The organism is Methylomonas sp. 2F7 (assembly GCF_057126975.1).
Genome location: NZ_CP195203.1, coordinates 115,344 through 173,014, shown reverse-complemented (window position 1 = coordinate 173,014; position 57,671 = coordinate 115,344). Strand labels below are relative to the sequence as shown.

General features: G+C 52.2%; 54 protein-coding genes and 1 tRNA gene (2 of these 55 cut by a window edge). 16 read left to right on the top strand and 39 right to left on the bottom strand.

The annotated features are described in order from the left end of the window. Positions 1 to 1,117: the 5' portion of an ATP-binding protein gene (locus ACR64Q_RS00825; protein ID WP_313733280.1), read on the bottom strand. It extends 173 nt beyond the left edge of the window; only the first 1,117 of its 1,290 coding nucleotides appear in the window; it begins with the start codon at positions 1,115 to 1,117; the stop codon falls past the left edge of the window. 390 nt (positions 1,118 to 1,507) lie between these two features. Here ACR64Q_RS00825 and ACR64Q_RS00820 point away from each other — a divergent pair, with 390 nt between their 5' ends. Genes ACR64Q_RS00820 through ACR64Q_RS00795 form a run of 6 tightly spaced genes read left to right on the top strand, consistent with a single transcriptional unit; the run spans position 1,508 to position 9,194 of the window. Continuing rightward, positions 1,508 to 3,145, top strand: coding sequence for an ASKHA domain-containing protein (locus ACR64Q_RS00820; RefSeq protein WP_313733279.1), 1,638 nt, complete (start codon positions 1,508 to 1,510; stop codon positions 3,143 to 3,145). Further along, on the top strand, positions 3,145 to 3,810 hold the full coding sequence (locus ACR64Q_RS00815; RefSeq protein ID WP_020483578.1) for a cobalamin B12-binding domain-containing protein: 666 nt from the start codon (positions 3,145 to 3,147) through the stop codon (positions 3,808 to 3,810). Before ACR64Q_RS00820 ends, ACR64Q_RS00815 begins: the two co-directional genes overlap by 1 nt. Beyond that, the gene (locus tag ACR64Q_RS00810; protein ID WP_313733278.1) at positions 3,807 to 4,835 is read left to right on the top strand and encodes a uroporphyrinogen decarboxylase family protein; all 1,029 of its coding nucleotides are present in this window, start codon (positions 3,807 to 3,809) and stop codon (positions 4,833 to 4,835) included. Before ACR64Q_RS00815 ends, ACR64Q_RS00810 begins: the two co-directional genes overlap by 4 nt. After that, positions 4,832 to 5,452, top strand: coding sequence for a DUF1638 domain-containing protein (locus ACR64Q_RS00805; protein ID WP_313733277.1), 621 nt, complete (start codon positions 4,832 to 4,834; stop codon positions 5,450 to 5,452). The genes ACR64Q_RS00810 and ACR64Q_RS00805 overlap by 4 nt, the downstream gene beginning before the upstream one ends. Then, on the top strand, positions 5,449 to 7,101 hold the full coding sequence (locus ACR64Q_RS00800) for a sensor histidine kinase (protein ID WP_313733276.1): 1,653 nt from the start codon (positions 5,449 to 5,451) through the stop codon (positions 7,099 to 7,101). Before ACR64Q_RS00805 ends, ACR64Q_RS00800 begins: the two co-directional genes overlap by 4 nt. Then, positions 7,098 to 9,194, top strand: a complete 2,097-nt coding sequence (locus ACR64Q_RS00795; protein ID WP_313733275.1) for a two-component system response regulator — start codon at positions 7,098 to 7,100, stop codon at positions 9,192 to 9,194. The genes ACR64Q_RS00800 and ACR64Q_RS00795 overlap by 4 nt, the downstream gene beginning before the upstream one ends. 316 nt (positions 9,195 to 9,510) lie before the next feature. Here the strand turns inward: ACR64Q_RS00795 and ACR64Q_RS00790 are convergent, their stop codons facing one another. The 7 genes from ACR64Q_RS00790 to ACR64Q_RS00760 form a co-directional block, all read right to left on the bottom strand. Further along, positions 9,511 to 14,223, bottom strand: coding sequence for a YCF48-related protein (locus ACR64Q_RS00790; RefSeq protein ID WP_313733274.1), 4,713 nt, complete (start codon positions 14,221 to 14,223; stop codon positions 9,511 to 9,513). Positions 14,224 to 14,403: 180 nt separating this feature from the next. Further along, entirely contained in the window at positions 14,404 to 14,916 is a 513-nt protein-coding gene (locus tag ACR64Q_RS00785) for an aspartate carbamoyltransferase (RefSeq protein WP_313733273.1), read from the bottom strand. A gap of 122 nt (positions 14,917 to 15,038) precedes the next feature. After that, entirely contained in the window at positions 15,039 to 15,458 is a 420-nt protein-coding gene (locus tag ACR64Q_RS00780; protein ID WP_313733272.1) for a phosphate-starvation-inducible protein PsiE, read from the bottom strand. 9 nt (positions 15,459 to 15,467) lie between these two features. After that, positions 15,468 to 16,499, bottom strand: coding sequence for an urease accessory protein UreH domain-containing protein (locus tag ACR64Q_RS00775; protein ID WP_313733271.1), 1,032 nt, complete (start codon positions 16,497 to 16,499; stop codon positions 15,468 to 15,470). A 34-nt stretch (positions 16,500 to 16,533) separates the two neighbouring features. After that, positions 16,534 to 18,384: a multicopper oxidase family protein gene (locus ACR64Q_RS00770; protein ID WP_313733270.1), complete on the bottom strand. Its 1,851-nt coding sequence runs from the start codon at positions 18,382 to 18,384 to the stop codon at positions 16,534 to 16,536. Positions 18,385 to 18,485: 101 nt separating this feature from the next. After that, the gene (locus ACR64Q_RS00765) at positions 18,486 to 19,412 is read right to left on the bottom strand and encodes a sulfite exporter TauE/SafE family protein (RefSeq protein ID WP_313733269.1); all 927 of its coding nucleotides are present in this window, start codon (positions 19,410 to 19,412) and stop codon (positions 18,486 to 18,488) included. A gap of 13 nt (positions 19,413 to 19,425) precedes the next feature. Beyond that, the gene (locus ACR64Q_RS00760; RefSeq protein ID WP_313733268.1) at positions 19,426 to 20,118 is read right to left on the bottom strand and encodes an MBL fold metallo-hydrolase; all 693 of its coding nucleotides are present in this window, start codon (positions 20,116 to 20,118) and stop codon (positions 19,426 to 19,428) included. Positions 20,119 to 20,415: 297 nt separating this feature from the next. Between ACR64Q_RS00760 and ACR64Q_RS00755 the strand changes: the two genes are divergently transcribed. From ACR64Q_RS00755 to ACR64Q_RS00745, 3 genes are all read left to right on the top strand, one after another. Next, on the top strand, positions 20,416 to 21,771 hold the full coding sequence (locus ACR64Q_RS00755; RefSeq protein WP_313733267.1) for a sigma-54 interaction domain-containing protein: 1,356 nt from the start codon (positions 20,416 to 20,418) through the stop codon (positions 21,769 to 21,771). A 108-nt stretch (positions 21,772 to 21,879) separates the two neighbouring features. Further along, positions 21,880 to 22,065, top strand: a complete 186-nt coding sequence (locus ACR64Q_RS00750) for a hypothetical protein (protein ID WP_026603121.1) — start codon at positions 21,880 to 21,882, stop codon at positions 22,063 to 22,065. Next, positions 22,059 to 22,355: a type II toxin-antitoxin system RelE/ParE family toxin gene (locus tag ACR64Q_RS00745; RefSeq protein WP_026603120.1), complete on the top strand. Its 297-nt coding sequence runs from the start codon at positions 22,059 to 22,061 to the stop codon at positions 22,353 to 22,355. The genes ACR64Q_RS00750 and ACR64Q_RS00745 overlap by 7 nt, the downstream gene beginning before the upstream one ends. Positions 22,356 to 22,395: 40 nt before the next feature. Here ACR64Q_RS00745 and ACR64Q_RS00740 read toward each other — a convergent pair whose 3' ends face one another. From ACR64Q_RS00740 to ACR64Q_RS00730, 3 genes are read right to left on the bottom strand one after another with little or no spacing between them, the layout of a single operon-like run. Next, the gene (locus ACR64Q_RS00740) at positions 22,396 to 23,184 is read right to left on the bottom strand and encodes a F0F1 ATP synthase subunit gamma (protein ID WP_026603119.1); all 789 of its coding nucleotides are present in this window, start codon (positions 23,182 to 23,184) and stop codon (positions 22,396 to 22,398) included. Continuing rightward, complete coding sequence (locus ACR64Q_RS00735; protein WP_026603118.1) at positions 23,181 to 24,650, bottom strand: F0F1 ATP synthase subunit alpha; 1,470 nt, start codon at positions 24,648 to 24,650, stop codon at positions 23,181 to 23,183. Before ACR64Q_RS00735 ends, ACR64Q_RS00740 begins: the two co-directional genes overlap by 4 nt. After that, positions 24,610 to 25,362, bottom strand: a complete 753-nt coding sequence (locus tag ACR64Q_RS00730; protein WP_409521204.1) for a F0F1 ATP synthase subunit delta — start codon at positions 25,360 to 25,362, stop codon at positions 24,610 to 24,612. Before ACR64Q_RS00730 ends, ACR64Q_RS00735 begins: the two co-directional genes overlap by 41 nt. A 270-nt stretch (positions 25,363 to 25,632) precedes the next feature. Here ACR64Q_RS00730 and ACR64Q_RS00725 point away from each other — a divergent pair, with 270 nt between their 5' ends. Beyond that, positions 25,633 to 27,741, top strand: coding sequence for an acyltransferase family protein (locus ACR64Q_RS00725; RefSeq protein ID WP_313733265.1), 2,109 nt, complete (start codon positions 25,633 to 25,635; stop codon positions 27,739 to 27,741). Positions 27,742 to 27,774: 33 nt separating this feature from the next. Here the strand turns inward: ACR64Q_RS00725 and ACR64Q_RS00720 are convergent, their stop codons facing one another. The 17 genes from ACR64Q_RS00720 to rpsU form a co-directional block, all read right to left on the bottom strand. Next, on the bottom strand, positions 27,775 to 28,041 hold the full coding sequence (locus tag ACR64Q_RS00720; protein WP_020483596.1) for a F0F1 ATP synthase subunit C: 267 nt from the start codon (positions 28,039 to 28,041) through the stop codon (positions 27,775 to 27,777). Positions 28,042 to 28,043: 2 nt separating this feature from the next. After that, the gene (locus ACR64Q_RS00715) at positions 28,044 to 28,733 is read right to left on the bottom strand and encodes a F0F1 ATP synthase subunit A (RefSeq protein ID WP_033193929.1); all 690 of its coding nucleotides are present in this window, start codon (positions 28,731 to 28,733) and stop codon (positions 28,044 to 28,046) included. A gap of 174 nt (positions 28,734 to 28,907) precedes the next feature. Continuing rightward, positions 28,908 to 29,987 carry a lytic transglycosylase domain-containing protein gene (locus ACR64Q_RS00710; protein ID WP_313733264.1) on the bottom strand — a complete coding sequence of 360 codons (1,080 nt, stop codon included), beginning with the start codon at positions 29,985 to 29,987 and terminating at the stop codon, positions 28,908 to 28,910. A gap of 136 nt (positions 29,988 to 30,123) precedes the next feature. Next, on the bottom strand, positions 30,124 to 30,399 hold the full coding sequence (locus ACR64Q_RS00705) for an AtpZ/AtpI family protein (protein WP_026603113.1): 276 nt from the start codon (positions 30,397 to 30,399) through the stop codon (positions 30,124 to 30,126). A gap of 2 nt (positions 30,400 to 30,401) precedes the next feature. After that, on the bottom strand, positions 30,402 to 30,812 hold the full coding sequence (locus ACR64Q_RS00700) for a F0F1 ATP synthase subunit delta/epsilon (RefSeq protein ID WP_026603112.1): 411 nt from the start codon (positions 30,810 to 30,812) through the stop codon (positions 30,402 to 30,404). Continuing rightward, positions 30,809 to 32,179, bottom strand: a complete 1,371-nt coding sequence (gene atpD, locus ACR64Q_RS00695) for a F0F1 ATP synthase subunit beta (RefSeq protein ID WP_313733263.1) — start codon at positions 32,177 to 32,179, stop codon at positions 30,809 to 30,811. The genes ACR64Q_RS00700 and atpD overlap by 4 nt, the downstream gene beginning before the upstream one ends. A gap of 637 nt (positions 32,180 to 32,816) precedes the next feature. Further along, positions 32,817 to 33,122 (bottom strand): hypothetical protein, encoded by a 306-nt coding sequence (locus ACR64Q_RS00690; RefSeq protein WP_483823260.1) that lies wholly within the window; start codon positions 33,120 to 33,122, stop codon positions 32,817 to 32,819. Between the two features lie 101 nt (positions 33,123 to 33,223). Beyond that, complete coding sequence (locus ACR64Q_RS00685) at positions 33,224 to 34,120, bottom strand: CPBP family glutamic-type intramembrane protease (protein ID WP_313733261.1); 897 nt, start codon at positions 34,118 to 34,120, stop codon at positions 33,224 to 33,226. Beyond that, complete coding sequence (locus tag ACR64Q_RS00680) at positions 34,117 to 34,845, bottom strand: 16S rRNA (uracil(1498)-N(3))-methyltransferase (RefSeq protein WP_313733260.1); 729 nt, start codon at positions 34,843 to 34,845, stop codon at positions 34,117 to 34,119. Before ACR64Q_RS00680 ends, ACR64Q_RS00685 begins: the two co-directional genes overlap by 4 nt. After that, on the bottom strand, positions 34,845 to 36,215 hold the full coding sequence (locus tag ACR64Q_RS00675) for an adenosylmethionine--8-amino-7-oxononanoate transaminase (RefSeq protein ID WP_313733259.1): 1,371 nt from the start codon (positions 36,213 to 36,215) through the stop codon (positions 34,845 to 34,847). The genes ACR64Q_RS00680 and ACR64Q_RS00675 overlap by 1 nt, the downstream gene beginning before the upstream one ends. 53 nt (positions 36,216 to 36,268) lie before the next feature. Beyond that, complete coding sequence (gene ahcY, locus ACR64Q_RS00670; RefSeq protein WP_036277747.1) at positions 36,269 to 37,561, bottom strand: adenosylhomocysteinase; 1,293 nt, start codon at positions 37,559 to 37,561, stop codon at positions 36,269 to 36,271. A gap of 19 nt (positions 37,562 to 37,580) precedes the next feature. After that, the gene (gene metK / locus ACR64Q_RS00665; RefSeq protein WP_026603105.1) at positions 37,581 to 38,741 is read right to left on the bottom strand and encodes a methionine adenosyltransferase; all 1,161 of its coding nucleotides are present in this window, start codon (positions 38,739 to 38,741) and stop codon (positions 37,581 to 37,583) included. 68 nt (positions 38,742 to 38,809) lie between these two features. Beyond that, a tRNA-Ile gene (locus ACR64Q_RS00660) sits at positions 38,810 to 38,886 on the bottom strand. 33 nt (positions 38,887 to 38,919) lie between these two features. Beyond that, positions 38,920 to 40,731: an RNA polymerase sigma factor RpoD gene (gene rpoD / locus ACR64Q_RS00655; RefSeq protein WP_020483608.1), complete on the bottom strand. Its 1,812-nt coding sequence runs from the start codon at positions 40,729 to 40,731 to the stop codon at positions 38,920 to 38,922. A gap of 76 nt (positions 40,732 to 40,807) precedes the next feature. Continuing rightward, the gene (gene dnaG / locus ACR64Q_RS00650; RefSeq protein ID WP_313733258.1) at positions 40,808 to 42,547 is read right to left on the bottom strand and encodes a DNA primase; all 1,740 of its coding nucleotides are present in this window, start codon (positions 42,545 to 42,547) and stop codon (positions 40,808 to 40,810) included. Positions 42,548 to 42,562: 15 nt separating this feature from the next. Further along, positions 42,563 to 43,012 (bottom strand): GatB/YqeY domain-containing protein, encoded by a 450-nt coding sequence (locus tag ACR64Q_RS00645; protein ID WP_020483610.1) that lies wholly within the window; start codon positions 43,010 to 43,012, stop codon positions 42,563 to 42,565. Positions 43,013 to 43,020: 8 nt separating this feature from the next. Then, complete coding sequence (gene rpsU, locus ACR64Q_RS00640) at positions 43,021 to 43,254, bottom strand: 30S ribosomal protein S21 (RefSeq protein ID WP_020483611.1); 234 nt, start codon at positions 43,252 to 43,254, stop codon at positions 43,021 to 43,023. A gap of 104 nt (positions 43,255 to 43,358) precedes the next feature. Between rpsU and tsaD the strand changes: the two genes are divergently transcribed. After that, on the top strand, positions 43,359 to 44,369 hold the full coding sequence (tsaD, locus tag ACR64Q_RS00635) for a tRNA (adenosine(37)-N6)-threonylcarbamoyltransferase complex transferase subunit TsaD (protein ID WP_026603103.1): 1,011 nt from the start codon (positions 43,359 to 43,361) through the stop codon (positions 44,367 to 44,369). Here the strand turns inward: tsaD and plsY are convergent, their stop codons facing one another. Next, a complete protein-coding gene (gene plsY / locus ACR64Q_RS00630) occupies positions 44,370 to 44,942 on the bottom strand; it encodes a glycerol-3-phosphate 1-O-acyltransferase PlsY (RefSeq protein ID WP_026603102.1) in 573 nt (190 codons plus the stop codon). An 89-nt stretch (positions 44,943 to 45,031) separates the two neighbouring features. On the opposite strand from plsY, the gene folB reads away from it, so the two are divergent. Next, positions 45,032 to 45,385 (top strand): dihydroneopterin aldolase, encoded by a 354-nt coding sequence (gene folB / locus ACR64Q_RS00625; protein ID WP_026603101.1) that lies wholly within the window; start codon positions 45,032 to 45,034, stop codon positions 45,383 to 45,385. A 2-nt stretch (positions 45,386 to 45,387) separates the two neighbouring features. Then, positions 45,388 to 45,870 (top strand): 2-amino-4-hydroxy-6-hydroxymethyldihydropteridine diphosphokinase, encoded by a 483-nt coding sequence (folK, locus tag ACR64Q_RS00620; RefSeq protein ID WP_026603100.1) that lies wholly within the window; start codon positions 45,388 to 45,390, stop codon positions 45,868 to 45,870. Positions 45,871 to 45,883: 13 nt separating this feature from the next. Here folK and ACR64Q_RS00615 read toward each other — a convergent pair whose 3' ends face one another. Together ACR64Q_RS00615 and ACR64Q_RS00610 are read right to left on the bottom strand one after the other, a co-directional pair. Then, positions 45,884 to 46,615 carry a pteridine reductase gene (locus ACR64Q_RS00615; protein ID WP_313733257.1) on the bottom strand — a complete coding sequence of 244 codons (732 nt, stop codon included), beginning with the start codon at positions 46,613 to 46,615 and terminating at the stop codon, positions 45,884 to 45,886. Further along, complete coding sequence (locus tag ACR64Q_RS00610) at positions 46,616 to 46,903, bottom strand: hypothetical protein (protein WP_020483617.1); 288 nt, start codon at positions 46,901 to 46,903, stop codon at positions 46,616 to 46,618. 175 nt (positions 46,904 to 47,078) lie between these two features. On the opposite strand from ACR64Q_RS00610, the gene ACR64Q_RS00605 reads away from it, so the two are divergent. Continuing rightward, the gene (locus tag ACR64Q_RS00605) at positions 47,079 to 47,489 is read left to right on the top strand and encodes a hypothetical protein (protein WP_026603098.1); all 411 of its coding nucleotides are present in this window, start codon (positions 47,079 to 47,081) and stop codon (positions 47,487 to 47,489) included. A 59-nt stretch (positions 47,490 to 47,548) separates the two neighbouring features. On the opposite strand, the gene ACR64Q_RS00600 is transcribed toward ACR64Q_RS00605, so the two are convergent. From ACR64Q_RS00600 to ACR64Q_RS00565, 8 genes are all read right to left on the bottom strand, one after another. Further along, positions 47,549 to 47,902: a DUF2782 domain-containing protein gene (locus ACR64Q_RS00600; RefSeq protein ID WP_033194224.1), complete on the bottom strand. Its 354-nt coding sequence runs from the start codon at positions 47,900 to 47,902 to the stop codon at positions 47,549 to 47,551. A gap of 161 nt (positions 47,903 to 48,063) precedes the next feature. Next, positions 48,064 to 49,461 (bottom strand): hypothetical protein, encoded by a 1,398-nt coding sequence (locus ACR64Q_RS00595; protein WP_313733255.1) that lies wholly within the window; start codon positions 49,459 to 49,461, stop codon positions 48,064 to 48,066. Positions 49,462 to 49,540: 79 nt separating this feature from the next. Next, positions 49,541 to 49,825 (bottom strand): hypothetical protein, encoded by a 285-nt coding sequence (locus ACR64Q_RS00590; protein WP_313733254.1) that lies wholly within the window; start codon positions 49,823 to 49,825, stop codon positions 49,541 to 49,543. A 77-nt stretch (positions 49,826 to 49,902) separates the two neighbouring features. Next, positions 49,903 to 51,918 (bottom strand): transketolase, encoded by a 2,016-nt coding sequence (tkt, locus tag ACR64Q_RS00585; RefSeq protein WP_026603043.1) that lies wholly within the window; start codon positions 51,916 to 51,918, stop codon positions 49,903 to 49,905. A gap of 151 nt (positions 51,919 to 52,069) precedes the next feature. Then, positions 52,070 to 52,717 (bottom strand): 3-hexulose-6-phosphate synthase, encoded by a 648-nt coding sequence (gene hxlA / locus ACR64Q_RS00580; RefSeq protein ID WP_483823259.1) that lies wholly within the window; start codon positions 52,715 to 52,717, stop codon positions 52,070 to 52,072. Positions 52,718 to 52,938: 221 nt separating this feature from the next. Further along, positions 52,939 to 53,520 (bottom strand): UbiX family flavin prenyltransferase, encoded by a 582-nt coding sequence (locus ACR64Q_RS00575; RefSeq protein ID WP_020483624.1) that lies wholly within the window; start codon positions 53,518 to 53,520, stop codon positions 52,939 to 52,941. 11 nt (positions 53,521 to 53,531) lie between these two features. Next, complete coding sequence (gene pip / locus ACR64Q_RS00570) at positions 53,532 to 54,476, bottom strand: prolyl aminopeptidase (protein WP_313733252.1); 945 nt, start codon at positions 54,474 to 54,476, stop codon at positions 53,532 to 53,534. 68 nt (positions 54,477 to 54,544) lie between these two features. Continuing rightward, positions 54,545 to 55,462, bottom strand: a complete 918-nt coding sequence (locus tag ACR64Q_RS00565) for a hypothetical protein (protein ID WP_313733251.1) — start codon at positions 55,460 to 55,462, stop codon at positions 54,545 to 54,547. Positions 55,463 to 55,776: 314 nt separating this feature from the next. On the opposite strand from ACR64Q_RS00565, the gene thiO reads away from it, so the two are divergent. Next, positions 55,777 to 56,865, top strand: a complete 1,089-nt coding sequence (gene thiO / locus ACR64Q_RS00560; protein WP_313733250.1) for a glycine oxidase ThiO — start codon at positions 55,777 to 55,779, stop codon at positions 56,863 to 56,865. A gap of 11 nt (positions 56,866 to 56,876) precedes the next feature. Next, positions 56,877 to 57,671, top strand: the 5' portion of a protein-coding gene (locus ACR64Q_RS00555; protein ID WP_313733249.1) for a quinone-dependent dihydroorotate dehydrogenase. 219 nt of this gene lie beyond the right edge of the window; 795 of the gene's 1,014 nt are visible here — the first part of the coding sequence; its start codon is at positions 56,877 to 56,879; its stop codon lies beyond the right edge, outside the window.

Sequence of the window (57,671 nt, the reverse complement as noted above, 5' to 3'; positions counted from 1 at the left end):
GCTCAAACAAACGCGGCAGGTTCTCCGGGTCAATACCTTTGCCGTTATCGCTGATTTCCACCCAGACACCCCGGTCCGCGCAACCCGTACTAATCTGAATATCGCCTTTGGTCTCGATAGCGTGCGCGGCGTTAATCAGTAAATTCATAAACACCTGATTCAATTGCGAAGGCAAACAATAAATCTGCGGTATCTCGCCGTATTGCTTGTGTACGGTGCAATGGTACTTCAGTTCATTGTTGATGATATTCAACGTGGAATCCAACCCCTTGTGCAAATCGCCCAATTCCCAATCGTTTTTGTCGGCATGCGCAAAATCCTTCAAATCCTGAATAATGTCGCGCACCCGCGACAAGCCTTCCATGGATTCGGCGATCAATTCCGGAATATCATTACGTAAATAATCAAGCTGCTTGGTTTGTTTCAGCTCGCGCAAGCTTTGCAGCGTCTCCGCCGATAAGGGATTTTCGTCTAAGGCCGCGTTACTGGCATCCATCACGCAAAAAACATCGCGCAAATAGCCGCTCAGCGTATTCAAATTGGAATTGACAAAACCGATGGGATTATTGATTTCGTGAGCGATGCCGGCCGCCAATTGCCCTATCGCCGCCAATTTTTCCGATTGCAATAATTGCAAATGCACAGCCTCATTCTCCTGATGCCGGCGTTGCACTTCGGTTTCCAGATAGGCATTTTGGTCTTTCAGCCAATCGCGGGCATGCTTCAGTTCCAGCTGGGTTTTGATTCGGGCCAATAGAATCGACAAATGACACGGCTTGTAAAGGTAATCCACCGCACCGAGTGACAGCCCCCGCTCTTCCTCCAGGTCGGAAGTCAAGGCGGTCACGAATATCACCGGAATATCGCCGGTTTTGGGATCGGCTTTTAGCTGGCCGATGACTTCATACCCATCCATATCGGGCATCATCACATCCAACAAAATCAAATCCGGCTTTGGGGTACCTCGCGCCAGTTGCAAGGCTCTCTGCCCGCTGGTAGCCACCAAAACCTGATAATACGGCGCGAGAAACTGCCCAAAAACCGACAGATTGATGGACTCGTCATCGACTAACAGAATGGTGGCTTGGCGCTCTGTCGATTGTTTATCGGATTCCATCTAAATTCCGTTCGATTGGGTAAAACCATGATCTGGATTGACTGCAAGCGTCTCAGGCAGGCGGGTTCCAGTCACGAATCCGCTTTTTGGCGCATCGGCAAAGTTTACCCGATTGTCGATGACATTCCATCACGAACAGTGTGCCCTTAGCCCAAAGCGCCTTTTCGGCAAAGCTTAGCCGCATATCGGGGAGTTTATGCCGTAAAAGCCGATCTGATAAAGACAAATCGCTTACACAACAGGATTGGGCCAGCGAAACGGCCGATACGCACTAAAATGATAGGGGAAAACCACTGGCTGTTTTACCAATGCCGAATAGATCAAAACCCAGATCATGCCAGACCTTAACGAAGGCGCAATTGCTATCACTCATACAGGTTTCCATCGCCTATGATCACCATCGCTCCCGATACCGGACGACCAGAGCCCCCAGCTGGCGATATGCTGGCGACGGTCGGCAGTAACGAACAGACGCTACGCATACCGCTTAAACCTGATCTGTCGGTCCGCCAAGCCCTCGACACCACCGATTTACGCGTACGCGCAGCCTGTGGCGGTTTGGGCACCTGTGGCGCGTGTCTGATTCAAACCGTCGACGGCGAGTTTAACCCGCCGACGCTGGCGGAACGGCAAAAGCTGCTACCGGAAGATCTGGCTAGCGGCATACGTTTGGCCTGCCAGTTGCGGGCGCGCAGCGACTGCAAGCTTTACCTGGAAAATCCAGCGCCGCGTTCTGCATGGAAAAGTCTGGACCCCACCCCGCTTTATCAAGCACAAGGCAATCCAGCCGTTTCCGAATATGTCTATGGTGTGGCGGTCGATCTGGGGACGACACACATCCGCCTGTCATTGTGGAATCGACAATCCGGCCGACGCATTGGCACCCGTTACAGCATCAATCCGCAAGTCGCGTATGGCGCCGATGTTCTGACCCGGCTGGATGCTGAGCGCCTGGACGAGCAAGATTGCCGCCGCATAGGCCAGCAAGCGCGTGAGGCGATCATGGACGGTATACGCGATATTCTCAGCCGCGATATGGGCGAAATAACGCCGATACTGGCAGAGTTGGGCAAGGTGTTGATCGTCGGCAATACCGCGATGTTGACACTGATTTGCGGCAATAGCGGCGACAGCCTCTACCAACCCGAGAACTGGCAAAGCCCCATCGCCTGCCTGCCCGCCGATGCCGATGTCTGGCGCCAGGCATGGCGTACCCCGCATGCCGACATCGACATTGCCCAACCGCTGGCCGGCTTTATTGGTTCGGATTTGCTGGCCGACCTGCTCGCCACCGGTATTACCGAACAATCGCAACCGATGTTGTTGGCCGACTTCGGCACTAATACCGAAATCGCGGTGTGGGACGGCACACGCCTGTGGGCCAGCTCCGTACCGGGCGGCCCCGCTTTCGAAGGGGTGGGCATGCGCAACGGCTTGACCGCTGAAGCCGGTGCAATTTGCAAAGTGTCGGCCAACGGCTTACAGACGATAGGAGATGCCCCGGCGCGCGGCTATTGCGCCAGCGGCTTCATTGATGCAATTGCCTTGCTGCTGGACCAAAAGCACCTGAAACCGTCCGGACGCTTCGCCGAACCCCCAACCGAACATGGCTTTTTATTGCAAGCCGATATGCCAAAAAGTGCCATTTTTGCGAGCGACATCGATATTTTCCAGCGTGCCAAGGCATCGACAGCCGCTGCCATGGCACAATTGCTGGCTTTAGCACGCTTGTCCGTAAACGATTTAGACAGGTTATGGATTTGCGGAAGTTTTGGGCAACATCTGGACCTAAACAGCGCGTTCCGGGTCGGTTTACTGCCGACAATGCCCCGCGAGCGGATCAGCCTGCTGGCCAATGCCAGTCTGGCCGGCTGCGAACAACTGCTGTTGAATCCAGCCGGGCCAAGTCTCTTAAGTAATATTGTGCAACGGGCGCACGTGGTCAATCTCGGCGGGGTTTTCGAATATGAAAACCGCTTCATCGACAATTTACGCTTGCAGCCCATGTCCATCGAGGAATTCCAGTAATGCTCGACGCTTATATTCAATCCTACAACCAAGCGGTATTCGAGACCGATAAACAGGGGGCCCTGGATGTCGTCAATCAGGCCTTGAGCGACGGATTCAGCCCGGAAGATATCGTCTTCAAATTAGTCATCCCGGCCGTCGAATTGATGATGACTTTGATCGAAAAGGATCCTGACGCCAATCTGGCTCAGCATTTCATGACTGCGCAAATCGCCGCCGACGTCACCGAAAAAATGCTGGAAAAATTCAGTAAACCGCCGGAAATGATAGGTCGCGTCGTCATCGGCGCCGCTTACGGCGACCTGCATTCCTTGGGCAAAAGGATCGTCAGCGGCTGTTTGAAATCGCTGATGGTGGATGTGGTCGATCTTGGCACCAATGTCAGCGCCGAAAAATTCGTCGATACCGCAATGACCGAGAACGCTCAAGTCATCGCGGTATCCGCCATGATGGTCCACACCGCCACCAGCGAAAAAGGCAGTTTGGGTGTGCGCGCACTATTACAGGAGCGCGGCTTGGAGCAACAAATCAAACTAGCGGTAGGCGGCGCTCCCTACCGTTTCGATCCGGAGTTGTACATTAAGGTCGGCGCGGACGCCTGGGCGCCGGATGGCGTCACCGCCGCCAAAGTCATTGTCGATTTGATTCGCGAGGTCAAGCCATGACACCCCTGGAAATTCTCAGCGCCGCGACGACCGGCAGCCCCGCGCCGCGCATCCCGGTTTTTTGCAATCTGCCCGATCACGGCGCCCGGGAATTGGCTATGACCGCCAAGGAATACTTCAGCAGGGGCGAATATGTCGCCGATGGTCAATTACGCCTGTTGCAGCGCTACGGCTACGACAACATCTGGAGCCTACATTACGTAGGCAAGGAAGCCGAATTGTTGGGATGCCGGGAAATCCTGTTTGCCGACGACGGCGTTCCAAATGTCGCCGACTTCGTCATCAAAAACCTGGACGACATCGCCAAACTCGAAATTCCCGCCGACATTACCCAACAACCAGCCTGGCAACCCGTCGCCGACAGCCTAAAGATTTTGCGCAGCGAAGTCGGCGCCACGCATCCGATTTGCGCGTACATCACGGCCTCGACCACGTTGCCGGCCATCTTGATGGGTATGGATAAATGGATGGAGCTATTCCTGCTCGGGCCATTCGATGTCCGTGACGAATTACTGCGAAAGTGCTCGGATTTCGTCCAAAAGGAAATCGCTACGCTCCGCGCCTTCGGCGCCAATGTACTGATTTATTCCACGCCATTCGGCTCACCGTATTTCGTCAGCCGCAAACAAATAGAGCAAATCGTGATGCCCTGGATGCGGCGAGACCTGCTGCCTGGCGATAACGAAGACATCGTCTATTACTGTGGCATGGCGCCATTCAACGATGTGATCGACTTAGTTTTCGATGAACTTCACATCAAAACCCACCACATCAGCCCGCTCGCCGACATTGCCGAAGCCAAACGCCTGATCAATACTCGCGGCCTGACCTGCGGGGTAATCGACGATATAAAAATGATTCACTGGAGCGCCGAGCAAACCCGCGCCGAAGTGCAGCGTATTGTCGAAATAGGCAAAACCGGCGGCCATTTTTTGTTCGGTAACGGCGTAATGCCATTGGCAGTGCCCGAGGCCAATATTAGAGCCATGGTAGCTGCCGCATTCGAATATGGGAGACAGCCATGAAAACCTTCGCGATACAGCCGGAAAATCAAACACCGCTGACCATGATAGGCTGCGGCATCTTACGTAAGGAAGTGGATAGATTAATCGCGAAAAATCACTGGAACGTCCACACCCATTATCTGGATTCGGCCCTGCACAATTACCTGAATCGTTTATCGACGGAATTGAATCAGGCATTGGAAGAGCGCGAAAAACTCGGCGAGAAAACCGTGGTGTTTTACGGCGGCTGCCACCCGTTGATGGAAAAATATCTGGAAGGCCACCACACCTGCCGCACCCACGGCCAAAACTGTATTGTGATGCTGCTGGGCTACGAATTATTCATGCAGGAACTGGAAAAAGGCGCGTATTTTTTACTGGAAGACTGGGCCTTGACCTGGGAACCGATGATCACCGCCTGCTTCGGCGCGAACATGACGGTGATCAGGGAGATATTTCACAGTAGCCACAAATATATCCTGGCGCTGCGCACCCCGTGTAACGGCGATTTCAGCGCCGCCGCCGAAACCGCTGCGCGCTTCGTGGATTTGCCGCTGGAATGGATGGATGTCGGCCTGGAGCATTTGGAAACCGTTTTGGCCGATGCCATTCAACGCCGGCTTGCCGCGGAACAATGACTCAAGCACCTTCCAATCAAGAGTTGCAGGAACGGGTCAAGCAATTGGAAACCCGCGTCCGCAAGCTTTCGGAAGAAAAGGCCAATCTATATTTGATTCTGCACATGCTGGAGCTGTTAAACCCCATCGCCGGCGTCGAAGGGCTGCTGGAGAGCTTAATGACTGCTTTGTGCGGCAGTTTGGGCGGCAGCAATATCGAAATTTATTATCTGGACGCGGGGACAATCCATTACGCCAATTTGGCCGGCGACCGCCAAATTATTGATCATATCGACGACCCCTTGATCAACGAAGTTTTTCATCAGCGCCGCTTTGTCGAACAAGCCACAGATTCTCAGCACACGCTGCTGCGCGGCATGACCCCGGCCATTGCCTGCACCTGGGTCATGCCCTTACAGGTGGGCAAAGAATTAATCGGCGCCATCAAAATGACCGACATGTTGGGCTCTGCGCAAATGCGCGATTATCTATCGCCGTTTTTCTCGCACATGGCGCTGATTTTAAGCAACGAAATTAAGACCCGCATCGCGGAAAGCGCGAATCAGGCCAAAAGTAATTTCCTGGCCACCATGTCGCACGAAATCCGCACCCCATTGAACGGTATCTTGGGAATGGCGCAACTGCTGAGTCTACCGGACTGCGACCCAAGCAGGCATCAAGAATGCGCCCGCACTATCCTCGCATCCGGACAAACCCTGTTAACCCTGTTAAACGATGTGTTGGATTTGTCCAAAATCGAAGCCAATCGACTGGAACTGGTTTACTCAGCCGCGCAGCCTCGGCAAATCATCACCGAAGTACAGTCGCTGTTCAGGGAAAGCGCGCTTCAGAAAAACCTGCAAATCGAAACCGTCTGGCTCGGCCCCTGCGAGCAATGCTATCTACTGGATCAAATCAGAGTCAGGCAAATGCTCTCAAATCTGGTCAGCAATGCCATCAAATTTACCAATCATGGCGCGATCCAAATCCAGGTAACGGAGTTGCGTCGGCAAGGTTCGCAAGCACAACTGGAATTTTCTGTGTCCGATCAAGGCATCGGCATTGCCGCCGACCAACAAAGCCTACTATTCAAACCTTTTACCCAAATCGACGCCAGTTCGACGCGGCGTTACGCCGGCACCGGCCTGGGCTTATCCATCGTCCAGCGTTTTGCCGGGCTGATGCAGGGCGAAGCCGGCGTGGAAAGTAGTCCCGGCATGGGCGCGCGGTTCTGGTTCAAAATTCGCTGCGACCTGGTTGATTGTCAACTGCATAACCACAATCGGGAACAACAGCGCTTACTCGCCCCGTGCGCGGAAATCTATTCCGCAGCAGTCAACGCCGGGCACTATCGAGATACGCCCATCCATCCGGAGCAACCCGTCTTTGCGGTGACCAACCCGGCAATCAGTAAGGAAGACATCGCCTTGCTTCACCGCAACCAAGAAATACGGCCGCTACTGGACGAACTCGACAACTTACTTGCCAAAAACATGTTCCATGCCATTAATCACGTTAAAGCATTGCAGAATTTACTGCGCGCTAGTGCGGTAGAACCGCGGTTTTCCGAAATAGCTCAATCGGTCAACGAAATGAAATTCGACCAGGCACGCCAGCAATTGCGGCAGCTTTATTCAGCCTTGGGTTGGGACGGAGCACAAACCGAATGAACAGCAAGCAGTTGAAAATTCTCGCCATTGACGACAGCCCCGCCAACCTGGCCTTGTTGGGCTTGGCATTACAGGACGATTATCAAATTCAAATCGCCACCTCCGGCGGTAAAGGCCTGGAACTGGCGCTGGATGAGCCGCCCAATCTGATTCTGCTCGACATTATGATGCCGGATATGGACGGCTACGAAACCTGTCGGCGGATCAAGGCCAGTCCGCTATTAAAAGACATTCCGATTGTATTCGTTACCGCTTTGAACGAAATTCAAGCCGAAGCGCAGGGCTTTTCCTTGGGCGCCGCGGACTATCTGACCAAACCCATCAGTATCGAAATTGCCCGCTTGCGGATTCGCAACCTGTTGGAACGCGAACAATTTCGTCAGGAACTGCAACGCCGCGAAGCTGAACAACGCTTGGCGGCCAGCGTCTTCGCCCACACTCACGACAGCGTAGTCATTACCGACAGCGAAAATCGCATCATCGATGTCAACGCGGCTTTTAGCCGAATCACCGGTTACGCACGCGAAGAAGTGTTGGGTAAAAACCCCAGCATGCTCAAATCCGGTCGGCAATCGGCGGAGTTTTATAAATCCATGTGGCAATCGCTAAACACACACGATCATTGGAGCGGCGAACTGTGGAACCGCAACAAAAAGGGCGAAGTCTTCGCGGCACTGACGTCAATTTCGGTGGTGCGGGACGACGATGGCCAAATTCATCATTACATCGGCTTATCGGCGGACATCACGCCGCTGAAGAACCATGAATACGATCTGGAACGCATCGCCCATTTCGATCCGCTGACCGGCATTCCCAACCGCGTGTTGCTGGCCGACCGCCTAGCACAAGCACTGGCCCACACGCACCGTGCCGGCAACCATATGGCGGTATGCTATCTGGATCTGGATGGTTTTAAACCGGTCAACGATCAGTACGGCCACGAAGTGGGCGATCAATTGCTGATTGAAACATCCCTACGCATCCGCGACTGCCTGCGCGCCGGCGATACTGTGGCTCGCATCGGCGGCGATGAGTTTGTGCTGCTATTGCTGGATTTTAACGACAGCCGAGAATGCGAGGCGGTATTGGAGCGCATGCTTTGCAAAGTCGCGGAACCCATGTCGATTGCAGATAACCTGGTCTGCGTCTCCGCCAGCGTGGGCCTTACCCTGTACCCCGACGATCTGGCGAGCGCGGACACCTTGTTGCGGCATGCCGACCAGGCCATGTATGTCGCCAAACAACGCGGCAAAAATCGCTACCACCTGTTCGATCAGGAACTGGATCGGATAGCGCTGATACGCGGCGAAACCTTAACGCAAATCGAAACCGCGCTGCTGAATAACCAGTTCGTGCTGTATTTTCAACCCAAGGTTAATATGCGCCTGGGTAAAGTACTGGGCGCGGAAGCATTGATTCGCTGGCAGCATCCCGAGCGTGGCTTATTGTCGCCTGCGGCGTTTTTACCCGACATAGAAGGCACCGAGCTGGTCATAGCGCTAGGCAATTGGGTCTTGGCCCGCGCCCTGGACCACCTGCAAATCTGGCAAGACATGGGCTTGAACATTGCCATTAGTATCAATATCGCCCCGCGCCACTTACTACACCAGGACTTCGTCGAAACCTTGAAAACCGGCTTTGCCGCGCATCCGCAATTGCGCCCCCACTGCCTGGAACTGGAAATACTGGAAACAGCAGCGCTGGAGGATATTGGCAGAGTCACCGCCGTGATGAAGGAATGCCAAAAACTGGGCGTCGGCTTTGCATTGGACGATTTCGGTACCGGTTATTCGTCACTAACTTACCTGAAAGCCTTGCCGGCCGACACCTTAAAGATCGATCAATCGTTTATTCGCGACATCCTCGGCGACCCGGAAGATTTGGCTATCGTCGCCGGCATCATCAATCTCACCGCCGCCTTTCATCGGCAAGTAATAGCCGAAGGCGTCGAAACGGAAGAACACGGCCTGCTGCTGCTGAAACTGGGTTGCGACAACGCCCAAGGCTACGGCATCGCCCGGCCCATGCCGGCCGGGGACTTACCGCGATGGATAACTAATTGGCTACCGAATCAGGAATGGCTGAAAAATTAGTTGTTGCGACTGATCTATCCCCTGGTTTCTCTCCAAACGCCGTTGAGTTAAGAGTTGACCACACTGTAGTCGCGAATTTATTCGACGTTTGGCACCCATAGTGCGAATAAATTCGCACCTACAAGTTCTTAACTTAAAGGCATTGGCTCTCCCCTACTCGAGCCGGCCGGGGTAAGCAAAGCGCATCCGGCAATCTTGGTGGATGCGCACTGCTTATACACCCTACGCTTAACAATCGCTAAATAGATACAGCAAAACTTGGTCAATACTCGGGCTATTAACTCGGCCCTACTTTTCACGGGTATTCCGTTCCGGCTCACTGCGGCTTATGGATTTCCAGGTTCTCGATGAAATATTTAAACAGTTTAGTATCGTCGTCACTCGGCAACCCAAACTGTCTTTTATGTTCAGCAACTATCGATTGCAACTTTAGATAGCATTCTGTGCCATAGGATTGCACTTTCAAATTCTCTAAAAATGTATCCCAATTTTCGGGACTATCTTCACCCAAATAAAAATGCAAAGCCGCCAACGCCACCAACTGCGCTTCACCGTGTTCACCAGTCGTTTTCGGCCAGCGACTGGCGAAGCAGCGCAGTCGGTTTAAAAAGGCTTTCACGGTACGCGGCGAATTGATCTCCGGAGGCTGGGATTGAGTTTGATGAATTAGCGGGTACCAGATCCGCAACGCTGCGGCAAACTCCGGGGTGTCCTGAGTTTGCCTTGGTCCGAACCAATCCCGACCAAAAGCCTTGTAAGCCATTTCCAGATAGTCCACCAGCCAGTTTCGGGCTTTTTGGTTGACACCTGCCCACACCAATCCTCCGGCCACCAACATAGACAACAGTAACAAGCTATAGCCAATCCGCTGCGGCCAAGGCGTCAGTTGCTCTGGATTGAAATCGGCACGAAACGAAGTAATGCCGGATTCGGCTTTAAGTTTGTCGGATATATCGGCGACAGGCTCGGCGTTGGTTTCCACTGACTTAGCCGCTGCTGCCACCGACTGTGTTGCCAAAACCGGCGGGGTTGACTTGCCAGGTATAGGCTGACTGGCGTGATAAGCCGCCCAAGCCATCGCGGCCAACAGGACAAAAACCTGCAATGTCAAAACCAGACCATTGCTAATTTTTTGTAAGCGCTGATCGCGTTGACCTAGACCATCCTCCTCGCCGCCGTTGCCGGTTAACAGGTTCAGCATGGCCTCGCTACCGGCGGTAGGCACCGGCACTTCGATATTGATCAATTTTTGCAGATAAAATCGCGCCAGGCTGCGTGGTTTCCGGGCTGGCGCAGTTTCGACCGGCGCTCCAGCAGCCGCAGCACCATTGTCGTCAAATTCGTGCAAGGCTTCCGCGAGTTCCTTGAAATGCAGTTTGACGTTTGCCAGTACATATTTAGGAGCGATACCCATCACGATGAATAACTCGCCGCTGCTGACCAAGAAATTACAGGTCTCCAGCACCCGCAGCGCATGCTCGCGGCTGCACCGGTCGAGATCGTCGATAAATAACACCAACCGCCGCCGCCCCAAAAGCTTGGTCAAACGCTCGAAGCGCCGTTCCCAGATTTGCCGGGTACCCACCGGCTCGGCAGCTTCTATAACGCCGGTTTTGCTGATCGCGGTTTTCAACAAATCGGTGCTGGCCAATCCAAACAACGACGCCCCCTTGACCACCACCACACCAGCCACGGTAGTCAGCACCGTCAACAAAGCTGTCAACCAGGCCGGCAAAGCAAACGGCGCTTTGCCGGGGCTATGTTCCAGTTGCTTAACGATGGCTTGCTTGCGCTCTTGAGTTAATTCATGCTCGAGTACTTTCCCGGCTTGAGCCAGTAACTCGTCGTCGCTGGCGAAGGCGCTTAAGGTATCTTTGCAATTTGCCGGCTCTTTGGCTACGCCGGAGACATCCGCATTCACCAAACATTGCAGTTTCTCGCAATCGGCAGGGCTAAACAGCTGGTCAGCAGGGGGCTTGGCTGGATTGGTAACGTTACCCGCTTGGGCACATAAGCGGGCGTGGCCTTGTACAGTCAACACCGCCGGCTGCTCCAAGCCGGCCAGATGGGAAGCGAAGTGCCACACCTGATTTTCTTCCGCCTCTTCATGAAAATACGCAAACGCCGCCAACCAGCAAAATCCGGTCAACAGCGCAGCCGCCAGCAACTGTAACCAAAAACGCCGATGCGTCAACAATCGCAACCGAAACCACAGGCCCGGCAACAGCCAAAGCCATAGCGACGGCGTAGCCTGCCGACGCACGCATTCCAGAATGGAGCCCAGCACCTGTTGTTCCTCCTGATGATGCCAGGCGTTGTACCAGACCGGTCGTAAACCCTCACGGCGCAATTCGGCTTGCAAATAATTCATCACCGAGCTTTTGCCGCTGCCCCAATCGCCGGTAATCGCCAGGGTCAATGGCGGCTGGGTGTTTTCGTTGCGCAGAAACGCGGACAAATCCCGAGCCAACTGCAAACTGCCCAGATAGTCCTTGCTGCCAGGCCCGGTGGGTTTATCAGAAGCAGCGGTGGGATTGATGCCTAAGTTGGGATCATGGGCTTCCGGTTCGCGCAGTTCGGTCAACTGCAAGCGCAAACCACGGCTGAACAACAGCATGATCGGCAACCAACTCAAGTAATACCAGGGTGCCGGATAGCGCTGATAAGGCAATACCGGATCCTGCCAATGTTCGCCGCCGTCGCTGGTCGCGAGTAGGGTGCCGGCTGTGCCGACGGTCCAGGCATATCGGCCTTCGTTGTCGGCATCTATATCAATCAAGTTTACTGAGGTATTACTGTTTTGCGCCTGCCATGTGCCACCGCTATTTGTAGTAGACACTACCGTGCCGCCGACACCGACTGCCCAACCACGACTGCCGTCGCCGGCGAAAGCTGATCCTCTGAGATTCTGTTGGGTCGTACTCACTTGAGCATGCCAATTTTTTCCGCCGTCGGATGTGGAAAAAATTGCCCCCTTAGAGCCGACAGCCCAACCGTTTATATTGTCGGCCTGAAACTGAAGATCGAGAATACCTACCGTTGAACCAATCACTTGCGATTGCCAAGTCAAGCCACCATCCTCAGTAAAGTCCGACTTACCGCTGACGTCGGCCAGCCAACCTCGCTGACCATCCTCCGAAAAATGCATGGCAAAAAGTGTTCCCCATATATTAGGGTCAAGTTGCCAGTTTTTGCCTCCATCACGGGTGACCAGAAGCCCCCCGTCACCCGCGGCCCAGCCGTGCAAACCGTCATTGAGAAATTGCACTCTGAATAAGAATATCTTGGTGTTGTTGTTTTGAGCACGCCAATTTTTCCCAGCATCGCTGGTAGCAAAAATAACCCCATTGCTACCGGTCAACCAGCCACGTTGACCGTCAGCTAAAATGTGCAAGCCAAATAGGTCTTGATGGGTTTGAATTTCCTGCATTCGCCAATTTCGACCAGCATCGGTACTGGATAAAACTGCGCCATCAGCACCAATTACCCAGCCAAGTTGACGATTATTCATAAATTGCACACTGCTAAAAACCTTCTGGCTTGCAGCCTGCCAACTATTACCACCGTCAGCGCTGGCAACTATAGTTCCGTCGGCACCGACGGCCCAACCGTGCGAACCGTTCTGAGAAAATTTAACGTTACGCAACTCACCGGAAGTTCCGCTGGTTAGTATTCGCCAGCTTAGTCCGCCGTCAGTCGTCGCTACGAGGGTACCGTTGGTGCCAGCCACCCAACCCCGTAAGCCGTCTTTTAGCAAGCGGACGCTACGTAGAAATTGCGACACTTGATTGGGTTGCGACTGCCAAGTGTTGCCTCCATCCGTGGTGGCAACGATGCGCCCACCCGTTCCCACGGCCCAACCGCGCCGATTATCGATAAAATCTACCGATTGAAAAATTTGATTGGCATTTTTAGCTTGAGCTTGCCAAGTTTGACCGCCGTCTGCGGTGGCAAGTATGGCCCCAAGATCACCGACGGCCCAACCATGCAGTTCATCGGAAAACGTCACACTATTCAGATGCGACCCGGCAACACTCGCCTGATTTTTCCAACTTTTACCGCCGTCTGCGGTAGCCAGAATGACACCCGCCTGGCCTACTACCCAGCCATGCGCAGGATTGACGAAATGCACGCTGTTCAATATTTCCTTCGTTCCGCTGATTTGGAGCTGCCAGCTTTTGGCGCCATCGGCGGTAACCAGAATCACACCATCTTCGCCGACCGCCCAACCATTAGAGGTGTCGACGAAATACACGGAATATAAATTGGCGAGCTTTGGGTCCCGTCCAATCGGCTTTTGCTTCTGAACGGGTGGCGGCGAAACGGAGTCGCCCGCCTTCTCGACTGTAATTGCTTGAGGCAGGTTTTTTGAAGTGGGCGCCGTTGGCTCGTTATTGGTCTTTGGCGCAGCTAGTTCTTGCTCTAGCGGCGCACTCGGCGCCTTTTGGACTGGCGACTGGTTTACATAATCGAGCGCAGGGTTTATCTCCCTGGCAGCATTTGCCTCACCGCTGCCGGTTTTTCGAATGCTTAAAGGCGCATTGTCGAGGTTAGTCGGGGCCGATTGCTGTTGTGGTGGGTAGGCCCCCGGCATCCCGGCTTGCGCTTCCTTGATCCAAAAACCGTCGGTCTGCGCCAGCGGCACAGCTGGCGCAGCGCCAATTTGCCCTTGCTGCCAGCTCACCCCACCGTCCTCACTAAACACAATTAAACCGCCGTCACCGACCACCCAGATATGCTGGCCATCTTCGGAAACAGCCAGATCATTAAGATTCCCAGCAATCGCCGGCAACCTCCGAAAAGCGTTGCGCTCGACGGGGTAAGCCCAATAATTCCAACTCAACAATTTGGGTTCAGGGCGATAGGCGTTGCGGTGCGGCGCTTGCTGGAAGGCGATGACGGTAGAGAGCAAGGCTAGCATCAAGGCCCAGCCTAACCAGAATCCAGGGCGGCTCAGCCAATGCAGGGGGAGCATTTTTGTAACCGCAGCGTCGTTACCCGCCGCGTGTTTTGTCGCCAGTCCGGACATGTCGTCCCCCTTATCGCCGTTAGATAAGGGCTTTTTAACAACAAAATCGCCGCAAGGAAAGGCCAATCGAATGGCACTATTTCACAGCGAATCGATTCCTGAGTTTGCGGGCAGATTGAATCAAGAATACACCTGGCTATTCAGCAGGTGTTCAGTGACGACTTTCCGTCTTATTAACGATTAAGGCTGGTGGTGGCCGTGGTGCATATGCTGTCCGCCGGGCACTGCGTGGCGAGCGTGGTCGCTGAGTTGGGCATCGAAATAGCTGTGTATCGCTGCTATTAACTGTTTATCTTCCGTTCGATACTCGATTTCCGCACCGTTCGGCAAATCCCGATAGGCAAAACTGACTTTTCCGGCGGCAAGCGCCAAGGCTTTTAGCCCCGGCATATCATCGCCATGAATGCGGCGCGGCCCGGAAAAATCGCCTTTGGCAAACCCCGAAGCCAGTTGCGCCAGGTGGCTGCGGGCCAAATTGATTTGCTCAGTATCCGCAGCATCTTTGGCAATGACTTGCTGGATGCCGCCGGTGTCGGTTTTATTAAAAATATGTAAGGTTTTTTCCAGGTCAAACGGCATGACATGGCTGCCGCGCTCTTGCACTTCGTCCAGCCGCGCCGGATCGACCGGTGGAATGGCCCGGGCAGCGCTGACCGCTAGCAGTAAGGCAGTTAGCAAGAGTGTTTTTTTCATCCTAATCGTCCTGTGTGAATGAGCCACGCCCACAAAATATTCGAGTTGAATCGGGCATCTGCTTTACCAAACACCCGCGCATAGCCGCCGAAATCTGTCGAGATTGCGGTTGAATTGATGTTTTACGATTCGTTGCTTGGCTTTCGAATAATCACTGTCGATAAGGCCAGCAATAAAATGCCGCCGGACACTAATAAAATCCCCATATCGGCCTGGTGATGGGCCTGAATGTCGGCGATTAACAACCGGGCCAGCGCGGTGATGGCAATGTAAATCAGACAGCGCACCGGCATCAGATTAGTTTTGAAATAAATGCCGACCATCGCGCCCAATTCCAAATAGATGAACAGCAGCAAGATGTCACCGATGGTGGCGTGGCCTTGCAACATCATGCCGCCGTAAGCCACCACCGCCGACCAAACAATACTGGCGCCGATGACAAACAAGGCCAAATAATGAAAAACTTCGATCAGCAAGTTGCCTATTTCGTCCGCCAGTAGTTTGGCTTGCTCGTTCAATTGTCTGAAACGGTGAATATCCAAGATTTTAACTCACTGAACGGGTTGGGTATGCGAGGGCATCGCTGCGGACATCTGGCCTGCTTGGACGATTTTCAAGCCGCGTTGCGCCATCATGACACCCATCGCGATAACCAATATTGCGGATACCTTGACGAGCTGACGCATAAATACCGGCGACAATAAACTGGCGAAAAACCCAAAACCGAGCAACGGCGCCAAAGTGCCGAGGCCAAACCAGAACAGAATCAGCGCGCCTTGCACCGGGTCGCCGCTGCCGGCGGCCATCACATACATGGCCTGTAGCGGCCCGCAGCCCAGCAATAAGCCCGTCAACAAGCCGGTACGCAAAGCACTGCGTGGCTTGCGCATTTCGTCTGCAAGCTGGCGATTGACTGCCTTGGGCATGCGCAAAGTAAAGCGGCGCAAGACGGCAAAGAAGTTGAGCATCTTCAGACCGTACAGCAACAGAAATACGCTAGCGGCTAAAGCCAGCCCGCCTCGTATCTGCGGGGTAATAGCGATGGTGGCGCCTAACAGGCCAAACCCAGCGCCGAGGGCGCTGTAGGACAAGGTCTTGCCGAATGCGTAACTTAAATGCGCCAGCAATTGGCGGGTTTTGGGTTTGGCGGGATCGGTATAACCCACTACAAAACCACCACACATGCCGATACAATGAAAACCCGTGAGAAAACCGATGGCCAGCAACACCGCTTGATCCATATGCGGTGTGATTTGCTGCATCACGCCCGGCATCAAACTCTTGCCCCAGAAAGTGACGCCACCGACCAATAGCAATAACAACAAAAAAATCAACAGGCCTTTCAGCTTACCGTTAGCAGCGGGCGGCGTCAGTGCCACCCCGTAACCCTTAGCACGAATGGCTTGGTACAGCGCCGCTTCGTCGGCAAGCTGGTCGTCGAATTGCACATCAACCGCCGCTCGCGTATAGCTGACTTCCACCGTTATCACGCCCGTTAAATCAGCCAGCGCTTGGCGAATGGTGTCTTCACAACCCGCGCAGTGCATGCCCTCGACTGTTAAATGCCTGTTGATTATCGTCATATCCCGCTCCCTGACAATTGGCGTCTCGTTCAGATCATACAACCAAGAAATCGCGCATCATGCCCATATCTTCGTGTTCCAGATTATGGCAGTGATACATGAACAAACCTTTGAAATCCTGGAATGGCTTGATGATTTTTACCCGCTCGCCCGGCATGACCAGCACTGTGTCTTTCCAGCCACCTTCGATGAAACCATCTTTAACCGTGGCGTAATCTTCGCCTGCGTTAGTGGCTATGGTCCGGCTGAGGATTTGAAAATATTGGCCGTGCAAATGAATCGGATGCGCCATAGACATCATCATGCCCATGCCACCGCCCATTCCCCCCATGCCGCCCATTTGATGACCGCCGGCTTCATCGCTATCGCCGCCGTGGCGCATGCCCATCATACCCATGCGCCGATGACCGCCTTCGCCTTGCTTGTTATCATCATCGTGCCGCATGCCACCCCTCATGCCCATGCCGCCCATTTTGTGGCTGCCGGAATCGGTTTTCTCTGTACTGCCGTGCTCGCCACCGGCTTTATCGCCGTGCCCACCACCGCCATGCGCATGAAAAATCTCCATCAATTGAACGGTGTTCAGTGGGATGCGCTCGCTCGGCAAGATGTCGTTATAGGCATAAGGCCGGCCATTTAAGACCATGCGCATTGGTCCTTCCGAAATAGCGATAGGCACCGGTTTAGCGGGATTGGCCGTGTCGCTTAAACTGTAATGGTGAATTTGCGCCAAACTGTTGGCTAATTTCGGACTGTCACCCACCTGCCGGGTGACTTTTACGGTAAATATCGGATAATCACTACCCACCGGCAAGGTACTGCCGTGCATCCCCATGCCGCCCATGCGACCTTTTTGACCTGATCCGCCACCCATCATGCGTTCGGCCATCCCCGGCAGCACACCGGAAAAAGAACGGCTGCGCAACACTAACTGAGAGCCGACTTTACGCCCGCTGAAATCCGCCCAAATGTCCAAACGCTCGCCGGGGGCCAGCATCACGTAAGGTTTATTGACCGGAGCCTCCAGCAAACCGCCATCGGTGCCGATGACGGTGATGGGCGATTTGTCGTCCCAAGCCAGTTTGTAGATGCGCGCCGTTGAGCCGTTGAGGACGCGGAACCTATATGCCCGACTGGCCACGTCGAGCTGAAAATTCGGGTGACCATTGACCAAAATCCGGTCGCCGTAAAAACCCATCATCCGATCGCGCATGTGACGCACGTAGACGAGTTGGTTATTGTCGTCAAACAATTTATCTTGAATCACGATCGGGACTTCGTATTCGCCGCCGGGCAATTCCAAACGCCGCTCTTCCTCGTCGTTCACCAAAATGGCGCCCGCCAGGCCATGATAAACCTGTTCCGCCGTGGTGTTGTGCGGGTGAGGGTGGTAGATATTCATGCTGGCGCGATTGAGCATTTCAAACTCATATACAAACACTTGACCGCTATCTATCGTGTAAAGCGGATGACCATCTACTTCGGCAGGCACGTGTAAACCATGCCAGTGCGTAATGCTCGGTTCGTTAAGCTGATTATGCAGATTGATTCTGATCTTTTGGCCCTTTTCGAAGCGCAGCACCGGTCCCAAATAAGAGCCGGGAATTTCGGTTAAGGTTTGCGCCGGTCCCTTCACCAATTTGGCAAAGTATTGCTGCACTCGCGTGGGCTGACCGGGCAAAATTGCTACAGAGCCAGGCTTGCAGATCAAGTCCAATTCCACATCCGGATGAAAATTGGCCGAAGCTTTTCGCGGTGACATTTTCGGCATGTCGCCCATGTTTTCCATGGCCCGCAACCACGCGGGCGTTGCCGCCCACGCCATTAATCCGGCTCCACTTTGCGCAAAAAAGCGCCGACGGGACTTATTGAATGAATAAGACATATACCCTCCTCAAACGATTTTTATAGTTATGCACCAAGCGGTTAACACCGGATGGCTAATGTGACGGTCTAACACAACCATCAATATTAGTCTAGCCTAATTTACAGGTGCTGCCGAGGCGGCATTGGCACCGCTTCTATACGCGGTTTACGGCTATGAATACGATTGCCGATTAGGCCTAGTGCCAAAACGGCAGCTAGGCCGGCCAACACCCGTCGCCAGGCAAGTTCGTCATCCTGCCACACCGCTAACGATGCCAACAGTTGCCAACTCACGGCGTTAAACAACACGTAAACCGCCACCACCATCACGAACCAGCCGAACCCGCGCCGTAACACCGCCGCACTAATAAAATTGGATAACCAACCACCCAGAAAACTGCCGCATACCGCACCGGCGGTGACCAGTATCATCAACTCGATATCCAGCTGTGCGTGATTGGCGTAACCGCTCAAGCCGGCGGTGGCGTTCATCACAATAACCAGTAACGAGGTACCGATCGCCGCCGGCATCGGCAAACCCACCAATAAGGTCAATGCAGGCACGATCAAAAAGCCGCCACCGACCCCCACTAACCCGGTCAAACCGCCGACCAAAACCCCATCGAATAACAAACGCAATATCGGTGTCTGTAAAGGACACATTGGTAATGCCTGCTCAATAGTTGTCTCGCTAGGCGCTTTCTTGAAGATCATCGCCAGGCCGGTCAACAAGGTAATCGCCCCAAAAAACACCATTAGCCATTCGCCGGAAAAATGCCCGGCCAATCGACCGCCGCCAAATGCGCCTAGCATGCCGGCCAAACCGAATACCAGCGCGCTTTTCCAGCAAACATGGCCGCGCCGCGCATGCGGAAGCAATGCCATCAGACTGGATACGCCCACCACCACAAATGAGGTGACAATGGCTGTCTTGGGCGGCACATGCAGCACATATACCAGCATCGGTACCGTCAAAATTGAGCCGCCGCCGCCCAACAAGCCCAGCAGCAGGCCGATACAGATTGCCAAGATCAGCGTCAGGATCATCGGTTAACTCCGCCTACTCGGCCAGCGTCCCACAAGACTGATTGGCCGGCAGCGCCTGATCGATAAACTTGGGATACGCCAGCTTCAATTCGCTCATGATCGCTATGAACTCAACACGCGTGCGGCCTTGACCCACGCGGGGGTTTTTAGCCATTTCCTGTTTGATAGTAGACACGGTATTACCCTGGTAATCGTGTCCCGGATAAACCAAGGTGTCAGGGGGCAAAGTAAATAATTTGCCGGTGATACTGTCGTAAAGCTGGCCGGCATCGCCTTGCTGGAAATCGGTACGGCCGCTGCCGCCGATCAGCAAGGCATCGCCGGTAAACACCCGATCAGCCATCACATAACTGACGCAACCGCCGGTATGGCCGGGGGTATGCCGCACCTGGATATCCAAATCACCCACTTGCAACAACACGCCGTCGGTGACTAGCAAATCCGCGCAGAGCGCGCCTGCATCCCTATGCACAACACTCTTACTGCCAAGCTTTTCCCGCAACAAACCGGCACCGGTAATATGATCGGCGTGCACATGTGTTTCCAGGGTGTAAATCAGTTTTAGATCTAAGCTTTGCAGTAAATCGAGATAAATCGGCAGCTCCGAAGCGACCGGATCGATCAGGCAGGCGCGACGGCTACGTTCACAGCCCAACAAATAACTGTAGGTGGAGGTTTCTGTTTCGAAGAGTTGTCTGAAGATCATTACCAGCCTCGTTTATCGCAAAATAAGAAGAATATAGGGTTTGTATATCAATACTCGTGCCAGCTTATCGGCAGCCTTTATCTCCGCACTACTTATAAAATCAGCTCTGCAGAACATGGGCTAAATACAGATAGACCTTTGTTTTAAAAAACAATTTTATTTTTCACCTATTAGAATGATAAGTCGATAGATTCTATAGTGTGGCCTCGCAATGGTTACAGATGATGTTTCAATATGAAATACTGAAACAATGCTGATACACTTGAAACATCAATGAAACAAACTGAGATTTAGCGCATGGCATCCTCCTCGCCCCTATTCAAACGTTGGCTCGGCCAAATCGGCGCCGATCAAGTCGTAGAAGTGTTGACCGACTTATTCGAAAGCGGCGCGGCCTTTATCGTGGACAGTAATAGCGACATCTTGCTATGGAGCAAAGGCGCCGAACAATTGTTCGGCCTGAGCGCGACCGAGACCATCGGCAAGCCTTGCAAGACCGCACTGAATTGCGACAGCGACAACGACCCCTGCAACCTGGCCGAACTCGGCATCGTCAAGTCGCAAGCGGTACGGATACATCGCCCGGATGGCCGGACGCTGAATTGTTATCGAACCGCCCGCGCCTTCTACGACAGCAATGGCGGCTTCGCCGGGGCGATTGAATTTCTGCAAGCGCAAAGCGACACAGCGCCCGAGCAAAAACCGGACGACAGCGACAGCTTTCACGGCATTCTGTCGCGTGACCCGGCGATGAAAGAGGCCATCAAAATTATTCGCAACGTCGCCGAAACCGAAGCCACCGTGTTGATCCGCGGCGAATCCGGCACCGGTAAAGAGATGGTGGCACATGCGCTGCATTTGGAAAGCCCGCGTCACTATCAACCCTTTCTGGCCATCAACTGCGCGGCCTTGACCCCCAGCCTGTTGGAAAGCGAGTTATTCGGCCATGTGAAAGGCGCATTCACCGGCGCGGTACGTAACCATGCCGGCCTGTTTCAACGCGCCAACGGCGGCACGCTGTTTTTAGATGAAATAGCGGAACTGCCATTGGAACTGCAAGCCAAACTATTGCGCGTGATACAAGAACGCAATTTCATCCCGGTCGGCGGCGATAGCGCCGTCAGCGTCGATGTGCGGATTATCGCCGCCACGCATAGATCGCTGCGCGAAGAGGTCAAGGCCGGCCGGTTTCGAGAGGATTTGATGTACCGCTTACGGGTCGTGCCGATCTTTCTGCCGCCGCTGCGCGAACGTCGCCAGGACATCAGCCTGTTGCTGCAACATCTGATAGACCGGCATAACACCCAAGGCCATCGCCATATCGACAGCATCGCGCCGGAAGCGATGCGCCTGCTGTTGGATTACCGCTGGCCGGGCAATGTTCGGGAATTGAATAATGTCGTCGAATACGCTTATGCGGTGGGCCGCGACAGCGAGCTAAGCATAGGCGATTTGCCGCCCGAGTTCCGCGAGCCGCTTAGACCGACAGCAACGATTGACCAACACCTTACAGCACGCCCGAAAAGTCAAAACGAAGCGGAATTGATCCGAGAAGCCTTGGAAAATAACCCGGACAATCTGGAACAGGCCGCGCAATATGCGGGGATGAGTCGGGCGACTTTTTGGCGGAAGCGGCGGAAGTATGGTTTATAAATTTGCTTTATTGGCGGGTTAATCGCGTCAACGCCACGCCAATATCGTATTGACGTCCTATTGATTGCGTCTTATGGTGTAGCTCCATTCATCAATGGGAGTCTATTCATGCAAACACCCACTCTAAAACAGGAAGCGCTGGAATCGATTGACCGTTTGCCTGACAACGCAGACATTGACGAAATCATGTATCAGCTTTACGTCGTCGACAAGTTACGTAAAAGCCGCGAAGCTATCACTGAAGGCCAATTCATTCACCAAGAAGAGTTAAAGCGCGAAATCGAACAATGGTGATTGTTTGGTCAAAACCCGCGCGCGAAGACCTCCACTCGATACATCAATTTATTGCTCGTGATTCCAAACTCTACGCAAACCGCGTAACGCAAGACATTCTCGCTAAAGTGGATGTCCTGGCGACCATGCCAAAGCTGGGCCGGACAGTTTCCGAAATTGGCGAGGAAAATGTGCGCGAAATCGGCATATATTCATACCGGATACTTTACGAAACAATCGGCGAAACCGTTTATATCCATGGCGTAATCCACAAGCGACGAGACTTCAAACAGGAAGATCTGCAACGCTAATAAGCTATGAATAGCTCATATTAGACTACAGCCGAATTATCTAACGCCGACCCACCATCAACTCGATTTCCTCGACGATTTCTTCCTGGCGCAGCCGATTGCGTTGTCGTTGTAATTCTTCGCCGCCGCGCTCAAGATGTCGCAACGCGGTTTCCATCTGCATCAGCCGCATGTGGTTTTCCACCCGAATCGAGCGCAACAATAAGGCCAGCAGGCTGTGAAACAGATAATGTTCGGCAACGCCTTGGGCCACTTCCGCCGGCGGTGCGAACGTCAACGGCGGGTTTAGCCTGGCGCTACTAGCCACATCAGACAGCGGCCAAAGACGTTGGCTGCGCGCACCTTGTTCGTCACGCACACAGGCTATCAACCCAAACTCGACCCCGCGCAGTTCCGCGACCGCCGCCAGAATACTATCTATCGCGGCCGGCGCATCCAAACCGCCGTCGGCACCGCGCAGCCGTTGCAATGCGGCGCGCTCCTCAACCATTTGGTGCAGGCGTTCACCAACTAGAATCAATGGGCCTTGCTGAGTGGATTCTGTTCGCCAGTAGCGCATCACGTCTTCGTTAAAGCTGCCGCAAAAGCCGCGCACGGAACCGAATAACAGCCAGATGTCGTTGGCGGGCGAGCTTAAAGCCGGCTCCGGCAAGCTATCGGCCAAATCGGCCAAGGCCGTCTGCAACGATTGCACGACTTGTTGCTGCGCGGCCTCGCGCCTACCCACTTTCCGCAGCTCAGCCAAGGCAAAACTGCGCATCGCGCCGAGAATGCCGGACAAATCGTCGAACAAGGCTAATCGCGCCTCAACTTCCCGACGCTGGCTCATGTTTTATCCGCCAATAATTGCCGCAACGCTGACAACCATTGCTTTTTAGGTGAATCCAAGATCAAGGTATCCGGCAATTTTACAAGCAGCTCCGCCAATACGCCGGCCGCCTGTTCCGGCTTGAGGTTTTCCAGCAAGCCCTCGCCATAGGCCAGCAGCCAGGCCAGATGGGCTCGTTCGGACAAAGGTTGCAAGCGGTCCTGTTTCAATATTTCCCGCAGCAAGCGACCGCGTTGCAGTTTTTCCTCGACACCGGCTTCTAAACGCGTACCGAAACGGGCGAAAAGCTCCAGCTCCAGAAATTGCAAATAATCCAGCCGAATATGCGCGGAAGCGGTTTTGATAGCCGGATGTTGAGCCTTGCCGCCGATGCGCGATACCGAACGGCCGATGTCGATGGCCGGCAGCATGCCCGCCGCGAACAGCTTGCTTTCCAGATAAATCTGGCCGTCGGTGATCGAAATCAGGTTGGTGGGAATATACGCCGACAGCTCGCCCTGGCGAGTTTCGATGATAGGCAAGGCCGTCATGCTGCCGCCGCCATATGCCGACGACAATACGGTGGAACGCTCCAGCAGCCGGGAATGCAGATAAAAAATATCGCCAGGATAGGCTTCGCGGCCAGGCGGCCGTTGCAGTAGCAGCGACAGCTCGCGATAGGACTGGGCGTGGCGCGTCAGATCGTCGTAGACCACTAACGTGTCGCGGCCCATGCGCATCCAGTGCTCGGCAATTGCGCAACCGGCAAACGGCGCTAGGTAGCGAAAACCCGGCAAGGCGTTGGCTTCGGCCACTACCACCACGGTATAGGCCAGCGCATCGGCCTGGCGCAGCACTTCTATAGTACCGGCTACGGAAGAACGCGGCTGTCCGATCAACACCATCACACACAACACATTACGGCCACGTTGATTGAGCACGGCGTCCAGGGCCAGCGCGCTTTTGCCTATGCCGTCGTCACCGATGATCAATTGGCGCTGGCCCTTACCGATCGGAATCAGCGTATCGACAATCTTGCAGCCAGTATACAAAGGTTCGGAGACGAAATCGCGCTCGATGATGGGCGGCGCGGCAGCTTCCAACGAGCGAAATTGGCGCAATTCCGGTGGCGGCAATCCGTCCAGCGGACTGCCAAGCGGATCGACCACCCGCCCCAACAAGGTATCGCCAACGCCAATTTCCAGTTTGCGGCCGATATGCTGCACGGCCATGCCGGCGGTGACGCCACGGTTTTGCGACAACAAAATCGCCCCCAGCACTTCCCTGCCCAACTGAAACACCAGACCGGTACTGCCGTCGTCGAAACCGATCAATTCATCAAGCCGGGCAGTGGGCAACCCGCGTATCCAGGCGATGCCGTCACCGATGCCGGCCACGCAACCGCGCTCGGATAGACGCAGGCCAAATTGGTAGGCTTTAACCGGCTCAACCATGATTGGCTTGGCGCCGGAAAAACGCCAGCTCATCTGCCAGATTAGCGTGCAATTGGCATTCGCCGACTATGGCGCGCAGGCCGGAAATCAAGGCCGGGTCTTCCTTGAACGTGAGTTGCAAGGTTTGTCCGGCAGCATTCGACAGGGTTTCCGTCACTCGCGCTTGATCGGCTTCGCTCAACGGGTGCGCGCTAAGCACCTCGACCGCAGAAGCGGCAATCAGCATCGCCGCCGCTTTGCGCAGTGCAGTTTGTTCGCTATCCGGCATATTCAGCAGATCTTGCAAAAATACCTCGACAATAGTCTGCGTCAACTGCGGCGACGCCAGTCGTTGCAACATCGCCGCTGCCTGTCCATATGCCGCGCCCGCTGCTTCCCTTATCAAAGCGGCTTCCCGTGCCGCAATCAGCGTCTGGTTGCGGACCCGCAATTTAGCCTCTTCGTCAGCAAGCGTCTGTTTCAGATTCTCCGTTGCAGTATTGCGCAACTGAGTTAACTCTTCGTCTAGTTGCCGGCGACTGGCTTCTTGTTGTTGATTCCAATCGGTTAGCCGTTGTTCGTATTGTTGGCGCAGGGCTTCAGCTTCGTTGCGCAACTGTGCGGCCTGCTCGGTTTCATCTTTGATGCGCTGCTGCCGGGCATCGAGCATTGCCAGCACCGGGCGATACAGGAAGCGTTGCAGTATCCACACCAGGACCAGGAAATTGAGGATTTCCAGGATAAAGGTTGTCCAGTCGAATTGCATCATGGATGGGTAACCCGTTTTGTTGGATATGAACTTGCGGCGTTGTTCCGAAAAAACCGCCGATTTTTTGTTTCTCCGCTATCTTAAACCCCGCAATGGCTTTGATGTCTGAAAATTTAGCCCGCGTAGCTTGCCGTTTAGGCACGTCTTGAGGCTCGAATACTTACGGCTTAGAATACTGCCCGACTTTCCGGATTCGAGCCTGCCCGACCACCTAAGCCAGGGCAAATAAGACGAGAAGCCCGAACCAACTCAGCATTTCGTTACCCTATGACCACTTTGCAAGAACATCTGTCACACCCCAAGTATCGGCCCGATATTGACGGCTTGAGAGCCATTGCCGTTCTCTCGGTTATCGCCTTTCACGCCTTTCCCAAGAGCTTGCAAGGTGGATTTATAGGTGTAGACATCTTCTTTGTGATTTCAGGCTATCTCATCTCGACCATCATTTTTCAGAACCTGGAAAAGGGTACATTCAGCTTCACCGAATTTTATGCCCGCCGCGTTAAGCGAATCTTCCCGGCACTGATTCTGGTCTTAGTTGCGTGTTATGTCTTCGGCTGGTTCGCGCTGTTTGCCGACGAGTACAAGCAGTTGAGCAAGCATATTGCCGCCGGCGCGGGATTCGTTTCCAACATTGTGCTATGGAGCGAGGCCGGCTATTTCGACAACTCCGGCGAGACTAAACCGCTGCTGCATTTGTGGAGTTTGGGCATTGAGGAACAGTTTTACATCGTCTGGCCCTTGTTGCTTTGGTTTGCCTGGGAGCGGAATTTCAATCTGTTGACCATTACGGTTCTGATTGCCATCGTCTCTTTCGGCCTGAATATCACAGGCGTCATCGCCCATCCTGTCGCGACGTTTTATTCTCCGCAAACCCGGTTTTGGGAGCTGTTATGCGGTAGTTTGCTGGCTTGGATGACGCTCTACAAGAAGGACTCGTTCTCTTCTATCAAACTGAAGCTCGACGGTTGGCTGGCTTGCGCGGTTTATCGACACTCTCACGCCGCCGACGGCAAGACGCTGGCCAACGCGCTGTCTATTCTGGGCATACTGCTGTTGGCCTTCGGCTTTTTCATCATCAATAAAGATTTCAATTTCCCTGGCCGTTGGGCGGTGATACCGATGTTGGCTGCGGTCATGATCATATCGGCCGGACCCAATGCCTGGGTTAATCGCATCGTCTTATCCCACCCGCTAGCGGTATGGTTCGGCTTGATCAGTTTTCCATTGTATTTGTGGCACTGGCCCCTCCTATCTTTTGCGCAAATCGTCGAGACCGAAGTGCCCAGTATGAATATCCGCGCCATTGCGGTGTTGCTGGCCGTGGTATTGGCTTGGCTGACCTACAGACTGGTGGAAAAACCGATACGTTTGGGTAGTCACAGCAGAGCCAAGACGGCGGTACTGCTGCTGTTGATGCTCGGTATCGGCTATGTCGGCTACGCTTCATATTCTCGGGATGGCCTGGAGTTTCGTAAAGCCGATGCGCAGACCAAAACCAAGATGTATGCCGACGTGAACGGCACAGTACTTTACAACACGCCGGAGGACTGGGTCGATGAGCGCTGTAAGGGGGTATTGGGAGGGGCCAGTTACAATTATTTGATGTGTCGCTTTACCACGGCTACGCCAAAAACGCTGGTGGTCGGCGATAGTCATGCCGCGCAATTTGTCTACGATTCGATTACCAAAGGCTCGAACGATCTGGCATTGGTGGCCGTCAATGGCTGCCTGCCGTTTATCGATCTGGTGAGCATTAATCCCACGGAAGAATTTGCAGAAAAATCGACCAGATGCCGGGTAGTCGTGCCAATCGTGCTGAAGCTGTTGAAGGAATTCCCATCAATTCAGCGCGTGGTGTTTGCGACCAGAGGCGCAATGTATATCGAAGGTTCTGGATTCGGCAATACCGAAACAAAAAACGTCTATCGGATTATTAAAAGCCCGGATGATGTATTAGCGGAAAATTACAATCAATTTGTTTCCGGCTATGTCGCCACCATCAATGAGATTTTAAAGCTGGGCAAATCGGTGGTTTTTATTGAAGACGTTCCGGAGATTGGGGTAAGTGCTAAAAACTGTGTGGACGAGCGCCCACTGCGTATTACCGAAAGAGCCCTGCCCGAGTGCGATGTCTCCAGAAAGTCTTTTGAAGAGCGGAATATAAACTACAGAAGAGCGGTCGATGCTATCGATGCCGCCACGCATAAGCGGATTAAGATTTTTCCCGCCTACGAATATTTATGCGATGAATCGACTTGCGGCGGCATGCACGATGACATGTCTTATTTTTACGACGACGATCATCTATCCATGCGCGGCAGTAAGTTTATTTTCGACAAATTCGCCGAATGGCTGAGCAAAGAGTCCAAGTAACCGAATGGACCGCTCTATGTAATCTGACGTGGGTCATTTTAAAAAATATTCCAATAACGGGTTTCTAAACAACACGATCAGGGCCACCACCAAACAATATATCGCCAACGACTCGATCATCGCCAAACCAATGAACAACGTACGGGTGATGGTTTTTTCGGCTTCCGGCTGACGCGCCAGGGCTTCCAAAGCGGCGGCGATGGCCTTACCCATTGCCAGAGCCGGCAACATCGTCCCAAGGGCGATCACCAGACCGGCCACGCCGGTGGAAATCATGCTGAATAAATGGATGTCGTTCATGGCTATTCCTCGGGAATGGCGGATGGATCGGATTCGCTTGGTTCCAACGCACCTGCGATGTAGATTAGCGCCAGCATACCAAAGATATAGGCCTGCACCACGGCTTCGATCACGTGCAGCATCAACAAGGGCACCGGCACCAGGAAGCCGGCAATCAACAGCACCAGCAAGGCTGCCATTTCCAGACTCATGATGTTGCCGAATAGGCGGATAGCCAAGGCCAGCGTGCGAGTAAATTCGCTGATGATGTGGAACGGTAACAGGATGATGCTGGGCTCAGCGTAATGGCGAAAATGCTGCCGCCAGCCGCGATCTCGAATCCCGAACCAGTGCGTGGAACCGAACACCAGCACCGCCAAAGCGGCGGTAGCGGACAAGTCGCGGGTGGGCGCATGTAGTTCCGGAATTAAACCCACCAGATTGGCGACCAGTACAAACAGCCATAAGCTTGCCACGAACGGCAGCACCCGCCGCACCGACACCGCCGGTAAGACTTCGGCAATCGCGCCTTCTATGGCCACGACCACCGCTTCGAGGAAATTTCGCAATGAGGATGGCTGACGACTGAAGCGCAGCAACAGAGTTAACAGCACAAAGCCCAGCATCACCCCCCAAGTAGTGACTACTGTGTTACTGATCGCCAGTGGGCCGAGTTGAAAAACAGTGTTGGCGACAGATTCTGAGTTGTTCATGTCCGCACCTCGATAAACGTAAGGGCATAGCCGAGAGCCAGCCTAGATACACAACATTTTGATTTAGTCGGGCTGCGCTCTGCTCTGCCCAAGCTACATTTGACTCTTACGATAGCACTCTTGGAGAGGGCATTTGCGCTCCGCCCGGAAAACGGCCGGAGCACTAAGGTTAACTTATTCGACAGCCAGATATTGGCCGGGGGCCAACGGACTTTCGTAGCGGACGCCTTCCCGGAAAAACTGTTCGGGGTTGGAAGCAATTTCGCGGGCGGCCAGGAATTGCGCATAGTAGTTGCGGGAAGCAAAACCGAAGGCGGGACCGTCATAAGAGTCTACGATACGCACGAAATCGCTGCCGACTTGGTTTTGTGCACGCTTCATCCCGCCGATGCCGTGGTTGTATGAAGTCACAGCCGCCGGCCAATCACCAAGCTTACCGTAAGCGTAACTCAGGTATCGGGCCGCGCCGTTGGCGGAGACGAAAGGATCGTAACGTTGATCGACACGATCACCGCCGGGCATGAAGGTTTTGGCGGCGGCTTTGGTAAATTGCCACATGCCGACCGCGCCGGCGGAAGATTTGGCGGACGGTTGAAACGAGGATTCTACGTGCGGCAGATAAGCCAAGTCTTCCGGCAAACCGGCATCGCGGAAGGTCTTTCTAAACTGCAAATCATAGCGGCCGCTGATCTCCAATCCGCGTTTGAAACGCTCACGCGTGCCGCGCTGCGAACGCAGTCTGTCGCTAAGGCCAGGCAATACGCTGTTAAGTGATCTGCCGTTACTTTCCAGTTTGGCGATCAATTGCCTGTCGTTGGCGTTCAACGCCGCACCGTAACGCACTTTACTTTCCAATTCGGCCAGTTGCGCTTTCCAGTATTCGCGCCGCTGGCTGATGATGTCTTTTTGCTCTGATGTCAGGCCTTCCCCGACATAGCCCGGCAAGGTCATCACTTCGTAGACGACATCCAGATAACGATCATCGTGAAAAGCCACTTCGGAACGTTGCCAGACCGCATAGGTTTTTCGCCAGAAATCCACCGCCGGCTCTAACGCTGCGGGTTTTGGGAAAGTCCCCGTATAAAACGCTGGTTTATATGGGGTCGGTTGCGGTTGATAAGCCGGTCGTTGTTGAGCGATATTCGGCCTAACCGAAACCATTTTATCTCGCTTTACAGGCGAACTGCTGGTGCAAGCATTGAGTAACAACAAGGCTAATAAGGGAAGAGTTAAACGCAGCAAGGGTGGTTTCATTTTGGTCTGGGTATTGGATGCAACATTGATCGATGTAAAGTTTGCTACGCCGAAGAGTCGTAAAATATTCCTCGTGTATTTTCAATAAATAATAGCGCTCATTTCGAATTTTCGTGAAGAATAAATCCGAAAAAAATTAGCTTTTTTCCTGCAAAAATCGAAAAACGTTATAGGCACCAACCACAATACCCAACACAATCAAACTGACCGTCCAGCGTACCGAATAACCAGCAGCCAAAGTATCCAGCCAGCGCCCCAGATAAGCGCCGGCGACGATAGGTACTACAAACAGCAAACCCAGCGTACCGCCGTAAAACAACATGCCTACCCAAGTCGCTGGACGTCGCGTTTTTTCTTCCAGGCGCCGCAGATCGCGGCGGGTGTGTTCGATTAGTTTGTTGCGAAAACTCATGTCTATATTCCTGCTGATCCGCGACTACTCAGTTCGGCTAGGCGTCGCACCAAAGAACGTTCGATTTCCGACAGCGTAGCCCGCGCGGTGTGTACTTCGGAATCAGCCTGGGCCATTTCCGCCGCAAGTCGTTCGCAGATGGCATCGCGGTCTTCGCCGAGAAAATAGCGTACCGTAGTCACAGTAAGTTGATTGTCGGCAAAGCGCAGCACACCGCTGGGCAAGGCCAAATAATGCCAGACACCGGCTTGATCGCTGAAACGGGCCAGCCCGTATCTCAGCAAGGCCACGCAGTGAATATGTCCGGCCAAAATCCCGAAACTGCCGTCGGCATCGGCGCCGATAAACTGGGTGACGGTATCGAAATGCTCAGCGCCACGACTATCCAACAAAGTTAACGCAAAACCGTTCATGCCGACATTGCGCCTTTCATATAGCAATCGGCTTCGCTGAGCTGGTCATATTTGCCGTCCATAAATGCTTCGCAATCGGCGATGGTTTGCGCTAGCGGCACCCTTACGCCCGGCATGCCGGTATGGTCGGCAACGGTGGTAAACGGTTGAGTCAGATAGCGTTGCAAGCGGCGCGCTCGTTCGACGATACGGCGGTCTTCCTGCGAGAGCTCTTCGATACCGAGCATGGCGATAATATCTTCCAACTCCCGATAGCGCGACAAATGCTCGCGCACAGCTCGGGCCACCTGATAGTGCAGGTCGCCCAGGATATGGTGATCCATGATCCGGCTGCTGGACCGTAAAGGATCTATGGCCGGATAAATGCCTTTTGCGGCCTGTTGCCGGGACAGGATCACCACGCTATCCAGATGCCCAAGGATGGTAGCGACCGCCGGGTCCGACATGTCATCGGCCGGCACATAAACGGCCTGCACCGAGGTAATGGAGCCGGATTTGGTGGAGACGATACGTTCTTCCAGCGACGCGACCTCGGTCAGCAAGGTCGGTTGATAACCGACCGTGGCCGGCATCCGCCCCAGCAAACCGGAAATTTCGCTGCCGGCCTGGACGAAGCGAAAAATATTGTCCATCAGAAACAGTACTTCGGTATCCAGCGTATCGCGCAAATACTCGGCATACGCCAAAGCGGTGTAACCGACATGAAAGCGCACGCCGGGTGATTCGTCCATTTGCCCGTAGACCAGCAGTGCTTTGGGTAATACGCCGGCATCGGCCATTTCATGCCAGAGTTCGTGGCCTTCACGCATGCGTTCGCCGACACCGGCGTAAACCGATACGCCTTGCATCGCCACGCTGACCGCGTGCATGAACTCCATCATCAGCACGGTCTTGCCGACGCCCGCCCCGCCGAACAGGCCGGTTTTCCCGCCACGCACGAACGGACAAAGCAGGTCAATGACCTTGATGCCGGTTTCCAGAATTTGCGAGGCCGGTAGCGTATCGGACAGTAAGGGCGGAGCTGAGAGAATATTCCGGAAAGTGACGTTAGGTAATGGCTGGCCACCGTCAAGCGGGTCGCCGAACACATTCAGCATGCGACCCAAACAACTGGGATCGACCGGCACATTGAGAGCGTCGCCACGGTCGAACACCGGCATGCCGCGAAATAACCCCGAGACCGAATGCAAAGCAATCGCCCTAATCAGCGTAGGCTCCAGATGCTGAAACACGACCAGCACATAGCGGCCCGCACCGTTCACCACATCAAGCGCCTGACCGATTGGCGGCAGATATTCGCAACGCACATCGACCACCGGCCCCTGCGCGGCCTCAATGTGCCCCACCTGATTCATCTCGCCTGTCATAGCAGCACACTTCGACGCATAATCCCCCTAAAGCACTTGGACTAGCATATTTTTAGATTCTTGCGCCCAACAACGAAAAAAGCTTGCTACGGAATCCTCACTGCTTGGATAATCGCATTAGATATTTCGCATATTTGCACTATGTCGCAATCACCGATTAGCGCCGGTCTCCCGGTGTTAGTTCAGGAACTTTGGACTTTATCACATTGCCCTAACCGCGGAGTGTTGAAAAATGCCGGCGTTCCAACAGAAGGCAACAAATATTCCGTTTATCCTCAGCAGCGATTTTCACGAGAAAGAGGGGGAAACATGAAACCAAAGGCAACGCAGTTAAGCTTTTGCTCAAGGTGCGGGGATGAAATTCCGCCAGACGAATTGCAATTTTTGCCAAATACTTCGCTATGTGCTTTTTGCTACAACACGCAGCTGGAATGCAGGGATATCCATAACTCAAGCACTAAAATATCCCAACCCGTCTTAACCTTAGTCCCGCAAAACCCAAAGGTTCAAGACAGCAACGCGGCCTAACCGCATCAATCCGGTAGCAAAAGCACTTAAACGCTGGCAGCCACCGGACTGAAAAACTCTATCATCGCTAAACTTTACAAAAAGCATCCGGCTACTGCATTCGGGTTGCCTACTGTTTTATGTTTTTATAACCTTCCTCACTTTCACGCATGATTTTTTGGCCTTCCTCAACCAGATTGCGGCCTTCGTCGATCTTTATCTGACCCTCACGTTGCATCACTTGTCCGCGTTCGACCATTTGCTTACCTTCCTGCCAACGGCTACCCAACTGCGCAATGCCCTGACTATCCCGCAACATTTGCTCTCCGGACAAAATTTTGTCCGCCTGCTTTATCGGGGCGGCCGGCTCGCTAGCACAACCGGCAACCATTAAAGTTAAGAGAAGAACGGAAGTATTCGGTCTGACTCTGCGCATAAATATGTCCTCTTATGATGCACTGGAAATGATGGGGAGAAATATTGCAAAACACCTTGGTATCTGGCAATCATTTTTTCAAGTTGGTATAAAGTTTTGGTCTAATCGCCGCGTCCAACTTTACCTTGCCTCTTAGACCACAAACCATAAACGATTAACGCCGATACCAACCAGCTGCTTACCAGAGGGCCCACCACGCCGTCGTAATAGGTGTTGACCAGAAACAGCGAATCGGCTTGTAAATTGATGTTGAACAAATCTCTACTCACCTTAATTTGCCACACCCAAGCAGCATGACAACCGATACATAGACCCAGACTTTGTGGCAGGCGGCTTCTGAGGATTGCTAAAAACACCCCCACCACGAATAAAGCCAGCAAAGCGCTGAGTATGGCCGGATTCAACCAGTTGGCAAACGCTTCGGCCATTAATTTCAAACCGCTACTCGGTGTTAAATCGACGTAAACAAATTGCGTCTTACTTTTTAGAAAATGTAAGCCCGCATAATAGATAGAGCTGATTATAACGGCAGCCATAATTGACATTTTCCGGCGCAAACCACCAAGCAGCAAGCCGCGAAATAGTATTTCTTCGCCGACGGCAATCAGCATCGCAAAAAACAAACCCAAGCCGATTTTTTCCGCGATTTTGCCCGCTGTCCAATGGCGGGTATCATCCCAGACATGAACATCCAGCCAATACAGCGTCAACAATACCGGCAGCAAGGTCAACAAACCCAATGCCAGACCTTGAGCCATTTGTTTGAAAAATATCGTTTTGGGCGCGAATCCGAAGTCTGCCCAAGTGAATTGCAGATAGTTCTTTAGCGGAAAAATACTCAGCAGCAAAAGAACCAACGTAATTTTGCTGATGACTTTTGCCAACGGCAAAACGTCGCCGGCAAGCCACAGCAAACCGTACCCCAGCATGCTCGCAATCATGGCGGCAATGACCAATATAAGCAACGGCACCAATGCATAGACAAACCAGCGGATCAACGAAAATCTCCCCACAAGGTTTGCACAGCGGTCAATGCCGATAACACCGCGGTCTCGGTACGCAATATCCGAGCACCCATTCGCACCGGCACGAATCCTGCTGCCTTGGCAATTTGTCGTTCTTGCTCGCTAAAGCCACCTTCGGGTCCGGAGAGCAAGGTAACACAGGAGTTTTCCGGTTTCAGGTCGGCAAGGGATTGCTCGGCATAGGGATCGAGAAACACGCTTAATCCTTGCTGCCCGCTCACCCAATCGGCTAAATTCGCTATCTCGCCAATTGACGGACAGTAAGTTCTTCCGGATTGTTCGGCCGCGTGCTGGACAATATGCTGCCAATGTAGGAGGCGTTGCTGTTTTTTATCGTCGTTGAATTTGATCACGCAACGCTCGGTTACCAAGGGTGTCAATTGCGTCACACCTAGTTCAACGGCTTTTTGTACCGCCCAGTCCATCCGATCACCGCGAGAAATGCCCAAACCCAGATTGATCGCCAGAGGGGATTCGACATTACGCTCAACGAACTGCTCGATTTCGACGCGAACAGTCTTACGGCTGACTTCGCTGAAACGGCACAGGTATTCGCCGCCTTCCCCGTTGAACAATACGATGCTCTGGTCCTGCTTTAAACGCAGGACACTGCGCACATAATGGGCCGCGTCTTCATCCAGTTCAATGCGCCCGCCAACATTTAGCGGTGCGACAACATATAAACGAGAAACCCGCATTAGTCCTGTACCGCCAGTTGGATGCCCTGCCAAGCGACGTCTGCCATCAGTTGTATCTCCTGCTCGTTAATGACATAAGGCGGCATGAAATAAATCACATTCCCTAGCGGCCGCAACAACACGCCACGACTCAAAGCATAGCGATAAACTTTTAAACCGCGCCGCTGTTGCCAAGGATAGGCTTCCCGGGTTTGCTTATTTTTAACCAATTCTACAGCGACGATCATGCCAGTTTGCCGAACTTCCGCAACGTTGGGATGCTCGTTAAATCGCTCTACCGCTTTGGTCATTAGCCCCGCCAAATACCGATTGTTAGCTATCACATTTTGCTGTTCAAATATCCCCAGCGTCGCCAAGGCCGCCCGACATCCCAATGCATTGCCGGTATAGCTATGCGAGTGTAAAAACGCGGTTAGATTTTGATAGTCGTCGTAAAAGGCTTGATAGACCTGATTGCTGGTCAATACCGCGGACAAGGGTAAATAGCCGCCGGTCAGGCCTTTGGATAGGCAGATAAAATCCGGGCTGATGGCCGCTTGCTCGCAAGCAAACAAGGTACCGGTACGGCCAAAGCCCACGGCAATCTCGTCGGCAATTAAATGTACCTGGTATTTATCGCACGCTTCACGCAGTAATTTTAGGTACACCGGATGATACATGCGCATACTGCCGGCGCATTGCACTAACGGTTCGACAATCACCGCGCAAACGTCGTCAGCATGTTGCGCCAAAGCTTGCTCTATGGCGGCGAAACGACGAATGGAGTAGGCCTCCCAGCTTTCGCCCTCTTCTCGATAGTAACAATCCGGGCCAGCTACCGTGATCACATCCATCAACAACGGCGCGTAGGTTTCCTTGTATAACGCCACGTTGCCAACTGCCAAAGCCCCCAGAGTTTCGCCGTGATAGCTGTTTTCCAATGTGATGAATTTGATTTTTTGAGTTCGTCCGAGATTACGCCAATAATGAAAACTCATCTTTAACGCAATTTCGACCGCTGACGAACCGTTATCCGCGTAAAAACATTTATCCAAACCGGGCGGCGTGAGTTCCACCAGCTTTTCCGCCAGTGTTAGCGCGGCTTCATGGGTAAATCCGCCGAGGATTACATGCTCGAGCGTTTCAAGCTGCTCTCGTAGCGCTTGATTGATAATGGGATTGGCGTGACCGAATAGATTGACCCACCAGGAACTGATCGCATCCAGATAACGGTTACCTTCGAAATCCTCTAGCCAGACGCCTTGTCCGGATTTGATCGGGATCAACGGCAACCCATCCGGAGCAGAAGCCCGCGGATCGTGGTCCTTCATCTGACTACAGGGGTGCCAGAGCACCGCGAGATCTCGCTGAACGATAGTTTGATTATTCATAGCTTGCATAAAAAAGGGGCTTGCGCCCCTTTTTTGTTGGATTGACCTAATCCTTAGTAACGATAATGATCCGGTTTGTACGGACCTTCGACCGGCACATTAATATATGCCGCCTGTTCTTTGGTCAATTCGGTTAGTTTTACACCGATTTGCGCCAAGTGCGAACGCGCGACTTTTTCGTCTAGTTTTTTCGGCAACACATAGACTTTGTTTTCGTAGCTGGCGGCATTGCTCCAAAGCTCCATTTGCGCCAATACTTGGTTGCAAAACGAGTTGGACATTACGAAGCTAGGATGACCCGTGGCGCAGCCCAAATTCACCAGACGACCTTCAGCCAACACGATGATGCGCTTGCCGTCAGGGAAGATGACATGATCGACCTGCGGCTTGATGTTTTCCCAGGTGTAGTGGCGTAAGGACGCAATATCGATTTCCGAATCGAAATGGCCGATATTGCAGACGATAGCCTGATCACGCATCGCTTTCATGTGATCGTGAGTAATGACCCCGACGTTGCCCGTAGCCGTAACAAAGATGTTGGCAATAGGCGCCGCTTCGTCCATTGTTACTACACGATAACCTTCCATTGCTGCCTGCAATGCGCAGATCGGATCAATTTCGGTAATCAAAACAGTGGCGCCCAAACCGCGCAGCGATTGCGCGCAACCTTTACCTACATCGCCATAGCCGCAGACCACGGCAATTTTACCGGCCACCATGACGTCAGTAGCACGCTTGATACCGTCGACCAAAGACTCGCGGCAACCGTACAGGTTGTCGAATTTGGATTTAGTGACCGAATCGTTGACGTTAAAGGCTGGTACTTTAAGCGTACCTTTCGCCACCATTTCAGTCAGACGCAACACGCCGGTGGTGGTTTCTTCCGACAAGCCTTTCACATCCGCCATCAATTCGGGGAAGTTATTGTGCATCATGGTTGTCAGGTCACCACCGTCGTCCAAGATCATATTCGGACGCCAGCCGTTAGGGCCGATAATGGTTTGTTCGATACACCATTCAGCTTCGGCCTCGGTTTCGCCTTTCCAGGCAAAAACCGGAATACCGGCAGCGGCTATCGCGGCGGCGGCATGATCCTGCGTAGAAAATATATTGCAAGACGACCAACGTACTTCTGCACCCAATGCTGTCAGCGTTTCTATCAATACCGCAGTTTGGATAGTCATATGCAGACAACCGGCGATACGCGCGCCTTTTAACGGCTGTTGGGCGCCGAACTCGGCACGCAAAGCCATCAAACCGGGCATTTCGGTTTCGGCGATATTAATTTCTTTACGACCCCATTCCGCCAGGGCTAAATCGGCAACTTTGTAATCGGCTTGGCTCATAATATTTTCCTGATCCTGGTTAAATACCGGCCGCATCTTTCAATGCTTCGGCTTTGTCGGTTTTTTCCCAGCTGAAGCTGGCTTCGTTGCGACCAAAATGGCCGTAAGACGCGGTTGGGCGATAAATGGGTTTTAACAAATCCAATTGCGCAATCAAACCTTTTGGTCGCAAGTCAAAATGCTCCCGCACGATTTGCACCAAACGTTCTTCCTCGATTTTACCGGTACCAAAGGTTTCAATACTGATGGAAGTCGGTTCCGCAACACCAATGGCATAAGACACCTGGATTTCGCAACGCTCTGCCAAGCCGGCAGCAACGATATTTTTTGCTACATAGCGCCCCATGTAAGCCGCTGATCTATCCACTTTTGACGGATCTTTACCAGAGAACGCACCACCACCATGGCGCGCCATACCGCCGTAAGTATCGACAATAATTTTACGACCGGTCAAACCGCAATCGCCTACAGGCCCGCCAATGATGAATTGCCCGGTAGGATTGATGAAATACTTGGTGTCTTTGTGCAGCCACTCTTTCGGCAAAGTCGGCAGGATGATTTCATCCATCACCGCTTCTTCAAGCTGTTTGCCACCGATCTCCGGGGAATGCTGGGTAGACAAAACAACTGCATCAATGGCGACCGGTTTGTTGTTTTCGTAACGGAAAGTCACCTGACTTTTTGCGTCCGGACGTAGCCATGTCAGGGTTTTATTCTTACGCACCAAGGCTTGTCTCTCAACCAAGCGATGCGCGTAGGTGATGGGGGCCGGCATTAATACATCGGTTTCGTTGCTGGCATAACCAAACATTAAACCTTGGTCGCCGGCGCCTTGTTCGTGGTCTTCGGATTCATCGACACCCATCGCAATATCCGCCGATTGTTTACCAATGGCATTCAATACCGCGCAGCTATTACCGTCAAAACCGATTTCGCCGTTGTCGTAACCGATATCGCAAACTACTTTTCTTACCAATTCTTCGGTATCCACCCAAGCATTCGTGGTAATTTCGCCGGCCAAAACCACCATGCCGGTCTTGACCAATGTTTCGCAGGCTACCCTGGAACGCGGGTCTTGAGCCAGCAAGGCGTCAACAACAGCATCGGAAATTTGGTCAGCAACTTTGTCCGGATGACCTTCCGAAACAGACTCTGAGGTAAAAAGGTAGTTTTTATTCACGGTTACACCCTCGCCAAAATTAAAACTTGCGCGTATAAAAAAAGGCCGCGCAAACGGCCTGTTATCTGTGGTGGGCCCTGTAGGACTTGAACCTACGACCTGCCGATTATGAGTCGGAAGCTCTAACCAACTGAGCTAAGGGCCCTTAATTATCTAGCCTACGAATAATAGAAACGCCTTACTCGCCGTCAAGAAAACATCTCAACTGCTCTGATCTGGAAGGATGTCTTAATTTCCGCAGCGCTTTCGCTTCGATCTGACGAATCCGCTCACGGGTCACGTCAAACTGTTTACCAACCTCTTCCAACGTATGGTCGGTGTTCATGTTGATACCGAAACGCATCCGAAGCACCTTGGCCTCTCTAGCTGTCAAGCCCGCCAATACATTTTGAGTAGACTCGCGAAGGCCGGCGATTGTAGCAGACTCTACCGGCGAAAGCATCTTGGAATCTTCAATAAAATCACCCAAATGCGAATCTTCGTCGTCACCAATCGGTGTCTCCATTGAAATCGGCTCTTTGGCGATCTTCAACACTTTGCGAATTTTGTCCTCGGGCATTTCCATACGCTCAGCCAATTCTTCAGGCGTGGCTTCCCGACCCAATTCTTGCAAAATCTGTCTGGAGACGCGATTCAGCTTGTTAATGGTCTCGATCATGTGCACCGGAATACGAATAGTTCTGGCCTGATCAGCAATGGAACGGGTAATCGCCTGACGGATCCACCATGTTGCGTATGTAGAAAATTTGTAGCCGCGCCGATATTCAAATTTATCGACAGCCTTCATCAGACCGATGTTACCTTCCTGAATCAAATCCAGAAACTGCAAGCCGCGATTGGTGTATTTTTTGGCGATAGAAATAACCAAACGCAAATTAGCTTCGATCATTTCCTTTTTAGCGCGTCTCGCCTTAGCTTCACCTAGGGAGATACTACGACAAATACTTTTCAGGACCGCAATACTCAAGCCGTAGCGAGACTCGATATCGGCCAATCGCTGCTGTGCAGCCCTAATATTATCGCGGTGACTGCTGAAAACCTCGGAAAAATTAGGCCTCGCAGCGATAAACTGATCCAGCCACTCAAGGTTAGCCTCATTCTCCGCAAAAGCGTTGATAAAGTCCTTACGCGGCATTTTTGCTTTCTTAACGCAAACATCCAGTATAAAACGCTCTTCTTCGCGAATAGCTGAAATCAACTCTTCAGAAATCGATACCATTTTTTTCAAATACTGCGGCGTCCATTTAAACTCGCAAAATATTTCGTCTATCGCATCGAACAGTTTTTCGGTTTTGTCATGGCCGTAACCATGCTTTTTAACTGAGGTTGTCGCGGCTTTTAAAGCCTTTCTGAGTAAATCGACTTTTTGCTTAACTTCTTCGTAATCGACTGTTTTGCTCTCTTCTTCAGCATCCTCAGCGGGCTCTTCAATCTCAATACCGCTGACGTCAATGTCCTCAACCTCTGTGAGATCGACAAAACCCAACACCAAATCGTTGAGTCGCACGCCGGAGTCTTCAACCTGAACGGAATCAAAGGCGTCTATAAAAGACTCTACGATGAATCCGGAGCGAGCAATAGCACCTACTACTTGGCGCTGCCCCTCTTCAATCCGTTTCGCAATCTTTAGTTCTTCCTCACGAGTCAACAACTCGACCGAACCCATTTCGCGCATATATAAGCGCACGGGGTCAGTAGTTCTGCCGAACTCGCTATCGACAGACGCCAAGGCCGCGACTTCAGCCACTTCCTCGTCGTCATCTGCAGTGACTACGGCATCAGAGGTGATCAGTGAGTCGTCGTCATCCGGCGCCACCTCATAAACCTGAATCCCCATATCATTGATCATGCCGATAATATCGTCGATTTGCTCGGGATCGATAATATCGCTAGGCAAATGGTCGTTGACTTCCGCATAAGTTAAATAACCCTGCGCCTTACCTTTTGCTATCAGTTGTTTCAGTTGGGATTGCTGTTGTTCTTGATTCATTCTTTACTCACAATACGTTTTCAGCACCAAGCGCCGCAGAACAGGAAATTATAACGGCAAAAATTAATGCGGTCACCTAAGCCTTGTCCCTTAAAAGCTTCCGCAGTACCTCTTTTTCTTCAATCATTAAGCCTTCTCGACTCTCCTTCTCGATCAATCGGGTTAGCATAGCTTCCTTGGCCTGTTTGCAAAGTTGTTGCAACGCACCGCAAAACTCGGACTCTTCCCCGCCCACCGGCACATCGAGATCTAAACTAGCTAAAGCTTTTACAGCTTTTTCCTGGGATGTTCCTCGGAAAGACTCCAACAAGATGGCGCTATTTTCTGGCTTTTCAAGGGCGATCCGCTGCAAAACCTCTCTTAATAACTCGACCCCGGCAAAACTCAGATCATCGAGCACGACTCCCTCACGCTCAATCAAACTTGCAAAATGCGGGTGTTGAAGTAACAACCCTAAGACCTTGCGAGCCAAACTGATTCTTGGCGAGGAGATGCCTTTTTTGCCGACATCAAATTTAGACTTAAGTCTAGCCTGATTTTCGACAACATCCACAGCAATTCGGGAACCCGACAACTCCTGCAAACGGGTAAACATCATTTCCCTAAAAAACCCGGCAGGGACCTTTTCCAGTAAAGGTGTTGCCGCCGCCAGCAACTGAGACCGCCCCTCAACGGTTGTCAATTCCAATTGACCGACAATATTCTCGAAAAAGTAATCAGACAAGACCTGCGCATTACCAATTCGTTCCATAAACGCGGATAAATTTTCAGCGCGCAACAGAGAATCAGGATCTTGCCCCTGCGGCAATAGCATTATTTTGATTTGCCTACCATCACGCAAACAAGGTAAAGCAGCATCGGTAGCCTTCCAGGCCGCCTGCCTACCGGCATTGTCACCATCGAAACAAAACACCAATTCGGAGGTAAATCGGAACAATAAATCGATTTGCGCTTTCGAAGTCGCAGTACCCAGAGCAGCGACCGCATTGAAAATACCAAACTGAGCCAGGGCAATCACATCCATATAGCCCTCTACCACCAGTATCCGGCTGGGCTTACTATTCTTTTCTAAAAGCTCACAAAGCCCATAAAGCTCCTTACTTTTAGAAAAAACCGCAGTCTCGGGCGAATTAAGGTATTTTGGCAAAGAGTCATCCAGTACTCGGCCACCAAACCCCACTACCCGCTTCCGTTTATCTCGAATCGGAAACATCAATCTCCCCCGAAAGCGGTCGTAAACCTTGCCATCATCCCTGACCACCAGCATACCAGCGTCGATCAACTCCGCTTGACCGAAACGCGCCAACAGAGCATCCCATTTATTCGGCGCATAACCCAGGGAAAAATCTCGCGCTACCTCACCACTAATGCCCCTGGCTTTCATATACTCTACAGCTTGCCGACCTTCCGGATTTCCGCGCAATTGCTCCGCATAAAACCCGGCGACCCCCGCCAAAACCTCGTAAACATGCAACACATTTTTTTTATCAGGCAGCCCAGACTCGCCATCAATCAAATCCCTAGGCACATCCACGCCTGCAAAGGCCGCCAAATCTTCGACCGCCTCGACAAAGCCCAGATGATTAAATTCCATCAAAAAGCTGATCGCGTTACCGCCGGCGCCGCAACCGAAACAGTGATAAATCTGCCGACCGCGATTGACTGAAAAGCTTGGAGTTTTTTCCGTGTGGAATGGACAGCGCGCCATAAAATTGCTGCCGGATTTTTTAAGGGGGACGCGCGAATCGATTAGATCGACAATATCGACCCGCACCAAAAGATCATCTATAAACTGACGAGGTATCCTGCCGGACATGTTACCGACAAGATATTAAGCGATAAAACAGGCCTTAATTCTCGCACTGACATTCGCCATGTCAGCTCTACCTTGCATTTGCGGCTTAAGCAAAGCCATCACACCACCCATGTCTTTTACCGATGTAGCGCCCACTTCAGCTATAGCATCGGCGACCATGCCATCGATTTCAGCATCGCTAAGCGGTTGCGGGAGAAAATCCTGAATAACCAACACTTCAGCCTCCTCGATTTCCGCCAGATCGTTGCGACTGGCATCTCGGAATTGCTTGATGGACTCGCGCCGCTGCTTCAGCATTTTGTCGAGCACCAGTATGATTCTCTCATCACTTAGCTCGATACGCTCGTCGACTTCAACTTGCTTGATGGCAGCCAAAATCATGCGGATCACGCCCAACCTAGCTTTTTCGCCGCTTTTCATCGCGGCTTTCATATCGTCCGTGATACGTTTTTTTAACGCATCCATTGTCTTCCTTAAATTTGCGGACGACCGCGACGTAAGTTTTTCAACGCATAACGCTCGCGTGCCAGCTTTTTCAAATGACGTTTAACTGCCGCAGCACCTTTGCGCTTACGCTCGGTGGTTGGCTTTTCATAAAACTCGCGACGACGTACTTCAGCCAAAACACCGGCTTTTTCGCACGCACGTTTAAAGCGACGAATCGCGATGTCAAAATGTTCGTTTTCTTTAACTTTAACTGATGGCATTATCAATAATCCGATTTATGTTAGTATCTTTTGACGCTATCGGCGATAGCAAGCCCGCCGAAAACGGCCGATTATACTCATAAAATTCTTTTATTCAAAAACTAATGTACGTTTTAGGCATAGAAAGCTCTTGCGACGAAACGGCAGTCGCCGTGTACCATGCTAGCAAGGGCTTAATTGCCCACACCTTATACAGCCAAATTGCCACGCATGCCGAGTATGGCGGCGTCGTTCCTGAGCTAGCCTCAAGAGACCATATCCGCAAATTGGTTCCGCTGATCAAAACGCTATTAAAAGAAGCCAAATTAACCGCCAAAGACATTGAAGGCATTGCCTATACCGCCGGCCCCGGCTTAATGGGATCGCTACTAGTCGGCGCCGCCACAGCTCAAAGCTTAGCCTGGACCTGGCAAATACCTGCTATTGCCGTGCATCATATGGAAGGCCATTTATTAGCACCGATGCTGGAGGATAATCCGCCCGCCTACCCGTTCGTCGCATTACTCATTTCAGGCGGCCATACCCTGCTTATCGAAGTCCGCGCGATTGGCAAATACCGCTTACTTGGCGAATCACTGGACGATGCCGCGGGCGAAGCTTTCGACAAAACCGCAAAGCTCTTAGGCCTGGACTATCCGGGCGGCCCCAAATTGGCTGAGTTAGCGCGCAGCGGCCAAAACCGCTTTAAATTCCCAAGACCAATGACCGACAGACCAGGATTGGAATTTAGTTTTAGTGGCCTGAAAACCTTCACAATGAACGCCCTGCATGCCACCGAGCAAACCGAGCAGGACAAAGCGGATATCGCTTTCGCATTTCAACAAGCCGTTGCGGAAACATTAAGCATCAAATGCAAAAGGGCTTTACAACAGACGCAGTTGAAAACACTGGTAGTGGCTGGCGGCGTGAGCGCCAACCACGAAATCCGGAAACAATTACAACAGATGGCCGTAAAAGAAGGAGCAGAAATACGCTTTCCCCGTCCGGAATTTTGCACCGATAACGGCGCGATGATTGCCTATGCGGGATGCCAAAGATTAATGGCGGGGCAAACCCAAAATCTGGAAATCTTTGCCCGGCCGCGCTGGCCGATGGAGCAGCTAATCAGCCTTTGATCAAGACTCTTGCCCAGCCAGTAGCCGCTGAATATTACTCTTATGCCGCCACAGCAAAATCAGAGAAATAATGGTGAAGGTAGTGGTCAAATTGACATCGCCGACAATCAGCCAAACATACAGAGGCGTTAATGTTGCCGCCACCAAAGCGGCCAACGACGAAATTTTGCCTATTTTGTAAACGACAAACCAGGTGGCGGCAACCACCAAACCCAGCAGCCAAGCAACACCGAGCGTCACACCCAGCGATGTTGCCACGCCTTTGCCACCTTTAAATTCAAAAAAAATCGGATAAAGATGCCCCAAAAAAGCGGCAAACACCACCAAGGACAGCACCTGGCTGTCTACAGCCAATGCCTTCGCCAATATCACCGGCAACAGCCCTTTTAAAGCGTCACCCACCAAGGTAATCGCCGCTGCCTTCTTACCGCCGATACGCATCACATTGGTTGCCCCCGGATTACCGGAACCGTTTTCCCGAGGATCCGCCAAACCCATCATCTTACATACGATAATCGCGCTCGACACCGAGCCGGTTAAGTAGGCCAAAGGCACCAACAACCAATCCATCATTTAATCAACCTCTCGTCAATACTTGTACAGCGGCGCTATTTACTCGATACTGCCGCCTCTTCAAGAAATATAATAACCGGAAAGCAACGATGGACATCATCTTTTTAGGCGGGCTTGAAATCGATACCGTAATCGGTATTTACGACTGGGAAAGGAAGATCAAACAAAAAATCATCCTGGACATCGAAATGGGCTTTGACATCCAAAAAGCCGCCGCCAGCGACGACATCACACACACACTAGACTATAAAGCCGTTTCGGATCGCGTTGTCAGCTTTGTCGAGCACAGCGAATTTTATTTGGTGGAAAAGCTGATAGAAGAAATTGCCGGAATTTTACGCAGCGAATTTGCGATTCCGTGGGTAAAGATCACCCTAAACAAAAAAGGCGCCATTAGCCGCGCTCGTGACGTCGGCATCATCATCGAACGCGGCGAAAGATAGTCATGCCTACCGGATTTATCAGCATCGGCAGCAATATAGATAAGGAAATCCACATTCCCTCCAGCCTGGAAACACTACGTGAACTGTTCGGAGAACTGACAATTTCCAGCATCTTCGAAAGCGAGCCGGTGGGCTTTGTTGGCGACAGCTTTCATAACCTAGTCGTGCAATTCGAATCGACATTATCCGCGAAAGAAGTCGCCAAATTGCTAAAACAAATCGAATTGGACCATGGCCGCAGCAGGGAGAGCCAAAAATTCTCCGCCAGAACGCTGGATTTGGACTTGATTTTATACGGCGACCAAATTATCAGCGACGGCAGACTACAAATTCCACGCGATGAAATAGAACACTATGCCTTCGTGCTGGAACCTTTGGCGGAAATTGCGCCAAACGCCACTCATCCGATAAGCAAGCGTTGTTACAAAGATCTTTGGCATGATTTCGACAAACGCGATTTACGCCAAACCAAACTCGAGAAATAACGCTCTGAAACCTTTACCGAAACAGAGTCCGTCCACCATCCACAGTCAATACTTGGCCGGTAATATAATCGGCGTTTCCAACCAAAAACCTTACTGCTTTAGCAATATCGTCTGCTTCGCCGCAACGCTGCAAAGCCACTTTTTTTAAGATTTCCACCCGCTCCGCGTCAGCTACATCTTGTTCCGGCCATAAAATGGCCCCCGGAGCCACCGCATTAACGCGAACTTCCGGCGCCATTTCCCTGGCCAATACCTTCGTCATCGCCACCAAGCCGGCTTTAGCCATACTGTATACCGGATAGCCCGGCAATCCTGTTTCCGCGTGAATATCGGCGATATTGACGATACAGCCCCGTTTAGCTTTTAGTGACGACCACAACGCTTGCGACAAAAAGAACGGCGCTTTCAGATTGCTGGCCATTGTCAAATCCCAATCCTGTTCCGTAACCTGCCCGATGGGCACTGATTGAAACAACGACGCGTTGTTCACCAAGACATCGACATCACCCCATTGAGTAAGCGCTTCTTCAGCCAACTTCTGGATGCTACTGAATACCGATAAATCGGCGTTTAATAACCTTGCCGAATCGGCTCGCACAGCATTCAACTCAGCGGCTAAACGTAAAGCGTCTGCATCGGAGCGGTTGTAATGCAAAATCACATTACACCCCTCACTGTGCAGTAACCGGACACACGCCGCGCCGATACGTCTTGCCGCACCGGTAATCAGCACATTTTTAGACACTTATTGACCAGCGGCAGGCAAACTGGAGATCAATTTTTTTCTGATAAGATAACAAGCAGCCAGCGCGACGAACACCGGTAATTGGGTTAGCAAAAATTCAGTCACCGAATGCTTGGTTACCATGCCAGCCAGAGGCACCACGATCAGCATCTTGGATAACCACCAAGTCAGCCAGTACCCTATCAGACCAATCACAGACCAATTAATTAACGGACCGCCGTGATTTTTAGCCGTCAAATAAAACCAAACCAAGGTCAAAATACCGCATAACTTAGCCAGAAATAACATCTTCTCCCCCATTTTTATTGTTGTAAAAAGCAAACCAGACCGTAACTCAATGTAAACCAATCCCGGCAGAAAGATCAAATCAATACCATCAGACCGCTTATAGCTTGTGCTTCAAACTTGCAGACTTAGAACATATAATCGCCGCCATCCTAAAACAAGAACATGAGGAATACCCATGCACGCACGTCTTTTTGCCATAGCATTGCTAACTATCGGTTTTGGCAATTCTGCTTGGTCGCAATCCACACCGAGCCATGGCGGCCACGGCGGAGCGAGCGGCGGAGATGCTGGCGGATGCATCAATGCTAAAATTAGCCGCTATACGCCGGAACATTTAGCCACAGTCAGACCGGGCTCAGAGTTTTCGTTCGCGGTTTCCGGCAGCAATGGCCCAGGCCACATTCACGTCAGCATTAAACAGCAACCGGTCTCGGTTCAAATTGAAGACAAGGACACGTTCTATTTGGTAAAAGGTAAACTGCCTGACGAGCTTAAAAACACTGTCGTCAGAATCTCGGTAAAAGCCAAAGCAAAAGTCAGTAAATGCGATGCGGACGGCGGCTGGCTGTTAAAAGTTTCCGAATGATCTCAGGTGCAATGCCGGCAAGATACACTCAATTAGATAAATTGTTTTCGATCACAAGATCAGTTGAAATCCCATTCGAACAGTGTCCACTTGTTGATATTGGTGTTTTCGTCCAAATCATTTTTCTTCACATCCATCTGCTCATCACCGTTAGTATCCAACATATAGTAGGCCGGCCCTACCTGGGGCTGGATTTTCACCATGTATAGCTTGCCGTTGCGGCGAAACTCCTGGATAGTGTCTTTGCCTTTACGAATAATGGTAATGTCGGGCTCCATCTCTTCCCCGGACTGCACCGGAGCCGGCAAATCAGGCGGCTCCGGAACCGGCGCCAATTCATTGGCATCAGGGCCTGCGGCAAAAGCAAAGATCGGTAAAAACAGCATCAAGCTAAAACCCAATAAACGAGACATCAAGATCCCTGCAAAAATTTGAATGTGGGCGGTCATGATAATACAGATTCGGTAATGCCGCATAAATCCCTGGCTTGCCGGCACCCTTCGACGCACTAAAACTAGCAGGCATAAAAAAGCCGGCACTACCAAAAGGAAGTGCCGGCTTAATCAGCTAGACTTTAGGCTTGTTTACGTAAGTACTTCTCTACACCCGTCGTTCTAGCCACAACCTCGTCCTTGGACTGCAAGGCTTGCTTTGCCATGTAACGCGCGACACCCGACACGCCAGGCGCATCCTTCGCTAATGCATCCTGTTTGGACATATATCTGGCTACACCAGTGAGTTCTTTCGAATCCTTATCCAGCAACTCATGTTTAGTGACATATCGGCTAACCGAGCTCACTTCGGCAACAGGTTTTTGCGCTAATATTTGCTTGGCTAAATACTTGCTGACACCAGTAGGCGGCGGCAACTGTCTGGTCAATATTGCCTGCTTGGCAAGGTAACGGGCAACACCGGTTAAAGGCTCTGCCTGACTTTGCAATTGCAACTGTTTAGCCAGATATTTGGCAACACCGGTTGGCTTTGGTGCTTGCTGAGCAGACGCAGCCTGTCTGGCAAGGTAACGCTCAACAGCGGAACCCTCAAATGCCAACTCCTCGGCCAATTCTTGCTGAGCATTTTGTTCTTGATTCAACTGGGCCTCCGCTTTTTCCTGTTGAGCTAGCGCTTCCGCTGCAACATATCGTGCAATCAAAGCCGCAGCGGCCGCTTTTCTATCCGCCGCCGCCTGCTCTGCCAAAAATTTAGCCACACCGGTTAAAGGCGCTTGCTCTTTCAATAAGCGTTCCTGTTGAGCGACATACTTAGCCACACCGGTTACTAATGGCGCATCTTTTGCCAACAAAGCTTGTTTGGTGACGTATTTGCTCACACCAGTTGCTATTGGCGCTTCTTTTGCCAATACATCTTGCTTCAATACATATTTGGCAACGCCTGTAACCAATGGCGTCGAACCGATCTGCATATTTTGCCGAATGACGTATTTAGCGACATTGGTCACCGCATGGTCTTCGCGATCATTTTTGGTAATGTATTTAGAAACCCCAGTCACCGGCGCTTCTTTAGACAAAATCGACTGCTTGATTAGGTATTTGGCAACTCGAGTAACCGGATTTTCCGCTTGTTGAGTCAGATATTTATCGACACCCGTCGCAACCGGCTCGCTTTCGGTCACTTCTTCAACAAGCTCTTCTACTACTTCGGCAACTTCTTCAATTTCTTCTTCTACTGTTTCCTCGACAACCGGCTCCACGACAGCCGCCTCTTCGACGGCTTGCCGGGCTTTTTCCAATTGCGCTTGCAAGACTAAATATTTAGCCACCCCGGTCAACGGCTGGCCGTTTTCGTCCAGTTCCGGCTTAGGCGGCTCAAGTTTTTGCAGATAACGGGCTACACCGGTCAATTGCGCGTCTTCGCTGTCGACACGAGAATAAGCTTCTGACCGACTATCACTACTGCTCGAATTGTCGAACAAAAAGCCGAATAAGCTATTCATCAAACTGTTTGTTGCCATTTGAGAATACTCCTGAATGTAATAATTGTTATGTGTCTAGACGACGAGTTCATCAAATTCACGGTATAGCCTAAAAATACTAGGAACCCGCTGCGCTGAATACTACTTTAGGCTGAAAATTGGCTGCCGGGTACTTGGCGTCAATTTCTGAGGTCTGCTCATGCTTTGTTTCGGCGCAAGGCGCGCTAGAATTACTGGTAGCGGCGACCGGAGAGCTGGCCTTGGCTACTTCAGCAATAGCCGGATCTCTGTAGAGAACCTTAGGTTGAAAATCCGCAGCAGGATAATCTTGAGCACTGACCGCGGCCGATACGGCTAACAGCAAGCCCGTTAAAAACTTCTTAATCAATTGCGTGTTTATCATGATTCCACCTTACTCTATTGATTAAAGACAAGCCCGCCGGCAACATTGTCACCGACAGGCCTTTTACTTAGCGCCTATTAAAGCACAGCTTCCACATTAGCGACGACATTGTCCACGGTAAAGCCGAACTCTTTGAAGAGTTGACCTGCCGGGGCCGATTCGCCGAAACGGTCCAATCCTACGACTCTACCCGCGCTGCCGGCGTATTTCCACCAGCTGTCGGTTACTCCCGCTTCTACTACCACGCGCTTGGTCACACTCGGTGGCAATACGCTGTCTTTGTACGCTTGGTCTTGCGCTTCAAAGACATTGGTCGATGGCAAGGACACCACGCGGATGTTTTTGCCTCTGGCTTCCAGCGCTTCAGCGGCTTTAACCGCCAATTCCACTTCAGAGCCGGTGGCAATGATGATGGCATCCGGGGTACCGGCACTGTCTTTCAGGATGTAGCCACCTTTACTGATGCCGTCAATCTGGGCTTGGCTGCGCGCCATGTGCGCCAGGTTTTGCCGGGAAAAGATCAGGGTGCTTGGTCCATCTTGACGCTCAATCGCGGCTTTCCAGCACACAGCCGACTCGACGGCGTCGCAAGGGCGCCAGACCTGCATGTTCGGAATCATGCGCAGGGTGGCGGTTTGTTCGACGGGTTGGTGAGTCGGACCGTCTTCGCCCAGACCAATGGAGTCGTGGGTGTACACAAAGATGGTCGGGATTTTCATCAACGCGGCCATGCGCAGGGCGTTACGGGCGTATTCACTGAACATCAGGAAGGTAGCGCCGTAGGGTTTGAAGCCACCGTGCAGGGTGATGCCGTTCATGATGGCGGACATACCGAATTCACGCACACCGTAGTAGACGTAGTTGCCATCGAAGCCCGGTTGGTTGACGTCTTTGCAGCCGGACCACAGGGTCAGGTTGGAGCCGGCCAAGTCGGCAGAGCCGCCCAGCAGTTCGGGCAACAAGGGGCCAAAGCCGTTCAGGGTGTTTTGCGACGCTTTACGGCTGGCGATGGTTTCGCCTTTTTCGTTGACAGCGGCGATGAAGGCGTTGGATTTATCCGCCCAATCGGCCGGCAGTTCATTTTTGATGACCCGACGTTCGAATTCGGCTGCCAATTCCGGATGTGCGGCTTTGTAGGCAGCAAATTTGGCGTTCCAGGCGCTTTCCAGTTGGGCACCTTTGGCATTAGCATCCCAACCGGCTTTGATGTCGGCAGGAATGTCGAACGGCGCATGCGGCCAACCCAGGTTTTCACGGGTCAGGGCGATTTCCGCTTCACCTAAGGCCGCACCGTGGCATTCTTCTTTGCCTTGTTTGTTCGGCGAACCGAAACCGATGGTGGTTTGGCAGCAGATAATGCTCGGTTTGTCGGTGACTTTTTTCGCGGCTTCAATGGCAGCTTTGACGGCGTCGGCATCGTGGCCATCCACTTTAGGAATGACGTGCCAGCCGTAGGCTTCGAAACGTTTGGGCGTGTCGTCCAGGAACCAGCCGGCGACGTTGCCATGACCGCGGACTTCGCCGTCGATGGAGATGTTGTTGTCGTCGTAGAAGGCGATCAGTTTGCCCAGCTTCATGGAGCCGGCCAGGGAGCAGGCTTCGTGGGAGATACCCTCCATCAAGCAACCGTCACCCAGGAATACGTAGGTGTGGTGGTCGACGATGTCGTGGCCCGGACGGTTGAATTGGCCGGCCAGTGTACGTTCCGCTAAAGCGAAACCGACGGCATTGGTGATGCCTTGGCCCAAAGGACCGGTAGTGGTTTCGACGCCGTCGGTGTAACCGTATTCAGGATGACCTGGGGTTTGCGAGTGCAGTTGACGGAACTGTTTCAGTTCTTCGATCGGCAAATTGTAGCCGGCCAAGTGCAACAAGGAATAAATCAGCATAGAGCCGTGGCCGTTGGACAGGATGAAGCGGTCGCGGTTGGGCCATTTAGGGTTGCTGGGGTTGTGTTGCAGAAAATCGTTCCACAATACTTCTGCGATGTCGGCCATCCCCATCGGTGCACCGGGGTGCCCGGAGTTGGCTTTCTGTACGGCGTCCATGCTAAGTGCGCGGATGGCGTTCGCTAAGTCTCGGCGCGAAGGCATGTTTAGTTCTCCTTTGAATCTTATAGTGCGAGCCGGCTCATGATCGGCCGTGCCCGGTAAAAACTGGGGGGGTTATAACAAACGAAAGGACGAGTGGCGCTAACCACCCGTCCTTAATATTTCCTAATAACTAGGTATTGCCAAAACTGGCTTATGCAGCAGCAGCGTCAACCAGTTCGCGGATTTCGCGAGCAGCTGTTGCTGGGCATGGCGCGCCATAGATAGCAGCACCAACAACGATGATGTTAGCGCCAGCTTCAACGACTTGTTGTACAGTCGCTTGTTTGATACCGCCGGCAACAGAGATACGCACATTCAGGCCCAAACGAGCGATGTCGTTCAAATCAGTAAATGGTGTGTGACCGGCTGCTTGCGCGTCCAAACCGGTGTGAATACCAACGATTTGCGCGCCCAATTTGGCAGACTCTCTCGCGCATTCGGATTTGTCGGCTACGTTGATCAAGTCGATTTGAGTTTCAGCGCCATGTTTTTTCGCAGCCTTGATAACGCCGGCGATAGTGGCCAAACCGGATACGCCCAATACGGTGCAGATATCCGCGCCAGCAGCATAGAAAGCGCCGGCTTCGTATTCGCCTGCGTCCATAGTTTTCAGGTCAACCAACAACAATTTATCTGGGTAACGCTGTCTCAGTTCTTTAACCAGGTTGATACCGTTGTATTTGATGCAAGGAGTGCCGATTTCAAAAATATCAACATAAGGCGCTACTTTATCAGCCAATTCGACAGTTTGGTTGAAATCCAGTGAATCCAACGCCATTTGAATTAATGGTCTTGCCATATTTATGTGCTCCGATTGTTATAGTTACAGTTATTGTTTTAAGACCCACCCCCCGACCAAAACGCCATTTTCAGGTCTTTAAGTCGAGAGCGCCGCAAGCCTTTGTCGATGGGCAGTTTTCGCGAGTGCGGCAACTCTAAATCAGAATAAGGCGCCCTGTCAATTGAAGACCGACTATTTACTCAGTAAAAACCCTGTATACAGTCCGGATCGATAAAAACTTAACCATCCAAACCGGTCCAAGGCTTGAATAGCCCCGTCGCATCCACCCCAAACATATCCAGGATTCGACCCACACCTTCATCAACCATCGCCCTTACGGAATCGGTCTTGTTGTAAAAAGCCGGCATCGGCGGATAGATAATCCCGCCCATTTCCGTGACGCTGGCCATATTGCGGATATGCGCCAAATTTAACGGGGTTTCACGAGGCACCAGCACCGTTTTGCGGCGCTCCTTCAATGCCACGTCCGCCGCCCGAGAAATCAAGTTGTCGCCAAACCCATGCGCCACAGCCGCCAGCGTTTTCATCGAGCATGGCGCAATCACCACGCCCTCGGTCTTGAAAGAACCGCTGGCAATACAGGAGGCAATATCGTTTATGCCGTGCGTAACATCCGCCAACTCATACAAGGTAGCGCGATCCATATCCAGCTCGTATTTTAGATTAACGAAACCAGCTGTCGATACGACGAGATGAGTTTCCCATTCGTCTCGCTCCCGCAACACTTGCAGCATCCGGACGCCGTAGATGGCCCCGGTAGCGCCGGTCATGGCAATAACCAGTCGTTTTTTGTTGCTCATAATTCCCTTGTCTACGCTAAAAGCTTGGCCATTTCATCGGTCGCGGATACCAAAGCATCGATCATTTCGTCGCCCCGCGCAATGTGCCCGGCATTCGGCAACACTACGTAACGAGATTGCGGTAAGGCCTGATGCAGGCGCCAGCCGGCTTCTATAGGACAGGTCAAATCGTTTCGGCCGTGAATGATGATAGTCGGTATCGCCTGTAACCCTGCACAGTTTTCCAGGATTTGATTTTCGCTGATGAAATAATCATGAATGGCATAAGACAATTCCATCTTTACTTGCCGCAACATCTGCTCGCTAACCGACTCCATACTCTCCAAATAGCCACTCCCTAATGCCACTTGCCCGCTCCAGGCCTGCCATTGTTGAGCAGCGCGCTTAGCGGCGTCCTGATCGGCACCGAAAATTGCCTCCACCAATCGCTCCAAAACATTGGCGTCCGGCAAATTGGGCAAATTATCCAATAAGGTCTGCCAACGCTCGGGATAGATTTTATTGACACCGTTACCCAGAAACCACTCCATATCGGCCTGCCTCGCTAAAAACACGCCGCGCAAAATCATTGCTAATACCTGCTGCGGATGCTGCTGAGCGTAAAGCAAAGCCAAGGTCCCACCCCAGGAACCGCCGAATAACAACCATTTTTCAATACGTAATTGAGTGCGGATACGCTCCATATCCGCCAGCAAATCCTGAGTAGTATTGCCCTGCAATTCGCCAAACGGCCCCGACAATCCGCAGCCGCGCTGATCCATCAGAATAATGTGGTAGCGCTCGGGATCGAAAAACCGCCGGTGATCCGGCTTGGTACCGGAACACGGACCACCATGCAAAAAAATCGCCGGAATACCGGCCGGATTGCCGGATTGCTCGACGTATACGCGATGCTCACTATCGGTTTCCAGAAAAAAGGTATGGAACGGCGAAATATCCGGATAGAGCGTTTTCATTATTTTTCATCCATAAAAAAAGGGAAGGCTGTGACACCTTCCCTTTTGCGTGCTAACTAAGCGTCAACTTAGAATTTGAAACCCACATAGCCACCAGCGTTGAAACCGTCGGTAGGTGTACCGTCCAGTTTGCTGGTTGAGTAGTGGTAACGCACGTCAGTACCCAATACGATGCCTCTATAAAGATCGTATTCAGCACCGGCGCCGAAGTTCAAACCGGCATTCAACACCGAAACCGCGTTGGACGGAACGCCCAGGATGTTGATATCCAGACCAACAGGAATGATCCATGGACGCAATTTGCTATCGTGCATGAATTTAATTTTTGGAGATGCGTTGATTCTCAAACGGGCATCGGTTGCTCTAGGAGAAGCGCCATTAACCCTTACAGCACCAGTACCGCCTTCTGCTACCGGAACTACAACAGTACCATCAGTCAGCGTATTGGTCCCTGAGCCGTACTGAGCATATTCAACACCCAACTCAATGCCGAAAGATGTGTCATCCATCAAGCCGAACAAATCATTATTTACGTTGAAATCAAACGCGCCACCGAAGTAAAAGCCTTCGTTGTTTTGGTTGTTAGATAAAAAAGCACCATTGGTCAAAGGACTGGCATTGCCTCTAGCATGATCCAAAGCCGACCAACCGCCACGAACTGCTACCAAGTTGTCTTTTGCAGACGCTTGAGCAGGTGTTGATTTAACAGACGCCATCCATTGATCCAACTCTTGAACTTTTGCATTCGCAGCAGTGGAGCTGGCAGATGAAGATTTAACCCGGCTCAATTCTGCTTGCATGGCTTGCATTTGCTCGGCCATTTGTTGCATTTGCGCTTCCAGAGCTTCGGTTTTTCTGGCGGCAGCGTCGGCTACGCGCTCGGCACTGGAACCAGCAGCTTGGGCTTGTGGGGCAATGAATGCTCCAGCCATTGTCAAAGTCGCCGCGGCAACGCCCAGCGCTAATTTGGTTTTAGTAAAACTCATTGTTGTTCCCCCCAAGGGTAGTTATTGTTAAGACTGAATTGGCTTTATAGCAACACAGGATTTCTTCACGTGGGCAATAATAGCAGCAAAACACTAGCCTTACAAGTTTTAAGTCTATTTTTTTTCATCAAAAACATTGTTTTATATCAATAAGATACGAATACTTTGTAAACTATAATCCATGTTTGTCAAAAACTAACAACAGCCATTTGCTTTTTTACACACCCATCGACAATCGGCAAACCCTATCTAAATACGCCGGCTTCGTGTTACCTTAAAAAAGCCTTCTTACACCAGTTTTCCTCAGCATTTGCATGACCAAACACCTGGATATTCTGATCATCGGCGGCGGTATCAGCGGCCTATTAGCCGCACGAGAACTGCGCCTTGCCGGCCGCGACGTGACGATCCTCGACAAATCCAAACCGGCTCTGGAATCCTCATGGGCCGGCGGCGGCATTTTGCTGCCGATTTATCCCTGGCGCCAAGCCGCAGCGATCTCCGAATTAGCCGTCAACAGCTTAAAAAAATACCCTGCCTTAAGCCAGGAACTGCTCGCCGCTACCGGTATCGATCCGGAATGGTATGCCTGCGGCATGCTGATCTGCAAAAACCCGGACTACGAACAAGCTATACAATGGTGCGAGCAATACCACATCGACTACCAGCCGGCAGCGCCAGAATTCACCGAGCCGTTTACCAGCACTCTCGACCAAGCGCTGTGGCTGCCGGGAATTGCCCAGGCCCGCAATCCCAGATTATTAAAATCGCTCCTCGCTTACCTAATACAATCCGGCGTGAAATTTCTGGATAGCACCGAAGTTCGCAAGATCGGCATCGCCAACCGCCAAGTTGAGAGCATTGAAACCAGCAACGGGAGCTACGCCGCTCAGCACCTGATCATTAGCGCCGGCGCCTGGACCACCGATTTAATGCAGGATTTATTGCCGGATTGGCCGGTAGACTTGCGCATCAAGCCGGTCAGAGGGCAGATGCTGCTGTTCGACGCCACGCCAACCACCTTGCCTTATATGGTGCTGGACGGCGATCAATATTTGATCCCCCGCCGCGACGGCAAAATCCTGGCGGGCAGCACCGTGGAGCAAGCCGGCTTTAATAAGATCACCACAGAAGACGCCAAACAACAGCTTTACCAATTCGCCACCGAATTGCTGCCGACCTTGAAAAACTATCCGGTTTGCCATCATTGGGCAGGCTTGCGCCCCGGCAGTCCGCAAGGCATACCCACTATTGGACAGCATCCCGACATTGACAACCTCAGCATCAATGCCGGCCATTTTAGAAATGGTTTGGTAATGGGGCCGGCATCCGCAAAATTGTTGGCGGACCTGATTCTGCAGCGCCCCACCGAACTAGACCCGACCCCGTATTCGCTAACTTGAGCAACCGCGCCATGAACCTTTATCCTTTGCTACGCCCCCTACTGTTCTCCCTGGACCCGGAAACCGCGCATCATGTGACGCTGGATTTACTGAAGCTGGCCAAGCAAACCGGCTTGTCGGCTTTGAGCAGACCAAGATCCAGCGGAAAGCCGGTTAAGGTGATGGGCTTGGACTTTAAAAACCCGCTAGGACTGGCGGCGGGCCTGGATAAAAACGGTGACTACATCGACGCCTTGGCCGAGCTGGGTTTTGGCTTCATCGAAATCGGCACTGTCACCCCACGCCCGCAACCAGGCAACCCCAAGCCACGCCTATTCCGCCTGCCAGAACATCAAGCAATTATTAATCGAATGGGCTTTAACAATTTGGGTGTCGATCATCTGCTGGCACAAGCCGATAAATGCCAGTATCGCGGAATATTGGGCATTAATATCGGCAAGAACGCCGACACCCCGCTGGAAAACGCTACCGAAGATTATCTGATCGGCTTGCGCAAAAGCTACGCGGCGGCAAGCTATATCACGATCAACATTTCCTCACCCAACACCAAGAATTTGCGCCAATTGCAGCAAGGCGACGAGATCAAGCAATTGCTCAGCGCTTTGAAGGAAGAACAACTGAAATTGCAAGCGGCGCAGGGCAAATACACGCCCATCGCGGTGAAAATCGCGCCGGATTTAAGCGATGAGGAAATTAGCCACATCGCGGCATTGCTGTTGGAATTTGCTATCGACGGCGTGATTGCCACCAACACCACCATCGCCCGCGATAAAATCCAGGGGCATATCCACGCCAACGAAGCCGGT

Excerpts from the sequence above, each read along its gene's own strand:
- folK (WP_026603100.1), top strand. The coding sequence starts at position 45,388 with ATGCCTACCGGATTTATCAGCATCGGCAGCAATATAGATAAGGAAATC.
- ACR64Q_RS00815 (WP_020483578.1), top strand. The coding sequence starts at position 3,145 with ATGCTCGACGCTTATATTCAATCCTACAACCAAGCGGTATTCGAGACC.
- ACR64Q_RS00595 (WP_313733255.1), bottom strand. The coding sequence starts at position 49,461 with ATGGCAACAAACAGTTTGATGAATAGCTTATTCGGCTTTTTGTTCGAC.
- rpsU (WP_020483611.1), bottom strand. The coding sequence starts at position 43,254 with ATGCCATCAGTTAAAGTTAAAGAAAACGAACATTTTGACATCGCGATT.
- ACR64Q_RS00750 (WP_026603121.1), top strand. The coding sequence starts at position 21,880 with ATGCAAACACCCACTCTAAAACAGGAAGCGCTGGAATCGATTGACCGT.
- ACR64Q_RS00725 (WP_313733265.1), top strand. The coding sequence starts at position 25,633 with ATGACCACTTTGCAAGAACATCTGTCACACCCCAAGTATCGGCCCGAT.
- ACR64Q_RS00720 (WP_020483596.1), bottom strand. The coding sequence starts at position 28,041 with ATGAACGACATCCATTTATTCAGCATGATTTCCACCGGCGTGGCCGGT.
- ACR64Q_RS00795 (WP_313733275.1), top strand. The coding sequence starts at position 7,098 with ATGAACAGCAAGCAGTTGAAAATTCTCGCCATTGACGACAGCCCCGCC.
- ahcY (WP_036277747.1), bottom strand. The coding sequence starts at position 37,561 with ATGAGCCAAGCCGATTACAAAGTTGCCGATTTAGCCCTGGCGGAATGG.
- ACR64Q_RS00775 (WP_313733271.1), bottom strand. The coding sequence starts at position 16,499 with ATGACGATAATCAACAGGCATTTAACAGTCGAGGGCATGCACTGCGCG.
- ACR64Q_RS00645 (WP_020483610.1), bottom strand. The coding sequence starts at position 43,012 with ATGGATGCGTTAAAAAAACGTATCACGGACGATATGAAAGCCGCGATG.
- folB (WP_026603101.1), top strand. The coding sequence starts at position 45,032 with ATGGACATCATCTTTTTAGGCGGGCTTGAAATCGATACCGTAATCGGT.
- ACR64Q_RS00700 (WP_026603112.1), bottom strand. The coding sequence starts at position 30,812 with ATGAACGGTTTTGCGTTAACTTTGTTGGATAGTCGTGGCGCTGAGCAT.
- ACR64Q_RS00575 (WP_020483624.1), bottom strand. The coding sequence starts at position 53,520 with ATGAGCAACAAAAAACGACTGGTTATTGCCATGACCGGCGCTACCGGG.
- ACR64Q_RS00600 (WP_033194224.1), bottom strand. The coding sequence starts at position 47,902 with ATGTCTCGTTTATTGGGTTTTAGCTTGATGCTGTTTTTACCGATCTTT.
- ACR64Q_RS00745 (WP_026603120.1), top strand. The coding sequence starts at position 22,059 with ATGGTGATTGTTTGGTCAAAACCCGCGCGCGAAGACCTCCACTCGATA.
- pip (WP_313733252.1), bottom strand. The coding sequence starts at position 54,476 with ATGAAAACGCTCTATCCGGATATTTCGCCGTTCCATACCTTTTTTCTG.
- ACR64Q_RS00705 (WP_026603113.1), bottom strand. The coding sequence starts at position 30,399 with ATGAGTTTTCGCAACAAACTAATCGAACACACCCGCCGCGATCTGCGG.
- ACR64Q_RS00715 (WP_033193929.1), bottom strand. The coding sequence starts at position 28,733 with ATGAACAACTCAGAATCTGTCGCCAACACTGTTTTTCAACTCGGCCCA.
- rpoD (WP_020483608.1), bottom strand. The coding sequence starts at position 40,731 with ATGAATCAAGAACAACAGCAATCCCAACTGAAACAACTGATAGCAAAA.
- atpD (WP_313733263.1), bottom strand. The coding sequence starts at position 32,179 with ATGACAGGCGAGATGAATCAGGTGGGGCACATTGAGGCCGCGCAGGGG.
- tkt (WP_026603043.1), bottom strand. The coding sequence starts at position 51,918 with ATGCCTTCGCGCCGAGACTTAGCGAACGCCATCCGCGCACTTAGCATG.
- ACR64Q_RS00740 (WP_026603119.1), bottom strand. The coding sequence starts at position 23,184 with ATGAGCCAGCGTCGGGAAGTTGAGGCGCGATTAGCCTTGTTCGACGAT.
- ACR64Q_RS00680 (WP_313733260.1), bottom strand. The coding sequence starts at position 34,845 with ATGCGGGTTTCTCGTTTATATGTTGTCGCACCGCTAAATGTTGGCGGG.
- ACR64Q_RS00765 (WP_313733269.1), bottom strand. The coding sequence starts at position 19,412 with ATGATCCTGACGCTGATCTTGGCAATCTGTATCGGCCTGCTGCTGGGC.
- ACR64Q_RS00675 (WP_313733259.1), bottom strand. The coding sequence starts at position 36,215 with ATGAATAATCAAACTATCGTTCAGCGAGATCTCGCGGTGCTCTGGCAC.
- ACR64Q_RS00805 (WP_313733277.1), top strand. The coding sequence starts at position 4,832 with ATGAAAACCTTCGCGATACAGCCGGAAAATCAAACACCGCTGACCATG.
- ACR64Q_RS00785 (WP_313733273.1), bottom strand. The coding sequence starts at position 14,916 with ATGAAAAAAACACTCTTGCTAACTGCCTTACTGCTAGCGGTCAGCGCT.
- ACR64Q_RS00565 (WP_313733251.1), bottom strand. The coding sequence starts at position 55,462 with ATGAGTTTTACTAAAACCAAATTAGCGCTGGGCGTTGCCGCGGCGACT.
- ACR64Q_RS00770 (WP_313733270.1), bottom strand. The coding sequence starts at position 18,384 with ATGTCTTATTCATTCAATAAGTCCCGTCGGCGCTTTTTTGCGCAAAGT.
- dnaG (WP_313733258.1), bottom strand. The coding sequence starts at position 42,547 with ATGTCCGGCAGGATACCTCGTCAGTTTATAGATGATCTTTTGGTGCGG.
- ACR64Q_RS00800 (WP_313733276.1), top strand. The coding sequence starts at position 5,449 with ATGACTCAAGCACCTTCCAATCAAGAGTTGCAGGAACGGGTCAAGCAA.
- ACR64Q_RS00755 (WP_313733267.1), top strand. The coding sequence starts at position 20,416 with ATGGCATCCTCCTCGCCCCTATTCAAACGTTGGCTCGGCCAAATCGGC.
- ACR64Q_RS00790 (WP_313733274.1), bottom strand. The coding sequence starts at position 14,223 with ATGTCCGGACTGGCGACAAAACACGCGGCGGGTAACGACGCTGCGGTT.
- ACR64Q_RS00610 (WP_020483617.1), bottom strand. The coding sequence starts at position 46,903 with ATGTTATTTCTGGCTAAGTTATGCGGTATTTTGACCTTGGTTTGGTTT.
- ACR64Q_RS00710 (WP_313733264.1), bottom strand. The coding sequence starts at position 29,987 with ATGAAACCACCCTTGCTGCGTTTAACTCTTCCCTTATTAGCCTTGTTG.
- tsaD (WP_026603103.1), top strand. The coding sequence starts at position 43,359 with ATGTACGTTTTAGGCATAGAAAGCTCTTGCGACGAAACGGCAGTCGCC.
- ACR64Q_RS00730 (WP_409521204.1), bottom strand. The coding sequence starts at position 25,362 with ATGCAATTCGACTGGACAACCTTTATCCTGGAAATCCTCAATTTCCTG.
- ACR64Q_RS00760 (WP_313733268.1), bottom strand. The coding sequence starts at position 20,118 with ATGATCTTCAGACAACTCTTCGAAACAGAAACCTCCACCTACAGTTAT.
- hxlA (WP_483823259.1), bottom strand. The coding sequence starts at position 52,717 with ATGGCAAGACCATTAATTCAAATGGCGTTGGATTCACTGGATTTCAAC.
- ACR64Q_RS00690 (WP_483823260.1), bottom strand. The coding sequence starts at position 33,122 with ATGCGCAGAGTCAGACCGAATACTTCCGTTCTTCTCTTAACTTTAATG.
- ACR64Q_RS00810 (WP_313733278.1), top strand. The coding sequence starts at position 3,807 with ATGACACCCCTGGAAATTCTCAGCGCCGCGACGACCGGCAGCCCCGCG.
- ACR64Q_RS00605 (WP_026603098.1), top strand. The coding sequence starts at position 47,079 with ATGCACGCACGTCTTTTTGCCATAGCATTGCTAACTATCGGTTTTGGC.
- ACR64Q_RS00735 (WP_026603118.1), bottom strand. The coding sequence starts at position 24,650 with ATGAGCTGGCGTTTTTCCGGCGCCAAGCCAATCATGGTTGAGCCGGTT.
- ACR64Q_RS00820 (WP_313733279.1), top strand. The coding sequence starts at position 1,508 with ATGATCACCATCGCTCCCGATACCGGACGACCAGAGCCCCCAGCTGGC.
- thiO (WP_313733250.1), top strand. The coding sequence starts at position 55,777 with ATGACCAAACACCTGGATATTCTGATCATCGGCGGCGGTATCAGCGGC.
- ACR64Q_RS00590 (WP_313733254.1), bottom strand. The coding sequence starts at position 49,825 with ATGATAAACACGCAATTGATTAAGAAGTTTTTAACGGGCTTGCTGTTA.
- plsY (WP_026603102.1), bottom strand. The coding sequence starts at position 44,942 with ATGATGGATTGGTTGTTGGTGCCTTTGGCCTACTTAACCGGCTCGGTG.